37 protein-coding genes and 1 pseudogene (1 of these 38 only partly in view) are annotated in these 57,671 nt (G+C 64.7%); 21 read left to right on the forward strand and 17 right to left on the reverse strand.

Annotated elements, in window-relative coordinates; genetic code table 11:
• The 4 genes in view from AC1DJH_RS16220 to AC1DJH_RS16235 are tightly spaced (at most 45 nt apart) and all read left to right on the forward strand, a layout consistent with a single transcriptional unit that may run on beyond the window.
• A protein-coding gene (locus AC1DJH_RS16220) for a ShlB/FhaC/HecB family hemolysin secretion/activation protein (protein WP_478186349.1) crosses the window boundary here: on the forward strand, positions 1 to 1,282 show its 3' portion. Its footprint begins 380 nt before the window's first position; the window shows 1,282 of its 1,662 coding nt (coding positions 381-1,662); its start codon lies beyond the left edge, outside the window; the stop codon is at positions 1,280 to 1,282.
• A gap of 45 nt (positions 1,283 to 1,327) precedes the next feature.
• Positions 1,328 to 5,050: a beta strand repeat-containing protein gene (locus AC1DJH_RS16225; protein WP_478186350.1), complete on the forward strand. Its 3,723-nt coding sequence runs from the start codon at positions 1,328 to 1,330 to the stop codon at positions 5,048 to 5,050.
• 14 nt (positions 5,051 to 5,064) lie between these two features.
• Positions 5,065 to 5,520, forward strand: coding sequence for a FecR family protein (locus AC1DJH_RS16230; RefSeq protein WP_472113695.1), 456 nt, complete (start codon positions 5,065 to 5,067; stop codon positions 5,518 to 5,520).
• A gap of 23 nt (positions 5,521 to 5,543) precedes the next feature.
• Entirely contained in the window at positions 5,544 to 5,885 is a 342-nt protein-coding gene (locus AC1DJH_RS16235; protein ID WP_478186351.1) for a hypothetical protein, read from the forward strand.
• 278 nt (positions 5,886 to 6,163) lie between these two features.
• Here the strand turns inward: AC1DJH_RS16235 and AC1DJH_RS16240 are convergent, their stop codons facing one another.
• The 12 genes from AC1DJH_RS16240 to AC1DJH_RS16295 form a co-directional block, all read right to left on the reverse strand.
• On the reverse strand, positions 6,164 to 6,883 hold the full coding sequence (locus AC1DJH_RS16240) for an ABC transporter ATP-binding protein (RefSeq protein ID WP_472113689.1): 720 nt from the start codon (positions 6,881 to 6,883) through the stop codon (positions 6,164 to 6,166).
• Complete coding sequence (locus AC1DJH_RS16245; RefSeq protein ID WP_435487142.1) at positions 6,880 to 7,635, reverse strand: ABC transporter ATP-binding protein; 756 nt, start codon at positions 7,633 to 7,635, stop codon at positions 6,880 to 6,882. Before AC1DJH_RS16245 ends, AC1DJH_RS16240 begins: the two co-directional genes overlap by 4 nt.
• Positions 7,632 to 8,621: a branched-chain amino acid ABC transporter permease gene (locus AC1DJH_RS16250; RefSeq protein ID WP_478186352.1), complete on the reverse strand. Its 990-nt coding sequence runs from the start codon at positions 8,619 to 8,621 to the stop codon at positions 7,632 to 7,634. Before AC1DJH_RS16250 ends, AC1DJH_RS16245 begins: the two co-directional genes overlap by 4 nt.
• Positions 8,618 to 9,538 carry a branched-chain amino acid ABC transporter permease gene (locus tag AC1DJH_RS16255; protein WP_472113679.1) on the reverse strand — a complete coding sequence of 307 codons (921 nt, stop codon included), beginning with the start codon at positions 9,536 to 9,538 and terminating at the stop codon, positions 8,618 to 8,620. Before AC1DJH_RS16255 ends, AC1DJH_RS16250 begins: the two co-directional genes overlap by 4 nt.
• A 134-nt stretch (positions 9,539 to 9,672) precedes the next feature.
• On the reverse strand, positions 9,673 to 10,878 hold the full coding sequence (locus AC1DJH_RS16260) for an ABC transporter substrate-binding protein (RefSeq protein ID WP_472113676.1): 1,206 nt from the start codon (positions 10,876 to 10,878) through the stop codon (positions 9,673 to 9,675).
• A gap of 202 nt (positions 10,879 to 11,080) precedes the next feature.
• Positions 11,081 to 11,320 (reverse strand): F0F1 ATP synthase subunit C, encoded by a 240-nt coding sequence (atpE, locus tag AC1DJH_RS16265; protein WP_435438917.1) that lies wholly within the window; start codon positions 11,318 to 11,320, stop codon positions 11,081 to 11,083.
• Between the two features lie 238 nt (positions 11,321 to 11,558).
• A complete protein-coding gene (locus AC1DJH_RS16270; RefSeq protein ID WP_478186353.1) occupies positions 11,559 to 16,265 on the reverse strand; it encodes an Ig-like domain-containing protein in 4,707 nt (1,568 codons plus the stop codon).
• A 128-nt stretch (positions 16,266 to 16,393) separates the two neighbouring features.
• Positions 16,394 to 17,257, reverse strand: a complete 864-nt coding sequence (locus tag AC1DJH_RS16275) for a class I fructose-bisphosphate aldolase (RefSeq protein WP_478186354.1) — start codon at positions 17,255 to 17,257, stop codon at positions 16,394 to 16,396.
• A gap of 35 nt (positions 17,258 to 17,292) precedes the next feature.
• The gene (locus AC1DJH_RS16280) at positions 17,293 to 18,273 is read right to left on the reverse strand and encodes an aldo/keto reductase (protein WP_478186551.1); all 981 of its coding nucleotides are present in this window, start codon (positions 18,271 to 18,273) and stop codon (positions 17,293 to 17,295) included.
• A gap of 11 nt (positions 18,274 to 18,284) precedes the next feature.
• Positions 18,285 to 19,313, reverse strand: coding sequence for an ABC transporter permease (locus AC1DJH_RS16285; RefSeq protein WP_478186355.1), 1,029 nt, complete (start codon positions 19,311 to 19,313; stop codon positions 18,285 to 18,287).
• Positions 19,310 to 20,821, reverse strand: coding sequence for a sugar ABC transporter ATP-binding protein (locus AC1DJH_RS16290; protein WP_478186356.1), 1,512 nt, complete (start codon positions 20,819 to 20,821; stop codon positions 19,310 to 19,312). Before AC1DJH_RS16290 ends, AC1DJH_RS16285 begins: the two co-directional genes overlap by 4 nt.
• The gene (locus tag AC1DJH_RS16295; RefSeq protein ID WP_478186357.1) at positions 20,818 to 21,870 is read right to left on the reverse strand and encodes a substrate-binding domain-containing protein; all 1,053 of its coding nucleotides are present in this window, start codon (positions 21,868 to 21,870) and stop codon (positions 20,818 to 20,820) included. The genes AC1DJH_RS16290 and AC1DJH_RS16295 overlap by 4 nt, the downstream gene beginning before the upstream one ends.
• A gap of 180 nt (positions 21,871 to 22,050) precedes the next feature.
• Between AC1DJH_RS16295 and AC1DJH_RS16300 the strand changes: the two genes are divergently transcribed.
• From AC1DJH_RS16300 to AC1DJH_RS16310, 3 genes are read left to right on the forward strand one after another with little or no spacing between them, the layout of a single operon-like run.
• Positions 22,051 to 23,538, forward strand: coding sequence for an FGGY family carbohydrate kinase (locus AC1DJH_RS16300; RefSeq protein ID WP_478186358.1), 1,488 nt, complete (start codon positions 22,051 to 22,053; stop codon positions 23,536 to 23,538).
• The gene (locus AC1DJH_RS16305; RefSeq protein ID WP_478186359.1) at positions 23,535 to 25,316 is read left to right on the forward strand and encodes a glycerol-3-phosphate dehydrogenase/oxidase; all 1,782 of its coding nucleotides are present in this window, start codon (positions 23,535 to 23,537) and stop codon (positions 25,314 to 25,316) included. Before AC1DJH_RS16300 ends, AC1DJH_RS16305 begins: the two co-directional genes overlap by 4 nt.
• The gene (locus AC1DJH_RS16310) at positions 25,313 to 26,068 is read left to right on the forward strand and encodes a GntR family transcriptional regulator (protein ID WP_478186360.1); all 756 of its coding nucleotides are present in this window, start codon (positions 25,313 to 25,315) and stop codon (positions 26,066 to 26,068) included. The genes AC1DJH_RS16305 and AC1DJH_RS16310 overlap by 4 nt, the downstream gene beginning before the upstream one ends.
• A gap of 10 nt (positions 26,069 to 26,078) precedes the next feature.
• Here AC1DJH_RS16310 and AC1DJH_RS16315 read toward each other — a convergent pair whose 3' ends face one another.
• The 3 genes from AC1DJH_RS16315 to AC1DJH_RS16325 form a co-directional block, all read right to left on the reverse strand.
• A complete protein-coding gene (locus AC1DJH_RS16315) occupies positions 26,079 to 26,969 on the reverse strand; it encodes a DMT family transporter (protein ID WP_478186361.1) in 891 nt (296 codons plus the stop codon).
• Positions 26,970 to 26,971: 2 nt separating this feature from the next.
• Positions 26,972 to 29,998: an excinuclease ABC subunit UvrA gene (gene uvrA / locus AC1DJH_RS16320; RefSeq protein WP_478186552.1), complete on the reverse strand. Its 3,027-nt coding sequence runs from the start codon at positions 29,996 to 29,998 to the stop codon at positions 26,972 to 26,974.
• A 154-nt stretch (positions 29,999 to 30,152) separates the two neighbouring features.
• The gene (locus tag AC1DJH_RS16325; protein WP_478186362.1) at positions 30,153 to 31,571 is read right to left on the reverse strand and encodes a chloride channel protein; all 1,419 of its coding nucleotides are present in this window, start codon (positions 31,569 to 31,571) and stop codon (positions 30,153 to 30,155) included.
• A gap of 114 nt (positions 31,572 to 31,685) precedes the next feature.
• Between AC1DJH_RS16325 and ssb the strand changes: the two genes are divergently transcribed.
• From ssb to AC1DJH_RS16365, 8 genes are all read left to right on the forward strand, one after another.
• Positions 31,686 to 32,258: a single-stranded DNA-binding protein gene (gene ssb, locus AC1DJH_RS16330; protein ID WP_478186363.1), complete on the forward strand. Its 573-nt coding sequence runs from the start codon at positions 31,686 to 31,688 to the stop codon at positions 32,256 to 32,258.
• Between the two features lie 143 nt (positions 32,259 to 32,401).
• The gene (locus AC1DJH_RS16335) at positions 32,402 to 33,655 is read left to right on the forward strand and encodes a tyrosine-type recombinase/integrase (RefSeq protein ID WP_478186364.1); all 1,254 of its coding nucleotides are present in this window, start codon (positions 32,402 to 32,404) and stop codon (positions 33,653 to 33,655) included.
• On the forward strand, positions 33,630 to 35,192 hold the full coding sequence (locus AC1DJH_RS16340) for a site-specific integrase (protein ID WP_478186365.1): 1,563 nt from the start codon (positions 33,630 to 33,632) through the stop codon (positions 35,190 to 35,192). The genes AC1DJH_RS16335 and AC1DJH_RS16340 overlap by 26 nt, the downstream gene beginning before the upstream one ends.
• Positions 35,189 to 37,213, forward strand: a complete 2,025-nt coding sequence (locus AC1DJH_RS16345; RefSeq protein ID WP_478186366.1) for a hypothetical protein — start codon at positions 35,189 to 35,191, stop codon at positions 37,211 to 37,213. Before AC1DJH_RS16340 ends, AC1DJH_RS16345 begins: the two co-directional genes overlap by 4 nt.
• The gene (locus tag AC1DJH_RS16350; protein WP_478186367.1) at positions 37,210 to 37,653 is read left to right on the forward strand and encodes a hypothetical protein; all 444 of its coding nucleotides are present in this window, start codon (positions 37,210 to 37,212) and stop codon (positions 37,651 to 37,653) included. The genes AC1DJH_RS16345 and AC1DJH_RS16350 overlap by 4 nt, the downstream gene beginning before the upstream one ends.
• 363 nt (positions 37,654 to 38,016) lie before the next feature.
• Positions 38,017 to 39,954 (forward strand): NACHT domain-containing protein, encoded by a 1,938-nt coding sequence (locus AC1DJH_RS16355; protein ID WP_478186368.1) that lies wholly within the window; start codon positions 38,017 to 38,019, stop codon positions 39,952 to 39,954.
• Positions 39,955 to 41,012: 1,058 nt separating this feature from the next.
• The gene (locus AC1DJH_RS16360; protein ID WP_478186369.1) at positions 41,013 to 41,678 is read left to right on the forward strand and encodes a DUF6988 family protein; all 666 of its coding nucleotides are present in this window, start codon (positions 41,013 to 41,015) and stop codon (positions 41,676 to 41,678) included.
• 19 nt (positions 41,679 to 41,697) lie between these two features.
• Positions 41,698 to 42,138 (forward strand): hypothetical protein, encoded by a 441-nt coding sequence (locus AC1DJH_RS16365; RefSeq protein ID WP_478186370.1) that lies wholly within the window; start codon positions 41,698 to 41,700, stop codon positions 42,136 to 42,138.
• A gap of 197 nt (positions 42,139 to 42,335) precedes the next feature.
• Here AC1DJH_RS16365 and AC1DJH_RS16370 read toward each other — a convergent pair whose 3' ends face one another.
• Complete coding sequence (locus tag AC1DJH_RS16370; RefSeq protein WP_478186371.1) at positions 42,336 to 47,705, reverse strand: AAA family ATPase; 5,370 nt, start codon at positions 47,703 to 47,705, stop codon at positions 42,336 to 42,338.
• Between the two features lie 564 nt (positions 47,706 to 48,269).
• Here AC1DJH_RS16370 and AC1DJH_RS16375 point away from each other — a divergent pair.
• Both AC1DJH_RS16375 and AC1DJH_RS16380 read left to right on the forward strand, forming a co-directional pair.
• The gene (locus AC1DJH_RS16375; protein WP_478186372.1) at positions 48,270 to 49,553 is read left to right on the forward strand and encodes a phosphoribosyltransferase-like protein; all 1,284 of its coding nucleotides are present in this window, start codon (positions 48,270 to 48,272) and stop codon (positions 49,551 to 49,553) included.
• A gap of 187 nt (positions 49,554 to 49,740) precedes the next feature.
• Positions 49,741 to 50,613: pseudogene (locus AC1DJH_RS16380) on the forward strand (reverse transcriptase family protein); the annotation flags it as partial.
• A 60-nt stretch (positions 50,614 to 50,673) separates the two neighbouring features.
• Here AC1DJH_RS16380 and AC1DJH_RS16385 read toward each other — a convergent pair.
• On the reverse strand, positions 50,674 to 50,979 hold the full coding sequence (locus AC1DJH_RS16385; protein WP_478186558.1) for a hypothetical protein: 306 nt from the start codon (positions 50,977 to 50,979) through the stop codon (positions 50,674 to 50,676).
• Between the two features lie 607 nt (positions 50,980 to 51,586).
• On the opposite strand from AC1DJH_RS16385, the gene AC1DJH_RS16390 reads away from it, so the two are divergent.
• From AC1DJH_RS16390 to AC1DJH_RS16405, 4 genes are all read left to right on the forward strand, one after another.
• Entirely contained in the window at positions 51,587 to 54,565 is a 2,979-nt protein-coding gene (locus AC1DJH_RS16390) for a hypothetical protein (protein ID WP_478186373.1), read from the forward strand.
• Positions 54,566 to 54,867: 302 nt separating this feature from the next.
• Positions 54,868 to 55,926 (forward strand): RNase LS family HEPN domain-containing protein, encoded by a 1,059-nt coding sequence (locus tag AC1DJH_RS16395; RefSeq protein WP_478186374.1) that lies wholly within the window; start codon positions 54,868 to 54,870, stop codon positions 55,924 to 55,926.
• Positions 55,923 to 56,282 (forward strand): type II toxin-antitoxin system RnlB family antitoxin, encoded by a 360-nt coding sequence (locus tag AC1DJH_RS16400; RefSeq protein ID WP_478186375.1) that lies wholly within the window; start codon positions 55,923 to 55,925, stop codon positions 56,280 to 56,282. Before AC1DJH_RS16395 ends, AC1DJH_RS16400 begins: the two co-directional genes overlap by 4 nt.
• Before the next feature lie 285 nt (positions 56,283 to 56,567).
• On the forward strand, positions 56,568 to 57,566 hold the full coding sequence (locus AC1DJH_RS16405) for a S1 family peptidase (RefSeq protein ID WP_478186376.1): 999 nt from the start codon (positions 56,568 to 56,570) through the stop codon (positions 57,564 to 57,566).
• Positions 57,567 to 57,671: the final 105 nt, after the last annotated feature.

The raw sequence follows: 57,671 nt of genomic DNA on the forward strand, positions 1-57,671 counted from the left end.
GCCCGCGCTGCAGCCGGGCCGGGTGCCCGACCTGCGCGCCATTTCCGGCGCGGTGCAACTCGCCAACGACAACCCGGCCAAGCAGGTCGGCGTGTCGCTCGGCGACGGGGTCGTGCCCCGCACCCTCGACGCGAAAGTGACGGTGACCGACAACGACCCGCTGCGCGTGATCGCCACGCTCGACAACACCGGTACGCCCGCCAGCGGCCGCTGGCGCACCGGCGTGGCGCTGCAGCACGCCAACCTGTTCGGCCGCGACCAGGTCGGCACGCTGGCGTACACGACCTCGCCCGACAGCCCCTCGGGCATGCGGCTGGAGCTGTACTCGCTCGGCTATCGCATTCCGCTCTATGCCCTGGGCGACAGCATCGACTTCGTCTACGGCAAGTCCAGCGCCAACTCGCCCGCGAGCTCGCCCACGCTGGGCGGCGTGCTGGGCTTCACCGGCAAGGGCGACATCTACGGCCTGCGCTTCAATCACTTCCTGGGCCGCAGCGGCGAAAGCAGCGCGCGGCTGGTGCTGGGCATCGACCGCAAGCGCATCGACTCGCGCTGCGACGTGGGCGGGCAAGAGGTGAGCATCGCGCCGCCGACGCCGCCCATCTCGGCCTGCGTGCCGTACGTGACCGCGCCGCTGAGCCTGACCTACGTCGGCCAGCGCGAGAGCGTGGGCGAGACGCTGGGCTACAGCCTGGGCGTGTCGCGCAACCTCGCGAGCGGCACGCGCTACACGAACGTGGACGGCCGCATCGACCGCTACTCGTACCTCACGCCCGGCAACCGCGACACGCGCGACGGCTTCGTGGTGCTGCACGGCGCGGCCTCGTGGTTCAAGGCCCTGTCCAACGACTGGCAGGTGCGCCTGAACGGCAGCGCGCAGTACGCGAACACGCCGCTGGTGGCGAGCGAGCAGTTCGGCCTCACGGGGCTGTCACTGGTGCGCGGCTTCCAGGAGCGCGCGGTGGCGGCGGACAGCGGCGTCATCGCCAATGCCGAGCTCTACACGCCCGAACTCGGCGGCCCGAACGGCATGGCGGGCGTGCCCGGCCAGTTGCGCCTGCTGGCCTTCTACGACGCGGGCTACGGCGCCAACAAACGCACCGCGGGCACGCTGGTGCCGAGCCACGTCACGGTGGCGAGCATGGGCGTCGGGGCGCGCTACGCGTGGGGACGCAACTTCAACCTGCGGCTGGACATCGCGCGCGTCAACGACGCGGGCAACGCCTTCACCGAAAAGCGCGGCGACTGGCGCGCGCACCTGAGCGCCATGGTGGCGTTCTGACCCTCTCCGGACCTTTCTGACGATCTACCCGGCAGACACACAACCATGCGCTCGCACCTCGCTCTTCGATTTCTTCCGCTCGCCATCGCGGCCCTGTGCCTCGCGGCGGGCACACCGGCGCAGGCCCAGCTTGCGCCGGGCGCGCTGCCCACGGGCTGGAACGTCACTTCGGGTAATGTCTCGTTCGTGCAGAACGGCAGCGCGCTCAACATCAACCAGGCGACGCCGCAGGCCCTGGTCAACTTCGCCACCTTCAATGTGGGCGCGGGCGCGCTGGTCGACATCCGCCAGCCCGGCAGCACGTCGGCGCTGCTGGCGCGCACGACCGGCGGAGATCCGTCGCAGATCTACGGGCAGATCAAGGCCAACGGCGCGCTGTGGCTCATCAACCCGGCCGGCATCATGGTGGGCGCAGGGGCGCGCATCGACGTGGGCAGCTTCATCGCGAGCACGCTCAACGTGAGCGACAGCGACTTCCTTGCCGGCCGCCTGACCTTCAAGGCCGGCACCGGCGCCACCGCAGGCGAAGTGCGCAATGCCGGCACCATCACCGCCGCCAGCGGCGGCAGCATCTACCTGGTGGCGCCGAGCGTCACCAACACCGGCACGCTGAACGCCCCGAACGGCGAGGTGCTGCTGGCGGCGGGGCAGAGCGTGCAGCTTGTGGACACCGGCACGCCGGGCGTGTCGGTGGCCGTCACCGGCACGGCGGGCGAAGTGAAGAACCTCGGGCGCATCGCGGCCGAGGCGGGGCGCATCGGCCTCGCGGCGGGCCTGGTGAGCAACAGCGGCAGCATCAACGCCGACAGCGTGGTGCGCGAAGGCGGGCGCGTGTTCCTGCGCGCCTCGGGCGACCTGAAGACCACGGCGGCTTCCGACATCAGCGCCAACGGCACCACCGGCGGCAACGTCGTGCTGTATGCCGAGGGCGCGGCAGCCATCGACGGGCGCGTGTCGGCCACGGGCAGCGCGGGACGCGGCGGCTACGTCGACACCTCGGGGCAGCGTTCGCTCGACGTGGTCAATGCGCCGGTGGTGGGCCGCGGCGGCGAGTGGCACATCGACCCGGTGAGCATCGAGATCGTGGCCGGCGGCGGCACGAGCGGCACGACCGGCGGCAACGCCATCACCTCGAGCGAGACCGGCGCGCGCATCGGCGCCGACCTCATCACGGCGCAGCTCGACGCGGGCACCAACGTGAGCATCACGACCGGCAGCGCCACGCCCGATGCCGGCGACATCACCGTCAACGCGGCCATCGCCAAGACCGGCGCGGTGGATTCGGCGCTCACGCTGAACGCGAGCAACAACATCGTCATCAACGCGCCGATCACCAGCGCCGCGAGCGCGCTCACGCTCAACCTCAACAGCAACCAGGCCAACGACGCCGGCACCAACCATGCGGTGAAGCTCGATGCCAACCTCGACCTGCACGGCGGCGTGCTGAGCGTCTCGGAGCGCACCGGGCAGAGCGGCAACGGCACCCTCGACATTGCCAGCGGCACGACCTCGCTGAACGCACCGGGCTCGGCCATCAACGCCGCCACAGTGAACGTGGCACAGGGCGCCACGCTGGCGATCGGCCGTGCCGGCTCGGCGCTGTCGGGCGTGCTGAACAATGCGGGCACCGTGTCGGTGGGCGGCGGCACCGCGCTGTTCGACCACAGCGGCACGCACAGCGGCACGTTCAACGTGGCGACAGGGTCGAGCGCCTCGTTCTCGGGCAACCACAGCTTCAACGCGGGCACCGCCTTCACCGGCGCCGGCACCGTGGAATGGGCCGACGACGTCACCCTGGGCACCTCGCTCACCTTCGGCAGCGGCAACGGCCCGCTGGTGATGCACGGCCTCTCGGTCTCCGGCAGCAACGCCAGCGTGCTGACCACGCAGGGCACGGGCAACGTCGTCGACAGCCAGGTGTACCTGCAAGGCGGCGCCGTCTGGGTGAACAACGGCAGCGTCGACGTGCGAGGCGACGGCGCCATCGTGGTCTACCAGGCGGGCAACCGCTTCGAGAACAACGGCAGCGTCACCACCTCGGGCACCTTCGCCAACGTGCTCGTGGGCTCGACGGCGGCCAGCACCGTCGTCAACAACGGCACCATCGTGAAGAGCAGCGGCACCGCGCAGAACTACTTCAACATCACGAACGGCTCGACGGGCACCATCCGCGTGGACGCGGGCGAGCTGCTGCTGCAGCAGACCACGCAAGGCGGCAACGTGCAGGTGGCGGCCGGCGCGCACGCCACGCTCGACGGACTCACGCTGAACAGCGGCGTCGTGTTCTCGGGCGCCGGCGCCATCACGTGGCAGGGCGCGGTCAACCTGCTGGGCGACGTGGACATCGGCGCGTCGGCGCCGGCGCTGTCGGGCGGTCCGCTCACCTTCCTGTACGGCAACGGCCACCAGTTCACCACGCGCAACGTGGTGAACATCACCAACAACGCCAACTGGGTGCTGGCCGGCGCAACCACCTGGAACAACCTGGGCAGCGTGAACGTGGGCACCGTGGGGGCCGCGCGCGGCGACATCGGCCCCGGCATGCTCGAGTTTCGCGACAGCAGCGCCTTCAACAACCGCACGGGCGGCACGCTGAGCGTGGCGCCCGGCTCGCAGCTGCGGCTGGTGGCCGCCAGCGTGGTCACCAACGACGCCGGTGCCACCGTCAAACTGGTGAGCGACGGCTCGGACTCGGGCCCGATCTTCGGCAACCCCGCCAACGGCCGCCTGCTGAACAGCGGCACCGTGGTGAAGAGCGGCGTGGGCAGCACCTCGGCGCCACTGAGCAACCTCGCCGGCGGCACGCTGCGCATCGAAGAGGGCGAGCTCGATGCGCGCCAGGGCCAGGACAACCCGAACAACGGCGCCATCGTGCTGCTGCCAGGCACCACGCTGGGCAGCGGCGGCACCCACCTCTACAACAACGGCAGCATCTCGGGCACCGGCGCCATCGCGCTGGGCGGCGACGCCACGCTGTTCAACAACGGCACCGTATCGCCCGGCACCGCGGGCGCGCTGGGCACGCTCGCCATTCGGGGCAACTACGTGCAGGGTGCCAACGGGGTGCTGAACATCCGGCTGGGCAGCGGCGGCGCCGACCTGCTGGACATCGACGGCTCGGCCACGCTGGGCGGCACCCTGAACCTGGGCGCGCTCGGCGGCTTCCTGCCTGCCGACGGCGCGGCGGCCAACTTCATCGTGGCGCGCCGTCCGGGCGATGCCGGCACCTTCGCCCAGGTCAATGCCCCGGCCCTGGCGTCGGACAGCGGCACGGCCACCTTGGCCCTCGGCTATCCCACGGGCGACAGCACCGTGGCGCGCGTGGTGTCCGCCACCACGCCGTCGGTGGCCGCGTGCACCTCGAACGCCGAGCTGCCCGGCTGCTCGGCGGTGCTGCCCACGTTGGCGCAGTGCGTGGCGAACCGGGCGCTCGCCGGTTGCTCGGCAAGGCTGCCGAGCGCCGCCATCTGCGCGGTAAGTCCGTCGATGGCGGGGTGCCCCGTTGTCGCGACCGTGGCGACTGCGGCTTCTGCCGACATCTGCACCGTCGCGCCCAGCCTGGCGCAATGCATTGCGCTGTCGCCGCCCACGGCGTCGGAGCCGGTCAAGCCGGTGCAGCAGGCGACGAACGTCGTCCTCGCGTCGCTGCCGAATACGCAGACCGCGTCCACCCCCGACAAGAAAACCGACACCAAGCTTGATTCGGCCGAACCGTCGGCGAAGGGGGACAGCAAGGCCGAGCCCGTCAAGAAGATGTATTGCAATTGAGGCGCCACAGAACCATGAAATTGCTCCAACCCCTCGCCGGCCTGCTGGCCTTTGCCGCCTCGCTCGCCATGGCCACGGCCGCCCACGCCCAGGTCGTCGGCACCGTCACCGACCTGTCGGGCGTGCTGGTCGTGCGCAGCGCCGAAGGCGTCACCCGGCTGCTGGCTGTCGATTCGCAGATCCGCCAGGGCGACACGCTCACCACCGAGAGCCGCGCCTATGCGCAGCTGAAGTTCAGCGACGGCGCCGAGCTGATCCTGCAGCCGCAGTCGATGCTGGTGGTCACGCGCTACAGCTACGACGCCGCGCAGCCGCAGCGCGACGGCATCGAGCTCGGCCTGGCGCAGGGCGGTTTTCGCAGCATCGCCGGCGTGGTGGGCCAGCGCAGCCAGGACGCCACCGTGATCAACACGCCGATGGGCGCGCTCAAGGGCAACGCCAGCATGGTCGTTTCCCTGCAGCAGCCCTGAACAGCCCACTTCGCGAGACACCGATGAACAAATTCCTCCTTGCCCTGCTGACCCTGGTGGCCACGCTCTCGACGCCCGCTTTCGCCCAGGGGCCGGTGCCACCGGCGCCGACCGGCGCGCCGGCGCCCGGGCTGTACGTGCAGGTGCTCGACGGCTTGATCCATGTCACCAACCCGGCCGGTTCGAGCAACTTCAGCGCGGGGCAGTTCGGCTTCACGCCCTCGTTCAAGCAACCGCCCGTGATCGTGCCGACGAACCCGGGCATACAGTTCACGCCGCCCCCGGCGTTCAACGTCGCCACGGGTCCGAGCACCTCCGGCGGCACCGCACCCAAGCCGGCCGCTGTCGACTGCGAGGTGCGCTGAGTCTTCACGCCGCCACCTGGCCGTGGGCAACTCACGCACCATCGCGCCGAGCTGGCCGGAAAGCAGTACGTTGCGCCGTACACCACGAGCTCCCTTACCGCAGGCCGCGAGACACGGGTCGAGCCCGACACCCGGCTGAGCAACCGCGCCTGTTCGGCCCGGCATGCCGAACTTCCACGAATCGGACAAGGCAAGGATCAAAGCGCAGATCGATCTGCTGCTGACGGACGACGGCGAAGACGCTTGAGGCGAACCTTGCTCGCCCACGGCCAAGCGAGCTACACGCCCAGGTACCGCGTCCACAGCGACCGGTCGGCATCCAGCGCGGCCGAGTCGCCCTGCCACACCACGCGCCCGCGCTCCAGGATCACGTGGCGGTTGGCCAGCGGCAGCAGGCGCTGCACGTACTTGTCGACCACCAGGATCGCTTCGCCCTCGGCCTTGAGCGTGGCGATGCAGTGCCAGATCTCCTCGCGGATCACCGGGGCCAGGCCTTCGGTGGCTTCGTCGAGGATCAGCAGGCGCGGGTGCGTGGAAAGTGCCCGCGCAATGGCCAGCATCTGCTGCTCGCCGCCCGAGAGCTGGTTGCCCGCGTTGGCCTTGCGCTCCGACAGGCGCGGAAACAGCCCGTACAGCGCCTCGACCGTCCAGCGCGGCGCGCTGCCCGGACGCGGCCGTGCAAAAGCGCGCAGGTGCTCTTCCACGCTGAGGTTGGGAAACACGTGCCGCCCCTCGGGCACGATGGCCACGCCGCGCCGCGCAATGGCGTCGGGCTTGTGCCCGCCGATGGCCGCGCCGTCGAAGTGCACGCTGCCGCGCATCGGCGAGAGCGTGCCCGTCAGCACCTTCAGCAGCGTGCTCTTGCCCATGCCGTTGCGGCCCAGCAGGGCCAGCACTTCGCCGGGGCGGATGTCGATGTCGATGCCGAACAGCACCTGGCTGGCGCCGTAGCCGGCTTCGATGGATTTCGCTTCCAGCAACGTGGATGCCGCGCTCATGAATGACCTTCCGCTTCGGTGCCGAGATAGACGGCCTGCACATCCGGGTGTCCGCGCACCTCGTCCGCCGTGCCGCTCATCAGCACGCGGCCCTGCACCAGCACCGTGAGGCGGTCGGCCAGGCGGAACACCGCGTCCATGTCGTGCTCGATCAGCAGGATGGCCATCGACGCGCGCAGCGATTCGATCAGCGCCACCATGCGCGCCGATTCGTCCGGGCCCATGCCGGCCATCGGTTCGTCGAGCAACAGCAGCTTGGGTTCGGCGGCGAGCGCCAGCGCCACGTCGAGCGCGCGCTGCGCACCGTGCGGCAAGGTGCCCGCGATGCGCTCGCGTTCGCCGCCCAGCCCCACGCGGTCGGCCAGCGCCACCGCACGGTCGACGAGGTCGCGCTCCTTCGCGCGCGGCGCCATGAAGCGCAGGCTGCTGCCCGCATGGGCCTGCGCGGCGAGCATCAGGTTGTCGTGCACCGTTTCCTTGGGGAACACGCGCGTCACCTGGAAGCAGCGCGACATGCCCGCGGCCACGCGCTGGTGGTCCTTGAGCGCGGTGATGTCCCGCTCGTCGAGCAGTAACCGCCCGGCGTCGGCCTTCAGCAGCCCGGTGATCAGGTTCACCAGCGTGGTCTTGCCCGCGCCGTTCGGTCCGATCAGCGCATGCACTTCGCCGCGCTCCACCGTGAGGTTCACATGGTCGGTCGCCAGCAGGCCGCCGAAGCGCTTGACCAACCCTTCGATTCTGAAAAGGCTCATGACTTGCTCCCTCGTCCCTCTGGGGAGAGCGCTGGGGTGAGGGGCCGGCGGCGCTTGTAGATGGCAGCCAGTCCCTTGGGCGCCCACAGCGCGACAGCGATCAGCAGCAAGCCCAGCGGCATGTGCCAGTGCTCGGTCTGCTGCTTCAGGAATTCCTCGAGCACCAGCCACACGACCGCGCCCACCGGCCCGCCCCAGCTGCGCCCCAGCCCACCGATGACCACCATCACCAGCAGCGTGGCCGACTGCGTCCAGTGCATGGTCGCCGGGCTCACGAAGCCGTTGCCGCCCGCGAGCAGCGCGCCGGCCAGGCCCGCGATGGCACCCGCGATGGCAAAGGCCACCAGCTGCAGGCGAAACACCGGGTAGCCCAGCGCGCGCATGCGCGTCTCGTTGTCGCGGATGCCCATGATCGCGTGGCCGAAGCGAGACTGCGTCGCGCGGTGCAGCCACCAGAGCGCCAGCGCCACGATGGCCAGCACCACCCAGTAGAAGTTCGACTCGTTGCCCAGGTCCAGCCCCGGCAACAGCACGGGCCGGCTCATGAGCGTGTAGCCGTCGTCGCCACCATAGCGGCGCAGCGACACCACCACGAAGTACAGCATCTGCGCGAAGGCCAGCGTGGTCATGATGAAGTACACGCCGCGCGTGCGCAGCGCCACCGTGCCGATCAGCGCGGCCACCAGCCCCGCGACCAGCGCGGCGGCCGGCCACAGGATCCAGCCCGACAGCACGCCCGCATCGCTGAGCGCCACCACCGTGTACGCGCCCACGCCGATGAAGCCCGCATGCCCCAGCGCCACCATGCCGCCGAAGCCGAGGATGAAGTTGAGGCTCGCGGCCGCCAGCGCCACGATGAGCACGCGACGCACGAAGCCGATGTAGAACTCGAGCCCGAACAGTGGCGCCACCAGCGGAAACGCCGCCAGCAGCACGAAGAGCAGCCCGAGGCCGATGTAGCGTGGAGATGAGAGAGAAGACTTCATGCGCGCGCCGAGAACAGGCCCGAGGGCCGGAAGATCAAGACCACCACCATCAGCGCGTACATCGCGACTTCGGCGAACAGCGGACCCAGGTCGGCCGCCGTGGCCGGGGGGAGCGTGGCGCGCAGCAGCATCGGCACGAAGGCGCGCCCCACGGTGTCGACCACGCCCACGAGCAATGCGGCCACGAAGGCACCGCGCACCGAGCCGATGCCGCCGATCACCAGCACCACCAGCGCCGGAATCAGGATGGCCTCGCCCATGCCGACCTGCACCGCGACGATGGGCCCCATCAGCGCGCCGGCCAGCGCGGCCAGCGCGGCACCGAGCAGGAACACGCCGTTGAAGATGCGGCCCACGCGCACGCCCATCAGCTCGGCCATCGGCCGGTCGGACGCGCCCGCGCGCACCCGCATGCCGATGCGCGTGTGGTTCACCAGCAGGTAGAGCGCCAGCGCCACCAGCAGCCCGCCCACGAGGATGACCAGGCGGTACGAGGGGTAGGGCAGGCCGTCCATGAGTTCGATGGGGCCGGAGAGCGCCGCGGGCGTCGGCGCCATCACCGGCGAGGGCCCCCACGCCATCTTGACGATGTCGTCGGCCACCAGGATCACGCCGAAGGTGGCGAGCACCTGTGCGAGATGGTCGCGCGTGTAGAGCCGGCGCATCAGCAGCACTTCGAGCAGCAGCGCCACCACCACCGTGACCGCCACCGCGATGACGATGGCCGCGGTGAACGAGCCGGTGCGCGTGTGCGCCTCGGCAGCCACATACGCGCCCGCCATGAACAGCGAGCCGTGCGCGAGGTTCAGCACGTCCATGATGCCGAACACCAGCGTGAGGCCCGCGGCCAGCAGGAACAGCATCAGCCCATAGCCAAGGCCATTGAGCAGCTGCTCGAGAACAAGAATTCCACTCATAGAAGAACCAACAGGTTTGCCCGCGTTTTCATTCAAGGAACACCGAGGAACCGGCTTCGCCGGGCCTCAGGTGTTGCCCCCGGTAGGGGGAAGGAGTAGCGGACACGAAGTGCCGCGAAGCCTGGGGGCGAGCTTTACTTCAGCGGGCACTTGTCGGCGTAGGAGTCGCCGTAGTTGGTCAGCACCGTGTTGATCAGCTTGTTCGTGACCTTGCCCTGCGCGTCCTTGCCGATCACGCGAAGGTAGAAGTTCTCGATGGGGTAGTGGTTGTTCGCGTACTTGAAGCTGCCGCGCGTGGAGGCGTAGTTGGCCTTCTTCAGTGCCGCCACCACGGCTTCGCGGTTCTGCGCGTTGCCGCCCGATTGCTTCACGGCCGCGTCCATGGCCAGGATGGCGTCATAGGCCTGCGCCGCGTACACCGACGGGTAGCGGCCGTTGTATTCCTTGCGGAAGGCGGCCACGAACTGCTTGTTGGCCGCGTTGTCCAGGTCGTGCGCCCAGTGCGAGGTGTTGAACAGGCCGAGCATCGGCTCGCCCACGGCACCGATCACGTCCTCGTCGGCCGAGAAGCCGCTGGTGACCAGCGTGATGTCCTTCGACAGGCCCGCGCCCACGAACTGCTTGATGAAGTTGATGCCCATCGCGCCGGGCAGGAAGAAGTAGATCGAGTCGGGCTTGGCCGCGCGCAGTTGCGCGAGTTCGGCGGCGTAGTCGATCTGGCCGAGCTTGGTGTAGAGCTCGTCGGCCACCTGGCCCTTGAACTGGCGCTTGAAGCCGCCCAGCGCGTCCTTGCCGGCGGGGTAGTTGGGGGCGATGAGCACGGTCTTCTTGAAGCCGCGGTCCTGTGCGAACTTGCCGGCGGCCTCGTGGAACTGGTCGTTCTGGTAGGCGGTGCCGAAGAAGAAGGCATTGCACTGCGCGCCCGCGAACTGGCTGGGGCCAGCGTTGGCCGAGAGGTACGGCACCTTGGCCGCGAACAGCGTGGGGCCCACGGCCAGCGCCACGTTGGAGCCGATGGGGCCGCTGAAGATGTCGATCTTGTCGCGCTGGATCATGCGGTCGACCAGCTGCTTGGCCTGGTCGGGGCTGCCGGCCATGTCGGCCTGCACGAACTCCACGTCCTGCCCGCCGAGCTTGCCGCCCAGCTGCTTGATGCCGAGCGCGAAGCCGTCGCGCGCCTCGGCGCCGAGTGCCGCGAATGGCCCTGAAATATCAAGGGCCAAGCCCACCTTGACCGGCGCGGCCATGGCCGACATCGAGGTGCCGAGGGCTGCGCCGCACAGCAGCAGCGAGAGCAGGGTGCGCGGCAGCGCGGGCGACTTCGGGGACAGATGGCTCATGGATTCTCCGGCGAGGAAGGGGTGAAACGACGCACCGGCACCGCTCCCTGCGGCACCGTCAACATCGAACCGTTGATAGCTAAATACTTTAACCATAAACAATTCGGTGTCAACGGTGCTAGCACGAATGGTGCCAGTGGTTCATGTCACTTCCTGGTGCGCGGCCCCTGTTTTGCCGGGCCTCGCCGGGCGCCTCACCGGGTCAGCCGAACGGGTTGGCGGTGGCGAACCACAGGCCGATGCCGGTGGCGATGATGAAGGCGCCGTCTGTCACGCCCGCCACCAGGAAGAACTTGGTCTGCAGCGTGTCGACCAGCTCGGGCTGGCGCGCGGTGCTCTCCAGAAACTTCTGTCCGACCAGCCCGATGCCCAGGCACGAGCCGAGCGCCGCGATGCCGATCAGCAAGGCGACGGCGAGGGGAAGGATGTTGAAGCCGGTCATGGTGTTTTCTCCTGGGGGTTGGTGAATCGATGGAGGTACTTTTCCAGAGAGGGTGCGCACGGTCCATGACGTGGGAGGTCATGCGCAGGGCGCGGCGCGAACGAAAAAAGCCGGCCGTCGAAACGGCCGGCCTGTCGTGGAACACCGCGGAACCGGCTTCGCCGGGCCGCTGGTGTTGCCCCCGGTAGGGGGGAGGAGCAGCGACACGAAGTGCGCGAAGCCCGGGGGCGAGCCAAAGCTACTGGATCTGCGCCCAGTTCTGGTTGTTGCCGCCGTTGCAGGTCCAGGTGATCAGCGCCGTGTCCTGCGTGGTCGAACTGTTCGGCACGTCGAGGCACGAGCCCGAGCCCCGGTTCTTCAACGCGCCGCCGACCACGCTCCACTGCGCCGTGTTGCCCGCCGAGCAGGCCACCTGCACCACCGGTGCGTTGGTGGTGGCCGTGCCGTTCTGCGCCAGGCACAGCCCGCTGTGCTCGGCCACGAACTGCACGTAGCCGCCGATGAGCGGTGTCACCGTGAACTTCTCGTGGCTCGCGTTGCCGCAGGGCCATTGCACCGCGGTGGTACCGCTGGCCGCCGCGCCGCCCTTGATGTTCACGCACATGCCGCTGAGCTCCGAACGCAGCCGCGCGACGAACGGGGGCGCCGTGTCCAGCGAGCGCACGTACTCGCGCAAAGCCACCACGTCCGATGGCGGCAGACTCGATGCATTGCCGTGGCCGCCGGCCAGCACGTCCTGCAGCGTGGCCGCCTGTCCGTTGTGGAAGAACGATGCGGCGTTCCAGGTGCCCGACAGCGTCGGCGTGTCGAAGCCCACGCCCGCCAGCGGCTGGTTGATGCCCTTGCCCGACGAGAGCTGGATGGTGCCCACGTCGTGCCGCAGCCCGTCGCGCAGCGTGCCGCCGGTGTGGCAGGTGGCGCACTGCGCGGTGTTGAACACGGTCTGGCCGCGCACCGCCTCCACGCTCAGGTTGCCGTCCGACATGCGCGCGGGGCTGCGCAGGTACTTGTTCAACGAGCCCAGGTAGGCCGCCAGGTCGTCCAGTTGCGCGTTCTTGCCGGCCTTGGGTGCGCCCAGCGGGTCGGAGGTGGCCGTGAAGTCGGCGTTGCTCAGGAAGCCGGTGCCGCCGAACTCGTTGCGGATGTCGTGCTCGAAGTCCTGCACCTCGTCGAAGTTGGCCGTCCAGTGCAGCTTGCCGTGGCTGGTGCCGCGCTTGCCCTGCAGGCTGATGGTGCGGCGCAGGCCCTCTCCGCGTTGGGTGAAGTCCCACACCATGCCGTCGTCGCCACCATCCGCGTGGCAGCTCGCGCAGGAGATGTAGTTGTCCTTGCTCATGCGCCGGTCGGAGGCGTTGTAGAACACCTGCTTGCCGCGCAGGGCCGCCGCGGCCATCGGCTCCGTGGCCACCGTCTGCACCGTCTGCAGGAAGGTCGGGGCATTGCTTTCGGACGCCAGCACCGTCGCCACGTCGTGCACCGTGACCGAGCGCGCGAGGAAGTTGTTGACGAACAGCCGCTTGCGCACCGCGTCCAGGTACAGCCCGTGCGGCGCGCTGCTCGCGTTGATTTCGCCGCGCACCGAGCGCGTGTAGCTGTCGACGATGGCCACGCGGTTGCCCTCCATCTGCGCCACGAACAGGTAGTCGCCCGCCGGCGAGAACAGCGCGGCGCGCGCGGGGGCGCGGTCGTCGAAGTCGATCTGCTCGTCGAACTTTTCCGTCGCCTGCTGCAGGTCGACCTGCGACAGGATGGAGCGCACCGTCTGGTCGTGCACGAGGTTCGTGCCGTCGCGGAATTTGCCGCGCACGATGTTGTCCTTCTTCGATGGCAGCACGGCGCGCGTGCCGTCGGGCGAAATGACCACCTGGCTCAGGTAGTTGGCCACGCCGCGCGCGCGGCTCTCGGTGTCCACCGTGATGGTGTCCACCGGCAGCGCGATGGTGCCTATCGCGCTCAGGCTCTGCAGGTTCACCTTGTGCAGCTGGCCGCCTGTGAGCTTCGACTTGAAGCGCGTCACGTAGGCCACCTGCGAGTCGGCGCTCACCGCAATGCCGCGCACCTCGCCCTGCAGCGGCACGGTGCCGGTGGCGTTGCCGTTGGCAGGGTCGAAGCTCATCAGCGCCGACTTGCTCTCCAGCGTGAGCAAGCCCTTGGTGCCGTCAGGCGTGAAGACCACGCCGTAAGGTCCGCTGCCGTAGCCCAGCGACACCGTGGCGGAAACGGCGCCGTCGGCCGCGTTCAGCGCCACCAGCTTGTCTTCGCCGTGCACCGACACCCAGATGCGGCCGTCGGGCCCCACGGCCAGCGTCTTCGGCTCGTCGCCCACGCGCGTCTCCCAGCGCTTGGCCAGGGTCTGCGCGTCGATGGCGGCGACCGTGCCGCTGTCGGGGTTGACCGAATACACCGAGTTGGCGTCGCCCGCGATGTTGGTGGTGTGCGTGGGCGCGCGCGCGGTGACCGGTGCGATCACCGTCACGTTGTACGTGTAGTAGCTTTCGCGGCCCGCCGTGTCGCGCACCGTCAGCGTCACCGTGTAGTGACCGGGGCGCGTGTAGGTGTAGGTGTAGCCCGGCTGGCTCGCAAAGGCCGTCTGCGTGCCGTTGCCGAAGTTCCAGCGGTACTGCGCGCCGTTGGCGCCCAGCGTGGCGGGGGCGAACACCAGCTGACCGTTGACCACCTTCGGCCCACCGCCGATGCCGGGGTCGCCGATGATGGCCTGGCTGCGCAGCGTGGCGACCTCGGCGTCGTTCAGCACGCGCCCGTACACGCGCACTTCCGCCAGCGTGCCCTTGAACAGGGCCGCGTTGCCCTGGATCTGGCCCAGCACCTGGAACTTGTTCGACAGGCCCTTGTTGCCGGTGAGGCCAGCGGACGAGGTCTTCACGCCGTCGACGTACACCGTCTGCGCGCCCGAGGCCGCGTCGCGCGTCAGCACCACGTGGTGCCAGGCGCCGTCGTTCACCGCCGCGGCGGAGGTGGTGCCCGCCTCGTTGCCGACCGACAGCTTGATGTGCCCGCCGGTGTCCAGCCAGCCCCAGAACACGTCGTCCGTGCCGCTGACCTGGTCGCGCCCGAAGAGGCCGGGCGCAGTCCACGAATTCGCGGCGCCGGGCTGCGTGGTCTTCATGTAGAAGCTCAGCGAGGCGGTGCCGCCCAGCACGGTGGCCACCGTGTCGTTCTTCAGCGGCACGCCCGCGGTGCGGTTGGCGAAGTTCAGGCCGATGCTCTCGAAGGCGTCGCCGGTGGCGGGTGTGCCGTTGTTGGCGCCGATCGGGTCCGAGAGGTTGCCCGCCAGCGTCCAGTGGTGCATGAGGCTGATGTCGGTCGCGTTGCCGGTGTGGAACACCGAGGTGTAGTCCGCGCCGATGGCGTTGCCCGCATAGTCCTTCACGCCGTTGGCCGGCAGGAACACCTCGTAGCTGGTGCCCGGCTGCAGCGGCTGCTCGGGGTGGAAGTTCACGATGCCCAGCTGCACGCTGTAGGTGCCCGCCAGCGTGTTGCCGCCCACCGGCCGCACGATGAAGGTGTTGGAATTCACGCTCTCGGGGCGGATGTTGTCGGTCATGCCCAGGCCGATGCGCGAGGTCAGCGCCTGCTGCTTCGCGCCGTTGGCGGGCGAGACCTGTTTGACTTCAGGCTTGGTGGTGTCGGGATCGACCTGGTGCACGATGAAGCCGCTGCCCGAGCCGTGGTCGTTGCCCACGAAGACGAGGTTGCCGAACATCGCGACCTGTCCGTTGTCCGAGTGCGAGAAGTTCGGGTCGTCCTCGCGCAGGATGCTCCCGCGGCTCACCTCCACGTGGTTCAGCGGATTGCTCACGTCCACCTTGTGGATGCGGGTCTGCGCGCCTTGAATGACGTAGTTGTCCTGCGTGGCGCAGTACAGCTGTTCGTCGATGACGAGCCGGTTGTCCTCGGGCACGAAGCGCGAGCGGTCGCTCAGGTCGTAGCTGTACATCTTGGCGCCGCTGTTGCGCGCGGAGGTGTGCAGGTTCCTGCCGTCGAAGCAGGTCGCGTAGTAGAACGGCGTGGTGCCCACGATGGCGTCGAGCACCTTGGGGTTGAGCGGGTCCGAGATGTCCAGGCTGGCGAAACCGCCGTTGCTTTCCATCGCGGTCAGCACCATGTGGTTGCCCATCGTGAAGATCGGGCCGATGCGAAAGCCGCCGAGCTCGCCGGTGGGCACGGGGTTGGGCTTGCCCGTGCCGCGGTTCGCGACCACGGCATTCGCGGGGTCGCTCGCATCGACGATGAAGATGCCGCGGCCCGCCGAGGCCACGTACAGGTAGGGCGCCTGCCACCACAGTTGCCAGGCCACGTCTTCGTAGTCGCCGCCGTTGACGCCGGGCAGCGCCAGCTTCTTCACCTGCTTGATGTCGTTGATGTCGGTGAAGTCCCAGAACTCCACGCCGTTGATGCTGGGCAGCACCACGTACGTCTTGCCGCCGATCTTCGCGGTGCCGAAGGAGTGGGTCTCGCGAAACTCCTTGGTGCGGGCCTCGGGCTCGTAGATCTTCTTGACGAGCTGGATCTGGCGCGGGTTCGACACGTCGTACAGCAGGAAGCCGCCCGGGCCGAGGCCGCTGTCCGGCGCGAAGGAGGTGAGGAAGTAGCCGTTGATCATGATGCCCGCGTTCATGCCGTAGTCCTTGCGGCCCGGGTAGGTGGCCGGTACCTCGCGCGACTCGTAGGCGGTGCTGTGCGCCGGATCGAGCGGGTGCGCGGCGCTCGTGATCATCGACACCGGCTTGAACAGTTCGGCCGAGGTGTAGGTGAGGTTGCCCAGGCCGGGCCCCTGCACCGGGAGCGGGTCGGCCACGGCCTGGGCCATCGCCGTGGCCATGTTGTTCAGGGTCGTCATCGGACTGACCCCGGTGATTGCCGCGTGCGTCAGCAGCGTGACGAATGGCAGCAGGAACGCCATCAAGTAATACCGGATTTTCATCGTCGCCTCCAGGTTGTTGGGTCACTCGCAAAAGTGCGCGCGCAGGGGCGCACCCGGCCGGCGGCGAGTCCGCCGCCGGCCGTCCAGCCTCTCCCTCTCCTCGTTGTCGACGGCGCTACGTCGTCACTTCACATTGCTTTTTTCTGCGCGCCGCCCGATTCGTAGATGTCCCATGCCTCGTTGGCGCTCGCGCCGCGGTGGATCATGGCCATCAATGCGTCCACCACCGCCGACGGGTTGGCATGCTGGTACACGTTGCGTCCGTACACCATGCCGACCGCGCCCTGGTCCATGAGCACGCGCGAGCGTGCGAACACCTGCTGCAGGTCTTCGCGTCCGCCGCCGCGCACGAGCACGGGGCAGCGCGCGGCCTGCACCACGCGGTGGAACTCGGCGGGGTCGGTGGTGGGGTCGGCCTTGACGATGTCGGCACCCATCTCGCGCGCCAGGCGCACGAGCGTGACGATCTTCTCGGCGTCGCCGTCGACCATGTAGCCGCCTTGCTCGCTGTGCGGGCGCATCACCAGCGGCTCGATCATCAGCGGCATGCCGTAGCGGTCGCAGTCGGCGCGCACGCGCGAAATGTTCTGCACGCACTGGCGGAACAGGTCGGGCTCGTTCGGCAGCATGAACAGGTTCACCACCACGCAGGCCGCGTCGCGCTGCACCGCGGGCAGTACCGGGTCGTGCTCGTTCTGCAGCAGGGCCCACATCACGCGGTGCGCGGTGGCGTTGTAGGGGTTGCCCATGTCGATGCGCTGCACCAGCGCGGGCTTGTCTCGGCCCGGTCGGTCCTGCAGCAGGTCGGCCTGGCCGTGGTTGAGCTGCAGCGCGTCGGGGCGCGCGGCTACCAGCTTGTCGACGACGGCGGGCATGTCTTCCAGGCCGTTGAGGAACGAGGGCTCGTTGCACACGCCGTGGTCGAGCGCGATGTCCAGGCAGCGCCCGTGGGTCAGCAGCCGGTTCAGGCGTGCGGTCTTGTCCTTCGACATACGAAAAGGTCCTTGTGTGGGGGGTGTGAAGAAGATCAGGCCAGCGTGTGCAGGTACTTGCCCGCCGCCGCATCGATGAGTTGCAGCGCGTCGTCGCGCAGCGCGAGCGAGCCGGCCGCCGCGTTCTCTACGGCCTGCTTGCTCACGCGCGCGCCGCACAGCGCCACCTGCACGCTGCCGCGCGCCAGCGTCCACGCGATCATCAATTGGCCGAACGAGCATTCGAGGTGCGTGCGCAACGGCTCCAGTTCGTCGAAGAAGGCCTTGAGCCTGGCGCGGTTGTCCGCGCTGAAGCGCGGGTTGGTGGCGCGCTGGTCGTCGCCGGTGAACTGGCGTGCGGGGTCGATGGGGCCGGCGAGCAGGCCCAGCGCCAGCGACGAGTAGCCCAGCACCGCCACGTTGTGCTCGCTGCACAGCGGCACCAGCGTCTGCTCGATCTCGCGGTCGATCAGGCTGTAGCGCTCCTGCGCCGCATCGACCGGGCCGTAGCGCAGGTACTCGGCGAGTGTTTCGGGGCTCACGTTGCTCACGCCGATGGCGCGGATCTTTCCCTGCTTCTTGAGTTCGAGCAGCGCATCCATGGTCTCGGCCACGGGCGTGGTGCTGTCTTGCCAGTGCGTGATGTACAGGTCGATGTAGTCGGTCTGCAGGCGCTTGAGGCTTTCCTCGCACTCGTGAACGATCGACTCGCGCCCCAGGTAGCGGTACACCGGATGCCCGTCTTCTTCGAAGAAGTGCGTTCCCTTCTGCGTGTGCCACACCAGCCCGCACTTGGTGGCGATCACGGCCTCCTGGCGGCGGCCTTTCAAGGCCGTGCCGACGATGCTCTCGGAGCGCCCGAGGCCATAGGCCGGCGCGGTGTCGATCAGCGTCACGCCCGCGTCCAGCGAGGCCTGGATGGCCAGCACGGCGGCCGCGTTGTCCCCGCCGCCCCACATCCAGCCGCCCATGGCCCAGGTGCCCAGGCCGATGGCCGCGCATTCGATGCCCGAGGGGCCCAGGGTGGTCTTCTTCATCGCTGCGTTGTTCATCGCTTGGTCTTTCTCGTGTTCATGAGGTGGTCGATGGTCACGGCCGCGAGGAGGATCAGGCCCTTGATCACGTCCTGCCAGTAAGGCGACACGTCCAGCAGGATGAGCGAGCTGGTCACCACCGACAGCAGCGCCAGGCCCAGCACCGCGCCCAGCACCGTGCCCGAGCCGCCCTTCAGGCTGGCCCCGCCGATGACGGCGGCGGCGATCACGTTGAGCTCCATGCCCACGCCGAAGGTGGGCGTGGCGGCGCCGAAGCGCGCCGTGTAGATCACGCCGGCCAGGCCCGCGGAAGCCGAGCACAGCACCGTGACCCAGAACTTCACGTGGCCCACGCGAATGCCCGAGTACAGCGCGGCCTTCTCGTTGCTGCCCGTGTAGAACACGCGGCGCAACAGCGAGGCGCGGCGCAGCACGAAGTCGCTCACCACCACGATCGCCAGGAAGATCAGGATCACGGCCGGAATGCCGAACAGCGTGCCCTGGCCGATGAACTTGAACTCCGCCGGCAGCGAGAACAGCGACTGCGGCGTGCCCTGCGTGAGCGCCAGGCACAGGCCGCGCACGATCACCATGAACGCCAGCGAGGCGATGAAGTGGTTCAGCCCGATGCGCGTGACGCAGCCGCCGATCATCGCGCCGATGCCCGCGCTGGCCGCAATGGCGATCAGCCCCGCCGTCCACGGGTCGAACCCCATGAGGAAGAGCTTGCCCGTGACCACCATCGCGAAGCACACCACCGAGCCCACCGACAGGTCGATGCCGCCGACGATCAGCAGGATGGTCATGCCCACCACCACGATGCCCTCGATGGAGAAGGACAGCAGCATGGCGCGCATGTTGTCCCAGGTCAGGAAGTAGGGCGACGCGAAGCTCATGGCCACGCACAGCACCGCGATGATGAGCAGCAGGCCCATCTCGCGCATGCTGGTGAGCTTGTTGGCGGGCTTCAGGGGGCCGCCGCCTTGCTGTCGTGGCGCGAGGCCCGCGGGCGCCCCCGCGTCGAGTTGTGCCGGGTAGTTCATGCTGTTTCCTGTTCGCAAAGTCCGGAGGCCAGCCGCAGCAGCGCCTCTTCCGTCATGTCGTTGTCTTGCACTTCGCCGGCCAGCCGGCCGTCGCGGATCACCAGCGCGCGGTCGCACAGCCCGATGATCTCGGGCAGCTCCGAAGAGATCACCACCACGCCCACGCCCTGGTTCGCCAGTTCGCGCAGGATGTGATGGATCTCCGACTTGGCCCCCACGTCCACGCCGCGCGTGGGCTCGTCCATCAGCAGCACCGAGGGGTGCGTGGCCAGCAGCTTGGCGATGGCCACCTTTTGCTGGTTGCCGCCCGACAGGCTGGCCACGTCGATGTCCACGCCGTCGCTCTTGAGCTTGAGCTTGGCGCCCAGCGCCACGGCCAGCTTGCGCTCGGCCGAGCGCTGCAGCAGGCCGAAGCGCGAGCTCACGCGCTTGAGCGCCATCGAGGCGATGTTCTGCGCAATGGGCAGGTCGAGGTACACGCCCGCCGCCTTGCGGTCTTCGCTGAGGTAGGCGATGCCTTCGCGCAGCGCGTCGCTGTACTTGCGGATCGTCAATGCCTTGCCGCGCAGGCGCACCGTGCCGCGCGTGGCCGTGCGCAGGCCGCACACGGTTTCGGCGAGTTCGCTGCGGCCCGCGCCCATGAGGCCCGCGATGCCGAGGATCTCGCCGCGCTTCAACGTGAACGAGATGCCGTGCACGCGCTCGCCGTCGGCGATGTCGCGCACTTCGAGCACCGGCTCGCCGTGGGTTGCGTCGTCCTGCTTCGGCGGGTAGTAGTTGCCCAGGTCGCGCCCGACCATGCGGCGCACCAGGCCGTCCGCGTTCAGCTCGGCCAGCGGCCCGCTGTGCACGTTGCGCCCGTCGCGCAGCACCGTCACGCGCGAGCAGTGCGCAAAGATCTCGGCCATGCGGTGGCTGATGTAGATGATGCCGATGCCCTGGTCCTTCAGGTCGTGCAGCACCTTGAAGAGCGCGGCCGATTCGTTGTCGGTGAGCGCGGCGGTCGGCTCGTCGAGGATGAGCACCTTGCAGTCGAGCGTGAGCGCCTTGGCGATCTCGATGAGCTGCTGCGTGGAGATGCTCAGGTCCTTCACCAGGCAGGCGGGGTCCACGTCCTGGCCCAGCCGCTGCAGCACCTTGGCGGCGCGCTCGTTCAGGCTGGCGTAGTTCATCCACGCGTGCTTGCCGGCGTTGATCTCCGGCATGAAGATGTTCTCGGCCACGGTGGCGTCGGCGCACAGGGCGATCTCCTGGTGCACCAGGCCGATGCCCAGGCGCATGGCATGCGCCGGGCCGTCGATGACCACCTGTTGCCCGTCGAGCGAGATCTCGCCCTCGTCGGGCCGGTGGATGCCGTCGATGATGTTCATCAGCGTGGACTTGCCCGCGCCGTTCTCGCCGCACAGCGCGTGGATCTCGCCGCGCTGCAGCGAGAAGTCCACCCCCGTGAGCGCGCGCGAAGCGCCGAAGCGCTTGCTGATGCCCTTGAGCTCGAGCAGGGAGCTCACTCGCCGATTCCCTTGGTACCGCGGCGCGCGAGGTACTTGTCCCAGTAGAAGTCGTCGGCGTTGGCCTTGCTGACCACCGCCAGGCCGTTGTCCAGGAAGGGCACGGCCATCGGGTTGGTGCCGTTGCGCTTGGCGTCGTTCATCGGGTCGATGAGGCCCGGGTTCTTCGCCAGGAACAGCATCATCATGCCCATGTAGCCCTGCATGCCCTGGTTCGGGTTGATGGAGCCGAACACGTCGCCCGACTTGATCATGTCCAGGATCTTGGCGTTCACGTCGCAGCACATCACCTTGATGTTCTTCTTGCTCTCGACCTTGGCCTGCGCCGCGCCCAGCGCCGAGTTGGCTTCGGGCATGAACAGCGCGCCCAGGTTCGGGTTGGCCTGCGCCAGGCTCAGCACCGCCTGGTAGGCCTTGTTCGGGTCCTGGTTGCTGGCGGCGCGGCCGACCAGCTTCATGCCCGGGTGCTTGGTCTTCATGCGGTTCACGAAGGCGGCGATGCGGCGGTCGTGGTTGTCCTGGCCCGGGTTCTCCAGCACGGCGTATTCGCCCTTGCCGCCCATCGACGCGGCAATCGCGTCGGCCGCCTGCGTGCCTTCACGGTCGTTGTCCGAGGTGATGAACGAGGTGCGCTTGGAGTTGGGCGAGTCGGCCGCGAAGGTGACCACCGGAATGCCCATCGCCGCCGCGCGGTTGATGGGCTCGATGAACGGGTCGGGGTTCATCGGGTGCAGCAGGATGCCCGCGGGCTTGCGCGCCAGCTCCTGCTCGAAGGACGCGAGCTGCTTGTTCACGTCGTACTCCGGCGTGCCGGTGTAGCGGGTGCGAACGCCCAGCGTGCGGCCGAGCTGCTTCATCATTTCGTAGACCGGAAACCAGTACTCCACGCCCGACACCATCACGTTCATCACGTAGACGTCGCTGGCGTTGCCGCGCAAACCGGCGCCGGCCGCACCGGCTGCCGGGGCGGCGGCTTGCTGCGCGAATGCGCTCGCGCCGGCCAGGCCGATGCCGGCGGCCGCTGCGGACTTCAGGAAATTTCGCCTCATTTTTTGTCTCCTCGCGTTGGGTGGCTCAACTTGCGGTGCTGCCTTTTCGGGGCAGCGCCTTGATCCTCTGTGTCACGACAGTTGTTATGACAGGTAGAATGTAAGCGCAGCGAGTTTGAAGCGATAACTAGGGGAAACGCTACTGGCAACCCGCTTTTATTCCGCCGAAGCTGTTATGACATGAAGCCCAACATACTCATCGGCATCGACATGGGGTCGAGCAGCCTGAAAGCCCTGGCCCTCGAAGCCGGGAGCGGCCGGGCCGTCGCCCTGTCCCGAATGCAATTGCCGCACGACCGGCTGCCTGGCGGGGGATGCGAGGTGGCCGCCACGGCCATCCGCGCGGCCCTGACCCACGTGCTGCGCGACGTCGCCCACCAACTCGGCGCCCGCGTGGCCGAGGTCCGCGCCATCGGCTGCACGGGCCACGGCGCGGGGCTCTACGCGCTCGACGCGAAGAACGAACTGGTGGGCGGCAGGGCGGTCGCCTCGACCGACCAGCGCGCCGACGCGCGTGCGCGCTCCCTGGCGGCGAGCCGTGGCAAGGCGCTCTTCGCGGACGTCGGCTGCCAGCCGTGGCCCGGGCAACCGACCGTGATCGCGGCGGAATTGCTCGGCACCGACGCCGTGCAGCGCGGTGCGGTGCGCCGGCTGCTGTTCGCCAAGGACTACCTCGGTTTTCTGCTGACCGGCGAAATTGCCACTGATGCGAGCGACGCGAGCACCGCGGGGCTGGTGGCCATCGCCACGGGCGGCTGGTCGCAGGCGGCCTTCGACGCATCCGGCATCGCCGACCTCGGGCCGCGCGCCTTCGGCCCGCTGGTGACCAGCGGCGAGGTCGTCGGCACGCTGCGGCCGGCCGAAGCCGCGCTGTGCGGCCTGCCGGCCGGCATTCCTGTCGCGATGGGCGCCATCGACCTGCTGGCCTCCATGACGGCCATCTGCGCCGAGGGAAGAGGGCGTGCGGTGTCGGTCTTCGGCACGTGGTGCGTCAACGCGGTGATCGGGCCGGTGATCGAGCCCAAGCCCGATGTCGCGGCGGTCGTGAACTTCGGCCGCGCCGACAGGCGGCTCTACATGGAGAACAGCCCGTCCTCCATGGCCAACATCGCATGGCTGGCCGGCGTGCTGGGCCTGCCCGATGCGCGCGCGGTGGTCGACCTGGCGATGTCGGTGCCGCTGGGCGCCGGCGGCCTGCGCTTCCTGCCGTTCGTGAACGGCGGCGGGGGTGTGACGGCGGGCTTCGTGGGCCTCAAGAGCCATCACACGCGCGGCGACATGGCGCGTGCGGTGGTCGATGCGGTCGCCGCGCTGCATGCGCGCCACACCGCGCGCCTTGCGGCCTGCGGCCTGCCGGTGTCCGCATCGACCGTGCTCGGCGGCGGTGCGAGCGACACGCGGCTCGTGCGCCTGCTGGCCTCGTTCCTCGGCCGTCCGGTCGAGCGCTGCGCCGACGATGAGACCGGCGCGCGCGGCGCGGCGCTCTACGCCGCCATGTCGCAAGGCATCGACCGCGCCGCGCAAGGCAGCGCGCTTCTCGCGCCCTGCGACACGGTCGAACCCGACGCCGCCCAGGCGCGCGCCCATGCCGACTTCAACGCCGGCTTCAACGAACTGATCGACACCATGTCTCCTGTGTTTTCCCACCTGGCCGGAGCCGCGCAATGAGCGCCTGGCAATTGCCCTTCGTGCGTCCGGCTGCCCTGGCCGACCGCCATTTCTCCACCGTGATCGTCGGCGCCGGCATCAACGGCGTGGGCGTGTTCCGCGACCTCTGCCTGCAGCGCGTGGACTGCCTCATCGTCGACAAGGGCGACTTCAGCGCGGGCGCCAGCAGCGCGCCGTCGCGCATGATCCACGGCGGCCTGCGCTACCTGGAGAACGGCAGCTTCTCGCTGGTGGCCGAGGCCACGCGCGAGCGCAACCTGCTGCTGCGCAACGCACCGCACCTGGTGCAGCCGCTGAAGACGGTGGTGCCGCTGTCGAGCTTCTTCGGCGGCCTCATGAGCAGCGCGCTCAAGTTCTTCGGCCGCACGCCGCCGCAGCGCACGCGCGGCCTGCTGGCCGTGGCCGCGGGCCTGCGGCTGTACGACCTGCTGGGCCGCCGCCAGCGCGTGATGCCCAACCACCGAATCGCCCGCGTGCCGCCGGCCGACCGCAACCTGTTCCGCGCGGCGGTGCGCTGGACCGCCACCTTCTTCGATGCGTGGATCAGCCACCCCGAGTGGCTGGTGCTCGAGCTCATCGGCGACGCCTGCCGCGACCAGCCGCGCTCGGCCGCCTCGAATCACTGCCGCGTGATCGGGTGCGCGGGCAACATCCTCACGCTGCGCGACGAGATCACCGGCGCGCTGGTGCGCGTGACGGCCGACACCGTGGTGAACGCCAGCGGCGCATGGCTGGACCGCAGCACCGCGGTGCTGGGCGGCGCGGGCTCGCGCGCCAACGCGAGGGTGATGGGCACCAAGGGCTCGCACCTGGTGCTCGACCACCCGGCGCTGCGCGACGCGCTCGAAGGCCGCATGGCGTACTTCGAGGCAGTGGACGGGCGCGTGTGCATCGTCTACCCCTTTCTCGACCGCGTGCTGGTGGGCTCCACCGACATCCCGGTGGACGACCCCGACCAGATCGGCACCGAGCCGGCCGAGGTCGACTACCTGCTCGAGGTGCTGGCGGAGGTTTTCCCGAACCTGGCTTTCGGGCGCGGCCATGTGGTCTACACCTACGTCGGCGTGCGCCCGCTCGCGCGCTCCGACGCCGACAAGCCCGGCCAGATCTCGCGCGACCATTCGGTGGTGGTCGACCTGCCGAATGCGTCGCGCGACATTCCGATCGTCGGCCTCGTTGGCGGCAAGTGGACGACCTTCCGCGCGCTCGCGGAAGAAGCCACCGACGAAGTGCTGCGGCAGCTGGGCCGCCCGCGCACGGCGTCCACCGAGCTGATTCCCATCGGCGGCGGCGCGGAGCTGCCGGGCGATGCGCACGCGACGGCGCGCTTTCTCGACCGCATGGTGGCGTCGTCGGGCGTGGGCCGCGCGCGGGCGCAGGCACTGCTGGGCCGCTACGGCTCGAAGGCGCTGGCGCTGGCGCAGCGCCTCGGGGCCTCGGGCGACGTGCCGCTGCAGCATGCGCCCGACTACTCGGTGGCCGAACTCTCCTACCTGTGCCTGGAAACCGGCGTGGTCCACCTGGACGACCTGGTGATCCGCCGAACCCTGCTGGCGATTCGCGGCCTCGTCACCGACGCCGTGCTGGCCGAGATGGCGGGCATTGCCGCCGAAGCGCTCGGCTGGGACGCACGGCAGGCCCACGACGAGCTTCAGGCCTGCGCCACCGCGCTGCGCGATCGGCACGGCGTGGGCCTTTCGCCGGCGGCGGCGCGGGCGCACACCGCTTTCGATGCATCATTGACGACACCTCAGGCCGCAGGCCAGCCCTCCACGTGAACTCTTCGACCGATACCTCGACCGTGCTCGACCGCGGCTCCGAATCTCCCCTGTGGGCCCAGTTTCGCGACGCGCTTCGCCTGCAAATTTTGCAGGGCGCGCTGCCGATCGGCGCCAAGCTGCCGTCGGAAGCCGAGCTCGGCGAGCAGTTCGGCATCTCGCGCATCGTGGTGCGCGAAGCCCTGGCCGACCTGGTGCGCAACAACCTCATCTACAAGATCAAGGGCCGCGGCGCCTTCGTGTCGGCGCGCGAGCGCGACGAGGACTTCGTCTCCACCGTGCTCGGCTTCTCCGACGAGATGGAGCGCAAGGGCCGCTCGGTGCGCACGCAGATCCTCACGCAGGAACTGCGCGCGCCCACCGAGCAGGAGGCCGCGTCGCTCGGCCTGACCGACGACACGCAGGTGGTGGCGCTCAAGCGCCTGCGCAGCGTGGACGGCGAGCTGCGCCTGCTGGTGGAAACCGTGGTGCCCGCCGACCTGGCGCCGGGGCTGCACCGCACGCGGCTGGACGACCGCTCGCTGTACGACGTGCTGCGCCGCCAGTACGGCCTGCGCCTGGTGCGCGCCGAACGCTGGATCGACGCGGTGCTGCCCGATGCGGCCACCTGCGAACTGCTGAACTTGCCCACACCCGAGCCGCTGTTGCGCATCGAGTCGATCGCCTACGGGGCCAACGGAAGGCCGTTGGAGCACTACCGCGCGCTGCACCGCTGCAAGACCAGCCGCCTGCACGTGCAGACGACGACCTGAATCCGCCTGCTCAGGCCTTCGCGGCGGCGCGCGAGGGCAGCAGCACCGAGGCGATGGCCACCACCATCAGCACCATTGCCACCCCGTCCTGCCAGTGCACGGCCTCGCCCAGCCACAGCGCGCCGCTGAACACGCCGAGCACCGGGATGAACATCACACTCAGGGTCGAGGCAATGGGCGGCAGGCCGCGCGCCAGGTGGAACCATGCGGCGTGCGCAAAGCCGAAGATCAGCACCGCGTTGTAGCCGATCGACCCCCACGCCACGCTCCCCGGCCAGGCCAGCCGGTCCCGCTCGAACAGCAGCGAAAGCACGGTCATCACCACCGCGGTCATCGCCGTCATCCAGAAGGAGATCGTGAGCGTCGGCAGCCCGATGCGCGTGTGGCGCAGCTGCTGCGTGCCCAGCGCCCACGTGGCGGCGGCCACCAGCGCCAGCGCCACATAGCCGGGCCGCCCCGACAGGTCGGTGAGCTCGTGCCACAGCAGCAGCCCCACGCCGACCGCGCAGGCGCCCACGCCCAGCCATGCACGGCGCGTGAGCACGGCCGAGAACAGCAGCGCGCCGATGACGGCGGAGAACACCGGCATCGTGTAGCCCAGGATCGCCGCGCGCCCGCCCGAGAGCGCCTTCACCGCGAGGATGATGCAGGCGTGCCAGATGAACATGTTGGTCGCGCCCAGCCACACCAGCTCGGGCCATGCGCTGCGCGGCACGCGGAACGGCACCTTGAGCCACACCAGCGCGAGGCCCAGCACGGGCAGGCCGAGCCAGATCGAGATGGCGCGAAAGCCGAGCGGCGGGTAGTCGGCCACGCCGAGCTTCATCACCGGCCAGTTGAAGCCCCACACGAGGGTCAGGAGAACGAGAAGGACGAGCTGGCGCGGGGTGAAGGAAGGCACGGTCACAGCAGGCGCTTGAGGTAACGCCCCGTGTGGCTCGCCTCGTTCGCCGCAATGTCTTCCGGCGTGCCTTCGCCCACCACCGTGCCTCCGCCCGCGCCACCCTCGGGCCCCATGTCGATGAGCCAGTCGGCCGTCTTGATGACGTCCAGGTTGTGCTCGATCACCACGATGGTGTTGCCCGCGTCGCGCAGCTGGTGCAGCACCTTCAGCAGCAGCTCGATGTCGGCGAAGTGCAGGCCGGTGGTCGGCTCGTCCAGGATGTACAGCGTGCGGCCGGTGTCGCGCTTGCTGAGCTCCAGCGCGAGCTTCACGCGCTGTGCCTCGCCGCCCGACAGCGTGGTGGCCGACTGCCCCAGCTTGATGTAGCTCAGGCCCACGTCCAGCAGCGTGCGCAGCTTTCGCTCGATGGTGGGCACGGCCTTCAGGAACTCGTGCGCGGTCTCCACCGTCATCTCGAGGATCTGCGCGATGTTCCTGCCCTTGTAGAGCACCTCGAGCGTCTCGCGGTTGTAGCGCTGGCCGTGGCACACCTCGCAGGGCACGTACACGTCGGGCAGGAAGTGCATCTCCACCTTCACCACGCCGTCGCCCTGGCAGGCCTCGCAGCGCCCGCCGGCCACGTTGAAGCTGAAGCGGCCCGGGCCGTAGCCGCGCTCGCGCGCGGTGTTGGTCTCGGCCATCAGCTCGCGGATGGGCGTGAACAGGCCCGTGTAGGTGGCCGGGTTGCTGCGCGGCGTGCGGCCGATGGGGCTCTGGTCGACGTTGATGACCTTGTCGAAGTACTCGATGCCCTCGATGGCCTCGTGCGCGGCCGGCTCCTCGTGCGCGCGATACAGCGTGCGCGCCACGGCGGTGTAGAGGGTGTCGTTCACCAGCGTCGACTTGCCCGAGCCCGACACGCCCGTCACGCAGGTCAAGAGGCCGACCGGGAAGGCCACGCTCACGTTCTTCAGGTTGTTGCCGGTGGCGTGGACCACGCGAATCTCCTGCAGGTCGCTTTGCGAGGCCAGGTGCGCCGCTTCGCGCGCGGCGCGCCGTTCGGCCGCGGGGCTGGGCGCGAAGCGAGAGGCCTTCTTGCCTTCGTTGAAGGCGGCTTTCTTGACCACCGGGAGCCAGGCGGTGCGGTGTTTGGGCACCTCGATCCTGCGCACGCCCGAGAGGTACTGGCCGGTGAGCGATTCGGGGTTGGCCGACACCTCGGCATAGGTGCCCTGCGCCATCACGCGGCCGCCGTGCACGCCCGCGCCGGGGCCCATGTCGATCACGTGGTCGGCGGCGTGGATCATGTCCTCGTCGTGCTCGACCACGATCACGCTGTTGCCGATGTCGCGCAGGTGCTTCAGCGTGCCGATGAGCCGGTCGTTGTCGCGCTGGTGCAGGCCGATGCTGGGCTCGTCGAGCACGTACATCACGCCGGTGAGCCCCGAGCCGATCTGCGAGGCCAGGCGAATGCGCTGCGCCTCGCCGCCCGAGAGCGTCTCGGCGCTGCGGTCCAGGCTCAGGTAGTTCAGGCCCACGTCGTTCAAAAACTTCAGGCGCAGGCCGATCTCGCGCACCACCTTGTCGGCGATGTCGGCCTTGGAGCCGCGCAGCTTGAGGTTCTGGAACCAGGCCAGCGAGTCGCGCAAGGTGAGATGGCTCAGTTCGAAGATGGCCATGCGCGGCGGCTCGCCGCCGTCTGCCGGGCGCGCCGATTCGTCCACCAGGAACACGTTGCGCGCCTCGCGCCGCAGGCGGGAACCGCCGCAGTCGGGGCAGGGCTGCAGGTTGCGAAAGCGCGCGAGGTCTTCGCGCACCATCACCGAGTCGGTCTCGCGGTAGCGCCGCGCCATGTTCGGGATGATCCCCTCGAAGGGATGCTTCTTCGTGAGCTTCTTGCCCACGAAGTTGCCCGACTCCATGGTGTAGTTGAACTTGATCTCCTCGGCGGCAGAGCCGTTCAGCAGCACCTGCTGCACCGAGGCGGGCAGTGACTCGAAGGGCGCGTCGACGTCGAACTTGTAGTGCTTGGCGACGCTCTCGATCATGCTGAAGTAGTAGCCGTTGCGCCGGTCCCAGCCCTTGATGGCACCGCTGGCGATCGACAGCGACGGAAATGCCACCACCCGTGCCGGGTCGAACACCTCGCGGTGGCCCAGGCCGTCGCAACTGGGGCAGGCGCCCACGGGCGAGTTGAACGAGAACAGGCGCGGCTCCAGCTCCGACAGCGAGTAGTGGCAGATCGGGCAGGCGAACTTGGCGTTGAACAGGTGCTCCTTGTCGGCCGCGCCCGCTGCGCCATCGGTGCTGCCTTCCGGCCTTGCGCCCAGCTCCAGCGCGATCGCCCGGCCCTCGGCCAGGCGCAGCGCGGCCTCGAAGCTCTCGGCCAGGCGCTGCTGCATGTCTGGGCGCGCGCGCAGGCGGTCGATGACCACGTCGATGTCGTGCTTCTCGGTCTTCTTGAGCTTGGGCAGGTCGTTGTATTCGTAGGTTTGCCCGTCGACGCGAAAGCGCACGTAGCCCGCGGCCTGCATCTCGGTGAACAGCTCGAGGAACTCGCCCTTCTTCTCGCGCGCCACGGGCGCCAGGATCATCAGGCGCGGCTCGCCGGGCAGGGCCAGCGTGGCGTCGACCATCTGCGACACCGTCTGCGCCTGCAGCGGCAGGTGGTGGTCGGGGCAGTAGGGCGTGCCGGCGCGCGCGTACAGCAGGCGCAGGTAGTCGTGAATTTCGGTCACCGTGCCCACGGTGGAGCGCGGGTTGTGGCTGGTGGCCTTCTGCTCGATGCTGATGGCGGGCGACAGCCCCTCGATCACGTCCACATCGGGCTTGTCCATGAGCTGCAGGAACTGCCGCGCATAGGCCGACAGGCTCTCCACATAGCGCCGCTGCCCTTCGGCATACAGCGTGTCGAACGCCAGGCTCGACTTGCCCGAGCCCGACAGCCCGGTGATGACCACCAGCTTGTTGCGCGGAATGTCGAGGTCGACGTTCTTCAGGTTGTGGGTGCGCGCACCGCGGATGCTGATGCGCTGCTGCGCGAGCACGGCGCCGAGGTAGGTGTCGCGTTCGCGCTGGGCGTCACGTTCGCGCTCCTCGCGTTCGGCGTGTTCAGCGCGATGTTCGGCTTGTTCAGTGGCTTTGGAATTCAAAGGGGGCGATCGTCCGAGGGCAACCGGACATGATAGTCCGCCGGGCATTTCATGGCGAGCGGGCGGCTTCTGTCGGGCTGGGGGCGGGGCTGTCCGGCGGGGGCGGGGGCGGGGGCGGGTGCACCGGTGCCGTGCCGCCGATGGCCCGGCCGACCGCCCGGTCGACCATGTGCTCGGCCAGCGTGTCGTACAGCGGGCGGCTGATCATGCGCGACACCAGGCTGGCCAGCATGGCCGCGGCCATCAGGCTCAGCACCATCGAATGGCCGTCCACCATTTCCATCACGATGATGAAGGCGGTGAGCGGCGCCTGCGTCACCGCGGCCAGGAAGCCCGCCATGCCCATGGCGATGAGCGCCGGCCCCAGGTCGCCGGCGGCCAGCCGGGCCACCGCGTCGCCGATGCCCGCGCCGATCGACAGCGACGGCGCGAAGATGCCGCCCGGCACGCCGCACCAGGCCGTGAGCCAGGTGGCGACGAACTTCAGCACGGTGTAGAGCGGCGTCAGCTCGTCGTGGCCCTGCAGCATCTGCTTGACCGCCTCGGAGCCCGCGCCGAAGGTGACGCCGCCCGTCACCAGCCCGATGACCGCCACCGCCAGCCCGCCGGCGGCCGCGAAGCGCACCGGAAAACGCGCCCGCCAGCGGTGCAGGCGCCCCGGTGCGCCGTGGGCTGCCCCGGTCAGCGAGGCGATCAGAAGCCGCGCGAACAGCCCGCCGGCCGCGCCGCTCAGCAGGGTGACCAGCAGGCCGGGGCCGAGCGCGTCCCAGCCCAGCCGCTGCACGCGGATCACGCCGAAGTAGCTGGCATTGCCAAAGGCCGACACCGCCACCAGCCCCGCCAGCACGATGGCCGTGATGATCAGCCCGCTGGAGCGGGCCTCGAGCCGGCCCGACAGCTCCTCGATGGCGAACACCACGCCCGCCAGCGGCGCGTTGAACGCCGCCGCGATGCCGGCGGCCCCGCCGGCCACCAGCAGCGCGCGGCCATCGATGGCGGTGTGGGGCGACAGCCAGCGCCGCGCGTGCTGCATGACCCCGGCCGCCACCTGCACCGACGGGCCCTCGCGCCCGATCGACAGGCCGGCCGCGAAGCCGGCCACGCCCAGGCCGATCTTGGCGACCGTGAGCCGCAGCGAGGCGAACATGGAGCGCCGTTCCTCGGGCAGGTCCGGGTGCAGCGCCGCCTTGATCTGCGGAATGCCGGAGCCACCCGCGCCGGGAAAGAACCGCAGCGTGGCCCAGACGATGCCGGCGGTGATGAGCGGCGTGGTCAGCAGCACCGCCCAGGGCCAGGCGCGGTAGAAGCGGTGGAACTGGCCGAAGACCCAGTCGCTGGCGAAGGTGAAGCCCACCACGAAGAGCCCGGCCGCAATGGCGTAGCCCAGCACGATGGCCCGGTCGAGCCAGACGCGGCCGCCGCGCAACTCGGTGCGCAGGTGCTCGAAAAAGTCAGGTTCGCGGTTCATCGGTGCGGTCCATTCTGGCAGTCGGGCGCATTCGGGGCGGGTCTGGCGGGTGGCCTGGGGCACAATCTCCGGTTCTTTTCCTTCTCCTTCATCTACTTATCAGGGGCAGTGCATATGGCATCGGTCAACAAGGTCATCGTCGTCGGCAACCTGGGGCGCGACCCCGAAATGCGGACCTTCCCGAGCGGCGATCAGGTCGCGAACGTCACAGTGGCCACCACCGATCGCTGGAAAGACAAGCAAAGCGGCGAAATGCGCGAAGCCACCGAGTGGCACCGCATCGTCTTCAACGGCCGCCTGGCCGAAATTGCCGGCCAGTACCTGCGCAAGGGCTCGCAGGTGTACGTCGAAGGCAGCCTGCGCACGCGCAAGTGGACCGACAAGGACGGCATCGAAAAGTACACCACCGAAATCCGCGCCGACCAGATGCAGATGCTCGGCAGCCGTCAAGGCATGGGCGGCCCGGTGGGCGGTCCCGAGGACGACGGCGGCTACTCGCAAGGTGGCGGCTATTCGCAAGGCGGCAACGGCGGCGGTGCGAGTGGCGGCGGCAACGGTGGTGGCGGTGGCGGTTACGCCCCCCGTGCGCCTGCAGCCGCACCGCGCGCTCCGGCGCCGGCACCGCGCCAGGCCCCGGCCAAGTCGTCGTCGGGCTTCGACGACATGGACGACGACATTCCGTTCTAGAGCCGACTTCTCGGATTTGTCAACAAAGGCTCGCTCTTCCCAGGGCGAGCCTTTTTACATTTTTCAATCCGAGTTTTCGCGGTGGACGGCAGTGTCGGAAAGTGCTGAGATGTCAACAAATGGCATGCAACCTTTTCGTTCGCTTGACCGTCGAGCCCAATGGGGAACGCGTGCCGGTGCTCGTGTATCGCGACACCAGGCTGCCTCACTTCCACGCAAATCTCTACGCTCTACTGCAACTGCGAATGTCAGGCCGGGCAGCGTCCACCGTTGCACAGGCATTGGGCGCCGCTGGGCTGCTCATCGACTTTCTGGAGCATCACAAGATCGAGATCACAGCCCGAATGGCTGCAGGTCAGCTGTTTGCAAGCCATGAGCTCGATGCTCTTCGAACTCATCTGCGGCAAAACCTTCAACGATCATCTGGTGGTGAAGGCAGGAGTGCCAAGTCAGTCAGTACGCTTGCCTCCGGTCGGCGGCGCAAGGCTGTTGAAGTCCAGTCGGAGGTCGCGGGCACTCGACTGATCTACGTCATCAAGTACCTGGCGTGGTACACAGACATCGTGTTGCGCGACTTGGCCTTAACGCCGGCGAAGGCAGCGCACCTGTCGCATGTTGTGAAGCGGGATCTGGATGCATTGCGCATGCGTGGAGAGGGTGCTCCTGAGGGACCACCTCGCCGTGAAAGTCTCACGGTGGCCCAGGAGGAATTGTTGCTGGCGTTGACGACGGTCGGGGCCTCGGACAATCCTTGGAAATCGCCGTTTGTACAGAAACGCAATGCCTTGATCGTTCGCTGGCTGCTGGCCCTCGGGCTCCGGCGGGGAGAGTTGCTGGGCGTGGCGCTCGACCAGCTGAATCTGCAGGCAGGAATCGTGGACATCGTTCTACGACCGGACGACGCGTTGGATCCTCGTCGAAACCAGCCTAACGCCAAGACCCGAGGCCGGACCCTTGATCTTCCCAAAGACCTGATGAGGGCCACATTCGAGCATATTGTCGATCGCCGCAAAGTCAAGGCGGCCCGGAAGCACGGTTTCCTGTTCATTGGCCAAGGCGGTGCGCCACTTTCGTTGGATGGAGTTGACGCTGTATTCAGGGACATCCGCCGCGCTGCGGGTGGGCAATTGCCCGCTTTGACGCCTCATGTGCTGCGCTACACCTGGAACGATAGGTTTACCGAGTCCTGCGATAAAAACCGGGTGGATCCGAGGCACGAGCGGAGTGACCGTGAGTACTTGATGGGCTGGGCGCGGGATTCCGAGGCGGCGGCAATTTATACGAAGCGTCACATCAAGGAACGGGCGCGACGTGCCTTGTTGGCGATGAGTGAGCGAGAGAGTAGACCATCCACTACTCAGGAAACTCGCCATGTTGAAAGTAAGGCCGAAGCTTAGCCTGCCCACATTACCCGCCAGAGTGAAAACTCGCAATGGTGCTGAGTTTGACCCGAGACCAGATGAGTGGTCTGTACGTGATCCGGTTTCCGTCCTTAATGCAGACTTCCGAGCGCTACGGAATCTGATGGGCGACGATTTGGTGACTTGTCTCAAAGGAACACTGGTATGGCTTGTGGAGCGAAACACAACCTCCCATGTCAAAAATTGCTTTGAGCGCTTTCAGTTTTTTGCTCTTCAGCAAAAGGAAAGAATTGCCGAATCGGGCTTGTTGACTGCCTCTATCTTTCTAGATTTTCGAGCGAGTTTGCCATCACCACGCGAGTGGTATGCCACCAATCTTGCGGTCTTCTTGAGAGATTGGGCCAGACTTGGTTACGTCGGCCTTTCGATAGACCTTGTTGAATGTTTGGAAGCCATCGTGCTGCCAAAGAACAACAGCGGTCATCTTGTCTTGAGTCGCGATCGAGAACGAGGACCTCTTACCGAGTTCGAGTTTCAGTTTTCCTGGGCCATTCTTGACAATGCCCATGAGGCAGGCGAAATCAATGATGCAGATCATCTGCTGTTAAGTCTGGGTGTCGTCCTAGGCTCACGCCCCATCCAGTTCGCTGCGATGCGGGTTTGCGATGCGCGCACCGTTGCGCTTTCAGACGGACAGGTGCAGTACTTCGTCGATGTGCCTCGTGCGAAAAATGGCAAGTTGGCTCGCGCTGAACTCAAGCAAAGGCCGCTGCCTCCGGCTCTCGGCAGGGCTTTGCATGAATATGCACTCGCAACGTCCCATCGATTCTTGGGAGTTCTGGATGACCCATCGCAGGCTCCAATGTTTCCGACAATCGCTCCAAGTGAAGCAGCGCCGCCCGGGTGGGAATACCATCAGACAAATGAGAGCATCGCACTGCACGTTAAAGCGCAGTGGAAGACTGTACTGAAGGATGTCCACTCCCTGCGTATGACCGCGCGTCGGTTGCGGTACACGTTGGGTACAAGAGCCGCGCAAGAAGGCTGCGACGTGTTTGTGATCGCCGAGATCCTTGATCACTCAACAACGACATCCACGCGCGTGTATGTGGAAGCCACACCCGCGATCACAACGCGCATCAATCGCGCGCTAGCCTCCAAGCTCGCAGCTATTGCGAAGGTGTTCCGCGGAAAAATCATCGCCTCGGAATCGGAAGCGACACGCGGTGCAGATCGGGCCAGCCGCATTGAAGACTATCGCATCGACGCGCCGAGCCACTGCATGGGCAATTGCGCAAAGGAGGGGGCCTGCTTCCTCCTGGCTCCCATGGCGTGCTACACCTGTGCGCTCTTCGAACCATGGGTCGATGGGCCTCACGAGTTCGTGCTGGCCTTCATGCTTGACGAGCGCGACCGCCTCATGGACGCCGACGAGCCTCGACTGGCCGCGGTGCTGGATCTGCAGATCGTGGCGGCAGCGCAGGTGTGTGATATGTGCAAGGCCGCGTCGAAAGGGATCCTCCCGCCGCGGGATAGCGATGGCGATGAAGCAGTAGTCGAGGAGCAGTCATGAATCTTCGAGATGCCGCAAAAGAAAAGGCCAAAAAGCAGGCCGAAGCACGGTTGGCCGCATACATCGACGCCGCCCGCAAGTTGGAGGTCTTCGGAAGAGATCTTGATTTTGATGCGCTGGTGTGGGATCTCACGGCCGCCCTGGGCCCGGTCCAGGGGCATGCGCGCACCCTCCGGTTTACCAAGTGGGGTGAGGGGCATCAATCCAACTGGAAAGAGCCGTTGTCCAAGCCGATCGCGTCGTTCACGCGAGCTTATGTGCGCCACCGCTGGAGTCAGAAGGCAAAAGGGGCGCTGGATGCTCAACTCAGAGCGTTCCGGGCTCTGGATGTCGTCATGTCCGAGCGTCAGATCACGTCCGTTGCTCTGCTTGACGGGGACTGCCTCGCCGCTGCGGTACGAGTCGTTGAAATGCGGGGCAAATCGGACACGGCGTATGGAGTCGGCCGGGAGCTCGAGCAGATCACGAAAACTCTGAACAGCGAACTGTTGACGGTCGTTCCCGCGCACTTCAAGTCATGGTTGGGAAAGCCTGCAATCGACTCGACACGCATTGGCACTGCGTTTGATGAGCAGCGGATGTCAAAGCTGCCGTCGCCAGAAGCTATTCGCGCGTTGGGTACGATCTTCGGTCTCGCGACAGAGCCCGGAGACCGTGTCGTGATCGATGTTCTGGCCATCCTGACCTCCGCACCCGATCGCATTGGAGAGGCGTTGAGCCTTCCGATGGACTGCGAAGTGGAGGAGGACCACGACGGAAAGCTCGTATACGGTTTGCGCTGGTTGAACACGAAAGGTGCTCCTCCCACGGTCAAATGGGTATTTAAAGAGATGGAGCCTGTCATCCGCGAGGCCATCGGTCGTCTGAAGTCGATGTCGGAGCGAGGCCGGAAAATTGCCGCTTGGTACGAGGCACATCCGACGTCCTTGTACCTCGACCCCGAGCATGAGCATTTGCGAAATCAGGAATGGCTCAGCAGGGAAGAAGCGACTGCAATCATCTGGCGCGGTCCTGTGGCGCGGACGGTGCTGAACATGATGCTGACCCAAAACAAGATCCCCAAGGAGACCGTGAAAAGTGAGGCCAACGGGCGACAAGTATTGCGCGTCCGTTTTGCGGACATCGAGCGATACGTCGTGTCCAAGCTCCCTCCTGGGTTTCCGCTCCTCGATCGGAACTACAACCTGAGATTCAGCGATGCGATGTGCGTGTTCCCGGCGGACTCATTGCATGGAAACAAAACCGAATGGCGCTGCATGATCACGCGCCTGACACACTCGCAAATCAACACCCGGATTCAACTCAACAACTCACCGAGAGCGGATTCGATATTCGAAAAGTTCGGATTTCACGAGAGTGATGGATCGCCTATACACTTTCACACGCACATGCTGCGCCACTATCTCAACACCATGGCGCAGGACGCCGGGTTGAGCCAGCTCGATATCGCGCTCATCTCCGGGCGCAAGGTGGTGGCCCAGAATGCGTCGTACGACCACGTTTCTGCGGAGCGCAGGCTTCAGCAGGCCCGCGAACGGGGAGCACAGCCCTTCGAGGTGAGCTCCTATGGGACGAGTCCGGTGAGGCATGAGCCCATTTCGATGAAGGACGTTGGCAAGTTCCGAAATATCGCCTTTCATATGTCCGAGGTTGGGGCCTGCGCACACGATTTCGCCATGACGCCGTGCACGCTACACAGGGATTGCTTGAATTGCGATGAGATGTTCTGCATCAAAGGGGATGAGGCCCGGTGCGGTCACATCCGGATGTTGCGAGATCAAACCAAACTGGGGCTGGAGTCGGCGGAACGCGCCAATTCGGACGGTGAGTTTGGCGCGTCGAGGTGGGTCGTACACCAGAGGGCGACACTGGAGCGACTCGACAAGCTGGTGCAGCTCTTCGATGATCCAACTGTTCCTGCCGGAGCCATCATCCACGTGGCATCGGGTACTTGGTCATTGACCATGCCGCGCCGCGTGCTTCCGAGCGATAAACCGACCGCAATATCAAGAGACCCATGACCCGTTCTCCCAACCTTTCTGAAGAGCGAACCGAGGCGATCCTCGAGATCCTGGATGGCTGGACGGGAAAGCTGACCTGGGTGAAATTGATTGAGCAAGCCGAGCGCAAGCTTTCTTGTCGCTACACCCGGCAAGCTCTGGACGGACATGAACGTATCGCGGCCGGCTTCCGCTTGACCAAGCAGCGAATCCAAGGGCAAACAGGGAGGCCGCCGGTGGATGACCCGGCTCTTCAGAAAGCGCTCGAAAGAATTGCGGGACTGGAAGCCAGGCTCGAGAGGCTCGAGGGAGAGAACGATCAGTTGACTTCGAAATTCATCCGTTGGGCTTACAACGCGCATTTGAAAGGACTGACGGAAGGTCAGCTTGATCATCCGCTTCCGCAAATGGGCGGTAGAAGAGGAAGAAATGCGCGGGTACATGCCGAGAGGTCCCGTTGAAGACCGGCAGACGCGCGCCCCGCTTGACTACCCGGGAGGCCGCGATGGCGTTGAGTTCGTAGGCCTTGCTTCGACGAATTGAGAACAGCTGCAGATGCTCGCGACACGCCCCCGTTTTGGCAAAGGTCTGTCATACCTCGGCGTCGGAAAAGGTCATGAATTGTTGGTCCATGAGACGATGTCTGTCGAGTTGCCGGTGAGCGCGAGATGGGAAACGTCAATGCTTCACCCGACAGTCGAGCGTCGCGTGGCAGATAATTCTTCACCAAGGTCTGAGAATTCGCACGCACGCTCCTGCCGGCCCCGGATTCGCGATGACTTCGCTGCATTCGATTTAGTGATCGAAGGAGACCAATGACTGCGATGACGACATTCACTGGCGATGCCGCCTCGGACCAACTTGCAGTCGCTATTGGCAAAGAGTTAATCAAAGAGGTGATCAAGTCGACCTGGAGCAAGGTCGCCAAAGTTCCCGACTGGGTGAAGCATCGCTACGAGAAAGAGGACCCCTTCGGGCTCGAGGCAGCGAAGTACTGCGACAGGGTGCAGGAGCGGTACGGCACGATGCGCATCGTCGGTATGGCGCGGCCGATGCCGATCCGTAGCATCTTCGTGCGGGTGAACATGCTTCACAAAATTTCGGCGCAGCGACGCTCCACGATCGAGGATCTCGAAGAGCAACTCAATCGCGACCAGAGCGGCTTCGGCCAAGTGGCCAACACGCTCGAAGGTCACCAGGTGGTGAATCGCGAGCCGCGTCTCGTCGTGTTGGGAAAGCCGGGGGGCGGCAAGACCACTTTCCTGAAGTGGATCGCATTGTCCGCGATCGAAGGTCAGTTCACGGAGCGCCGAATGCCAGTCTTCATTCCGATGAAGGACTGGAGTGATGGCAAGGACACGTTGCTCGAGTACATCCGAGATGAGTTCAGAATCTGCGGCTTCGACGAGCCCAAAGCGTTTGTGGACGGGATGTTAGAGGCCGGCTCTCTCATCCTTTTGTTCGATGCACTCGACGAGATCAATGACAACGATCGGCTGGTCAAGGCGCACAAGGAGATCCGGGATCTGGCAAGCAAGTATCCGCAGGTACGCATAGTCATCAGTTGCCGCACGGCGGCTTACAGCTACCTGTTCGAGCAATTCGCGGATGTCGAACTTGCCGACTTTCACGATGGACAGGTCCAGCAGTTCGTGCGCAACTGGTTCTGCGATCAACCTCAGAAGGCCGACCTGTGCCTTGTCGAACTCGCGCTCGAAAGAAACAAGGCTATTCGCAACCTGTGCCAAACACCGTTGCTTCTTACGCTGATGTGCCTAGCCTTCGACGAAGGCATGACGTTTCCCAGCAATCGAGCCGAGTTGTACAAGGAAGCGCTGGACGCGCTCCTAAAAAAATGGGACGCCTCGCGCTCGGTCCGGCGCAACACTGGCTACCAGCAACTGTCACTGGCTAAGAAGGAGTTGCTGCTCGGCCGCATCGCAGCCAAGTCCTTCGAGCAGGGCGCCTACTTCATGCGTCAGTCAGACCTCGAGCGGGAAATCAGCATATTCATGGCGAACCTGAAGGTGGCACCGGGGACTGATGCCGGGGATGTCGATGCCATAGAAGTTCTTAAGGAGATCGAGTCGCAGCACGGTGTGTTGGTCGAACGCGCTCAGCGGGTGTATTCGTTCTCCCATTTGACGTTTCAGGAATTCTTCACTGCGCGCACCGTTACCGAGAACACCAATCAGAACGGGCCCGCAGACTTGGTCGAGCGGCATGCCACCGAGCCTCGCTGGCGGGAAGTTTTCGTGCTGACCACCGGTCTGCTGACGGAGGCTGATGACTTCGTGAAGCGGATGAGGGGCCGACTGTCATTAATCGCGCAAACGAACTCGGAGGTGCGCGACTTCCTCAACCGCAACGCGGCGCTTGTCCATGCAGCCGCAGCCATTCCCCTGCCGCTACGTCGGGCTCTGGCGCTCGCGCACGTCGCCGACCAGCTTCAAATAGTTGAGCGGGGCTATGGTGCCGTCGTCAACGCTTGCAAAGAACTGGTCGACGACATGCAGAACGAGTTCGGCCGCGTCAAGAGGATTGACTTGGCGACCATTCAGACCCTCAAGATCGGCCTGAACGAGGCGCGGGACAACGTCGACCAAGTCGTCAGGCACGTCGCGCGATATCACAGGGGTGACGTAAAGGCGTTGAACGAATACATCCAGCTAACGCGCTTGCTGGTTAACTGCCTCAACGTGGACGCCTACATTACTACGCCGACGCGCGAGAAAATCATTTCCAGCATCCTTATCGAATAAGTGGCTGCTGCCGGTGTCTGGTGAAACATTCCGGTCAGGTCGTGCGAACGCGCTGGCGCCTGCTCGTTTGCGACGGGCAATGACTTCCGCGGCGGTGTCGGCGGGGTAAGGGTTGCGGTCCGGAGCCACGATGATCGGGCCATGCCGCGGGCGGGATTCTGTCGCTTACTCCTACCGCTCTTTCACAGCGAGCGTGCGATTGATACGATGCGGGCCAAGATGTGGGGCATCCGAATTTGCGATGGCACGTGCCATGAGCAGCCTCAGTCCAGAAGACGGCAGAGCTTGCTGGAGCTCTCGCGCTTCGACCCTTCTGTGATGGGCGTAAGAACCCATTGCTCTCGAATCGGTTGACCACACAGCCTGGCCGGTGAGCCTGTAGCGACGTCAATCTGGCTCTCGAGGGAGAAGCGCGCCCTGCGTTTTCTGGTTTGCCGCCGAAAATTGCATCGGCAACGGTTTTGTCCTAGCATGTGACCCGGATAGGAAAGTCGCGTCCAAAAAAGCCTCGCAGTTGCGAGGCTTTTTCGTTTGTAGCTTTTGCCTTGCGCTCCGCCATTTAGTTGGCCTTTTGCTGCACCACGAGTTGAATTGCTACGTATCCCCATAGCCCGTACGGTTTCGCCGCGCGGGCTTTTTCATTTCTTGAGCCTCGGCCATCGGTCGAGGTTTTTTTTCGCCCGCGAGGGCATTTCCCGTGGACCACACCATGCGCAAGCTTCAAAAGCTGTTGGAGTGGATCTTCGTGATGATCGACCTCTACGGCCTGATCGACACGCTGATCAACTTCATCAAGAACTTGTTCTGACGCACGGCCGATTGTCCTGACTTCGCCCTTCGCAGGTCAGGCTGGCATTGCCTCCAATGTCGGCCAAGGCCCAAACTCGCCCAAAATTTGCGCAAAGCGCAGTTTCAGGGCACGGTTAGACCTTGGCTGCCAGCAGAGTACGCCTTGAACCGGCCTTTGCCCAGGTGGCTGGTTGGGTGAAAAGGTCGCGGCCTTGTGTCATGCTTACGCTGATAACAGATGAGGGGGACTGCCAATGGCGGTGATGAGGATGAAAGATCAGGTAATCGGCGACGACGCCGGTCGACTGGCCGACCTCTTGGAGGTCAGTGAAGCCTTTGACGAAGACGTTAGCAAGCTGTTGAGCAAGTGCCAGCCGCGCACCAAGCGAGGCGTGATCGCTTCGGCACTATGTGGCACCGCATTCGAGCACGCTGCGAGTCAACGGCTGCTTATAGAGGTTGGCCTCACCGGCACCGGCATGGCGCTGTGCCGGCTTCACTTTGAGGCAGTCGTCCGTGCGACATGGACAGCGCAATGCGCACACAGCGAGTGGTTGGACAAGTTCACTACGCCAGTCGAGGGAGCCGGGCACAAGGAGCCAGCAAATCCTGTCTCCATCAATTCAATGATCAAGCACATCACGGTGGCCGTGCCGCATGTCGGCGCAGAGTATGCGCTGCTCAACCAGACCATCCCGGCGATGCATTCATTCGTCCACAGTGGTGCTCAAGCAGTTGTGCATGCGCTGCTCCCTGTCTACCCGGCAGACAAGTTGATGGCGGTCCTGTGGAACCGCAATCTGCTCCAGCTATACATCTCGAATGCAGCAGTTGTCGCCGCTGAAGATGACCTGCTAAGGCCAAGGATGAGACTTTTGCAAGAGAAGCATGCCGGCTGCATGCCGCCCACGCGGAAATCCAATAGCCATGCGTAGAGAAGACGTCACTCCAGACTTGTCGAAGCTCGCCTTTGAGTTCTTCTTCTGGTTCTCTAGGTTTGAATTCGCGCTCAAGGAAAACGACTACTTGAAATCCTTGGTGGACGGAGCCCGAGCAGAACCTGGATGGGCCAAGTTCATTGATCGTTGGCATCCGAAATACGTGCTTTCCGAAGAGGCACATCGCCTGCTGACCTCACCACCAGATCGCCAGATCGTCTTGAGCAGGCAACTCAGATGGAGCCCGGTCGGGTTAGCCGACTGCGCCTCCGATCTGGCCCGAGTCGTTCGCCTCGTGAAGACCGTCCGAAACAACCTGTTCCATGGCGGAAAGCATGGCGGTGCCGGATGGGATGACCCGAAGCGAACCGAGGGACTGCTTAAAGATTCAATTGCAATCCTTGAGCAACTTGCAGACCTCGCCGGCTTTCAGTCTGACTACCGACAGTACTACTGATCAACGCAAATCTAGAAAAATGCCTGCCGTCATTCGTCTTCGGACCTTCGAGCGGCGGAGGTGGAAGAAAACAGATCTCGGCACTTTTGCGAATGAGCGGCTGGCCCTTGAACAGATCATGTCATTCGACGTGTTTGGGAAACCAGCGGGCTTTCGTGCAGCGCCAGCACATGTCAAGCATCGGCTCGACCGCGCGATTACAGGCGCACTCCACGGAACGATTCGCTCTGCTGCAGCGCTGCGCTGCGACGGTCCCCGAGATCCACCAAGGCATCCAGGATCTGCAGTAGCTTCCGTGCGAGTTCCGTGGGCAACGGGTGCTGGCGATCCGCGTGCGCCTGGACCAACCTGGCGACCGCCGCCGAGATGTGCGTGCCTTTCCACCCGGCGGGCAGCCGTCCGTCAATCATTTGCGCCAATATCAAGTCAGCGAACGCCTCCGCAGGATAGTCGCCACCGGCCTGCTCGCACAGTTTCACGAATTGGTCCGCCACGTAGGGTATCCATCCTGCTTGACGGACGAGCTTTTCCACCAGCGGCAGAACTTGCGGCAGGTCACTCCAGCGCCCGTTGGCAAACCGTGTTGCCCCGCTCGCCCCCTCGACGGCCACAAACAACAATGTCTTGATCAACTCGGGCAGGTCGAAACCACTGAGCCTTCCATCGTTGTAGCGGGACCTGCGAAAGTCGCGGTGCTTCAGCGCCCGGTCAAGGACCGCGGTCAACAGACCGAGGACGCGAGGGTCGATCTGCAGTGCATCTAGGATGCCCGAGGCAGCCAAGGCACCGGAGAACGGGGCGAGCATCCGCATCGAGATCTCGTCGGGTTGGTCTAGGATGGCTCCCAGCAACCTGTCACGGAACTCCGCTTCGGACAGTTGCACAGCCACTCCCGCCAGCAGTCGTCCTAACTGGCGTTGCCATTGACGCTGGTCCGCACCGTCTCGCTCCCGTCCCTGCCGCCGCTCGGACCGCCACACTGGATTCAATGTGTCCAGGGTCCAATCAACGAAGGCTTCCAAGGCCTCGACGTAGCGCTCCCTCGCTGCACTCCGCATGACGGCCTCGGTCGGAACGCGCTGTAGCACCGCCGACGCAAAATCGCCGAGCCAGATTTCGTCCGACCGGTGCCACCCATCCTCATCGTCGTACCGACCCTGGTCTCCGGCGTCCGGTGCCTCTTGTGTCCAGGACGGCATGGGCCGCACCCATGATGGAAAACTGCCGGTGCAGGCCAACTCGCGCAGCGCTTCGGACACGGCAGCAGTCCTGCGCTCCTCTTCGATGCGGCCGCGAGCGGCCGAGTCAAGCCTGTGCTCATCCGGCGTCCGCCTATATCGCGAAAGGCGAAGCCCCAGGTTGAACCCGCACCACGCGAAATGCGAATCCGGTTCCCAGCAGCTGGCGATGCCATCCAGCGCTATCAGCGAGACCCCCTCCAAGGGATGGGCCACCAAACGGTAAAGCGCCTCGCGATCAGAGACGTCCTCACGACCGCTTCTGATGCCAGCCGCCAGCGCTCGGGCCACAAAAATCTTGGGGTGCCAGGGAATCCGGGATCCGGCCACGACGTCGTCCCTGGGCGCCTCTGTCCGATCGCGATACGAATCCAACGTGGCGCGAGCCCAGGCGGTGTGCTCGGCCAGCCCATCGAAGCAAACTACCACTGCGGCCGTGCCGGCGATGCAACCGTGCGCCACCGCATGCTCAGGCATCAGAGATGCCGCTGTTCCCGCGGCAACCGACATTGCCATCGCCTTCGCGCGCTCGACGGCTTCGGCTGGCGACAATCCGGGTACCAACGACGCTGCCTCGAAACACTTCTCCACCCACATCCACAGCTGCGATTCGCGAGAGACCTCCTCCAAATGCTGTTGCGCCGCCTGGATGTCGGGCGCGGAATGCCGCTTGCTGCGCAACTCGATTCCGACCACGTCGTCCCGGCCGGGAATCGGGGTGGTCACGTAGTTTTCCTGACGGCCGAACTCGGCCCACAGTTCCGCGTTGCGGCGCAGTTTCGCCAAGTGCCCCTCGCTCTGCGCTTCCTCCTCGTATTCCAGTTCCAGCTCGGCAGGGAAGCGCTCCAGTGCGGCCCGGCATGCCGCACGCAATTCCGCGTCAGCCCCAAGGGCGAAGAAGATGACAAGCGAGCGGATTTCCAGGCTTCGCGCTGCCAGGTCTCCTGCCTTGGCGACTGCCTTGCGGTGCACGTCATTGCTATCGAACCCGATGAGGCCCGCCGCCTGAAGCTGTCCCTCCTGCAGGCTGCGCTGCAAATCCAGACGCCACAGTCGCTGGCTGCCCACCAGCGGCAAGCTCACCCTGGAAACTTCCCTCGATTGCAAGGAAACGAGCACCGCCACACTCAGCACGGCGATGCTCGAATGCCCTTCCAAAAGCTCCTGCAACACCTCGCCAGCGGGCCGGCCCGATTCCAGCTGCGCAAGGGCCCAGTGTTCGAAAGCCATCATCGCGCACTCCAGCGCCTTGGGTCCTCCATGGCCGCGCGACCACGTGTAGTGACGGGCGCTGCCCCAGAACTCCTGGCGGCCCCACGGAAACTCCAGCACCAGCGGCACAGGTGTGTTTCTGCGGCCGATGTGGCGATGCAGCTGGCGCCAGGCCAGCGTCGCGTGGTCCGCGAGCTCGCGTATAAGCGCGCGGCCGAGCGCCGGCGCATGGGTCAGCAGGGAATGAAACGGTTCACGCAGCGGAGATGCCGGGAAGTAGCCTTGAAGGTCGGCGCCGATCGACAGCCGGTCCCAGTCGTGAGACGAAAAGGAACTGCCTCCCATGAGCGACATAGGAAGGTGCTCAAGGGCGAGTTTTTCCCGGCGCGTGCGCTGCTCCTCCGGCTTGGCCCTGATTTCAGCGATACGTCCCGAGTGCTCCCTCGACTCCCGCCTCAGCCTGGCTTCGAGGTCATCTGGCAGCTCGTTCAGGAAACTCCTGCGGGCGACCTGTGAAAGCAACTCGGGATGCGTCTGCGCAAGCAGAGGCGCGAGGGACATCACTTCGTGGAACGAAGACTCCTGGAATCGTTCGAGCGGCTCGATCTTGGCCAGATATGCGGCAACTACTCCGGGAAAGCTGCGCGCTGCACGCAGCACGAGCGATCTCAACTCCGAATCGACGCCGGAGGGAACACGCGGTGCAGGCTCGTCTGGTTCTACCTCGTCTGACCGCCACCGAGGCGAGTGATGGGCGTCCTCGATCGCATGCAGCCATGTCGCACATTGCTCAACGATCCGACGGGAAACCGGGTGTGGCAGATCCATTAACGGCACTTGCCATGTCTGGAACAGCGCTACAAGATCGGCTAGGCAATCGTCCGGGATCTCGGCGATGTGGTCGAGCGCCCAAGTGAGCAGGCGGCCCCAAGCGCCGAAGTCTGACGGCCACCCCAGCAAGTCGGCGATTCGAATCCGGTCGGCCGACGTCAGGTCTTCGCCACCCAGCTGACCCGACAGAACCAAAGGGTTCGGCGTTGTCTTCTCGGCTCGCATCCACACCAATAGCTTGCGAAGCAGCCTATGGTCATCCGCCGCGAGTGTCGCAGTGTAGGTTTCGGCATGCTCGTTGAAGTCGGGCGTGTAGACCGGCGCGATGAGCCACGCTCTCAACCATTGCGGCCTCAGGGCTGGTGACTCGAGCGCCCTCAGGTATTGCCCCCACTCCGCCGGCTCGGCATAGGTAGCCTGCGCCAGCAGTTCGACGACACGCGCCAGCGCAGGCGGCTCGCCGGCGCCTGTCAAGGCGGTGATCCAGTTCTCTCCCTCATCCAAGAGCGAGTGCAGGAACGCCCATTCGAAGAAAATGTCGTGAGCGAATTGCGCTGTCAGGCCGGGCCGGACTTGCTGGACAAGCCCGTCAAGCTGCAGCGCTGGAACGACGGCTTGCGTTGCCGGAGACAGATCGCGAATCCGCACGTTGCGGCCGAGATCGGGTGCGCTGCGTTGCGCGAGTTCGATCAACGCCCGTTGTCGTACTAGGATCTGTGCGTCCTGTGCGTCATAGCCGCCGCGCAACCACCACGCGTTTATCAAGTCGACTTCGGAACGGGGCACAAACCCGGCGGGGTAAGCCGCGCTGGAGAATCCGCGGGCCAGGACCGACGCGAAGAACGGGCGGCGCGCAAGCGAGCGCACCCGTTCGTCGCCACCGGTCAGCAAGGGGCGCAGCGCAGGCAGCGTCGTGGCAAGACCAATCGCCTCATCGTCCGACAGGTTCTCGACATCGACGTAACCGACGCCACTGTCGGAGATCAAGGCTGGCGGTATCCAGTTGCGTAGCGGCTCGATTCCTGCGTCCCGTGCGGTCGCGACGATTCGCCATTGGCTCAGTGCTGGGCTATCGAGGAGTTGGCCCAAGACGTCCGTGATAACGGCACGCTGTTCCGGAGCGATGCGGTCCAGGCCATCAATGAACAGCACCGCGTGGCCCGTCGCCGCGACTTCGACCAGGAGTGGCTCGATGGCGACGGTGGACAGACCCATCGCGACCGCGTTTTCGGTCCAGCTGCGACCTGAGAGACGGTTCGCCGTCAGTAGCAGCGTGGTTCCATCCGCAGAACACCGGGCAAGCAGGTCTCGGAGCAAGACTGTCTTGCCAGTGCCTGGCAGACCTTTGATCAACGTGAGCCGATGGCGCCCCATCTCGGCGGCGAGCTTCACCCGCAGATCAGTCCGATCGACGTGCGCGCCGCCGATGTCGTCGGTCTGCTGCGCCAACCAGTGGCGGCTGCTCTCCCGCAGCACGTGGAGGTCGCCGGCCAACGCCGGTGACCCAACGAAACGGATGCCGCCGGACAAGCGCCGCAAAACCGAGGCACGGCTGAACTCCTCCCTTCGGCCCGACCCGTCGCGTGCGAGTTGCCGCAACTGGTGCCACAACTCTTCCGCTCGCCCCTGCTGGCCGGCAGGCAACGCGCGTTGCAAGCTGGCTAGGATGTCAGCCTCGGTGGTTGAACCCTCATGCAACAGATCAAACTTGATGAGGACTAGGTGCGAGAACAGCCGATATACGGCGTCGTCAGGCAGCGGGCTTGCGTCTCCCAATGCGCAGTTGCGCACGGCGTCAACGACCGCTCGGTGCGCCTGAGAGGCACCACCGGCAGCTCCGAACCGCTGAAGGAAGGAGGTAGGCGATTCGGACGCACGCGCCCATTCGCACACGGTGGTGAAGTTGCGATAGGCGTCGTCGGATATGGTTCCTGTAGCGGCTCCTACCCGATCGACGTGCTCGCGAAAGTCCGGCTTCTGCAACGTCTGCCAGCTCCCCTGGATTACCTCCCGAAAGTCAGTATTGGTGGCTGCGTCCGAGATCGTGAGCGATCTCTTGACCTGGAGGGACAACCGCATCCGCGAGTTGTCTGCCGGCGCGGCCGCGTCGACGATGACGTCATCCAAAGGCTCGCCGGCGTCCGCCTGCTGCTGCGCGACGCGCTGTACAACCCGCGAACCGAGACCCACCGCCGTCGTACCGCCGACAAGGGCCGCGAGGTAACAGGCCACGACGGCATCCTCGAAGGTGAATCCGGCGCCGCCGGTGAGTTCAGGCGATGGCATGGTGAGCGTTCAGTTCCATTTGAACCAATCATATGAAGTTGATGCCATCTGAATCATCCGCGGCCAATCTCGCAGTTTCGCTGCCCGCGCGTCGGCGACGGGTCATGTCATCACTGCCTCAGGACCGTTCGTCGAAGCTGCGATCTTCGTGGCATCGGAATAACTGGAATCGGCTTGACAGGGCGAGTTCGCCCAGCAGCAGAAAAAGGCTGCAATCGCTGCGTAGCGGCCTGCCTTCTCCACTGGGCCGGAGCGGCTGCCCTCGATAGCGGCTAAGCGGAGAAGAACTCACCTGTCGCTCCCGGCCATCAAGAGACGCTCGACCGTTCGTCCGATACACGCTGGGTGCCGCTTTGCAAGGTGTTCAACGCAACTTGCTTTGAAATCTTCGAGACTTCACACTCTGCAGATGCTTCTCTTCAAATCAGGATCAGGGCGCTCGGTCTATTCGAGCTATGGAATTGAACGAGAATTAAGTGTATGTTCTATGCGGCCGTGTGGCCGATCAACTCGTTGAATGGCCCGATTTCCAGCGGTTTTGCAAGCTAAGAACGCCGCACGTTTATGCTGAAGACAGACCAAGCCCAAAAATGGCTGACGCAGTTTGACATTGGCGACCGAGCCATCGCGGAGCAACTTCTCGCGGCGACGGTTTTGGTTTCTCGTGACCAGTTTCATGATCAGCTGCGAGAACTCATACTTGCAAACGCAAAGGAGATCGACGGAAGTGTTGCTCTTTATGCTGAGCGTGAGTTGCGGCATCGGCATGGGGTGCCCCATCGGCTTTTCAAGGAATCCAGCCGCCTGCCACGACGAGCTGAGGGCTCGGCTGGCCCCTCGCCAGTGATGGCCACAAAGGCATATGACCCCTCAGTCGGCAGCGAGGGGCTGGTGGCCAATCTCATTACTGAGTTGTGCCGTGAGTTTCGCGGCAAGTTCTTGAATCACCCCGGACCTGACCAGATCCGGAAACAGCGTGCTCGAGCCTTTTGGGTAGTTACAGACTTTGTTGGCAGTGGACAGCGAGCACGCAACTACCTCCAAGCGGCATGGATGGTCCGTTCGGTTCGAAGTTGGTGGTCGGGCCATTTCATGCGGCCTTCAGTCGTGGCATATGCGAGCACTGATGCCGGAGAAAAGTGGGTGCGGAGCCACCCGTCAAAGCCGCAGCTTCTCCAAGTCACGCCGTGTCCCACAGTCCAAACGAGTTTTCCAGTGAGCCTCGCGGAGAAAGTGGTCAATCTTTGCGAGGCGTACAACCCGGCCAGTGGCACTGGATCTCCTTTTGGCAGCGGCATGCCTGCTCTTGGCTATGCTGGGGGTGGCGCATTGATAGTGTTTGCGCATGGCGCACCCAACAACGTGCCAACAATCTTGCATAAAGCGTCGAGCCGCAAGACGCGGCCGTGGACCCCGTTGTTCCCTGCAAGAGTGTCGGCAGGATTGCCAGCCCAAGTATTTGGACAGAGCCTGAGTGCGGAGGAAATTGCACAACGTCTGTCTAAGCGGGGGCAGACGGCTTTGGCCCGAAGCGCTGTCGCGCTCGGCGCGTCAGTGCGCCAAGGAGAGGTGCTGATGCTGCTGGGAGCGCTTTCGCATCCTCCGCGTATGAATGACAGCGTCCTCTCAGGCCGCTCTGGACTACCTACTTATAGGGTGGCAGCATTGTGTCGCGTCCTCATCTCGCATGGTTGGCTAGACTCCCAGCGAAGGCTCACCGATTCTGGGCGTGGGCAAGTGAAGCACTTTCGAAAAAAAGCGAATGCGATTCTTAGAGGGATGTTTCGCCCTAGTGGGTTGCCACAGTATTGGCCTTATTATCCGAAGTCGTTGAGGCAGCCAGTCTGAGTTTTCTAGATTCGGTGATGCGTTGAGAGTACGCGGCCACCACACATGCCTTGGCATGCTGACCGAGCGCAGACTACTGCTGCTCTATGACTTAGCTTCTGCTTACGGTTAAGGGCTCCCACCACAGGCTGAGTGGCGAGGTCTTCGGCCTGCGGCGGGAGTCCTCACCCTCCGGGTGTCAAAGTAGATGACTGACTGGAAGCCTCAACACTATCGCCGCGCGGGGGAAGAACTTCATGTAGCAGTTGACGTGCTGGAGGCCGCAATTGCGACCAGCAAAGCAACTGTAGCCATTCATCATTCACTCCCTCCCATTCTGACGCTGCGTCATCTGGCGCACTTGACTGGAAGCTCTTACGTCAAGCTGCGGGAAATCGTTAGCAGAGCCGGGGCGGGTGAGAGCCCTTATCGGGTTTTTCGAATTCGCAAAAGACCGCTGCAGGGACTGACGAGGTTTCGGGTGATCTGTGTGCCGGAGTTTGAACTAGGTCTGACGCAGAGATGGATTGCCAAGAACGTCCTTGCTTTCGGACGGCCGCATTCTGCAAGCACAGCGTTCGCTCCGGAGTCCACTTTGTACAGTGCCGTTCAACCGCACTGTGGATGCCGTTGGCTGATCAAGGTCGACGTTAGTCGATTCTTTGAGTCGATTTCGGAGATCGCGGTGTTTAACGTCTTTCGTCGCCTAGGCTATCAACCATTGGTAGCGTTGGAGCTTGCTCGTGTCTGCACTCGGGTACCCGAACATAAAGTGGGAAAACGGTGGACACGCCGTGCCGCACTATCAGCGCACAAAATTGGTAGCTATGCAGTCTGGAAGCTGGGACATTTGCCGCAAGGCGCTCCTACAAGTCCAATGTTGGCGAATCTGGTAATGCGTGACCTAGACGAGAAACTTTCATGCGTGGCTGACACTGCTGGCATGACCTATACAAGATATGCAGATGACTTGACGTTTTCGACTAGATCATCAACATTCACGCGAGAAGTCGGTGCGCGGATTATCAGCGCGGTTTACAGAGCCTTAGGCCAGTTTGGTTTGCGACCCAATTTAGCGAAGACTCAGATCGTCCCTCCACGTGCGCGAAAGGTTGTCTTGGGCCTGCTTGTTGACCAGTGCTCACCCCGTCTCACCCGAGAGTTCAAAGAAAAAATGAGAATGCATCTCCACTTCTTGGAACGCGCGGATGTCGGGGCCCTCGCTCATGCAGAGCGACGAGGTTTTTCTGCGGTCGCAGGGCTTCGGAATCATCTTCTTGGACTCGCCGCGTACGCATGTCAAATTGAGCCGGACTATGGTCTTGAGATCAAGCGACGCCTGCTGCTGGTGGACTGGCCGCTTTTCTAGCGTAAGCAACGTCGCGTCGATAAATAGGAATCTGCCGAAGAGCTTCTGGCCATGCAGGGCTGAATCCTGATGCCTCATTTTGTAGCCCTCATTTGGCTGCACTCACCTGTCACTCGGTTCAACGGAATCGTGGATGACGACGTATCGCTCGCTTGAGTATCGAAGGAACCGCTTCGCAACAAGATGCGAGATGAAGCGGTCGACCTCGGAGAACAAGCCGACCATTGGTGTTCCCGGTACCACGCCAAAACGCACGTCTGTCCAAGCTCATCACGGCTGCGGCACGTTGCCCGGCGCGCATGCTCCCGGCCAATAACCAGTTGCCTCTGCCCACTGCAATCGCGAGGTCATTCTGCCCATGTCGGGCAGGAGGTCGAAGTCTTCCGCCGCTGGCACGCGCAGGCGCGACGGCAGTTTTCCAGGGGCCAACGCGCCCGTCATGGTTCGTCCGCCTCGGCTGAATTCTCAGTATCTTCACGAGCGACTTCGCTCAGGTAAGCCCACGGCCACGTCAGTCCGATACGGTCTGCATGGGCGCGGAAAGATGTCAGTTCGATGCCTGCGAGGACGTGCAGCAGCACCGAATCCTCAGGGCTCCGTGCCCACGGCGCGCTGAACGCGCCTGTTTGTCGCACATTCGATAGACTTGCCGGGGCCGCTTCACGGCCGTTTCTGCAACGAACCTGTGCCGATCCTGAATTCCTTTCCAATCCCCGACGAGCGTCTTCTCTCAATCGCTGCAACGCGTGGTGGCCGCGTGGCGCTTTCTGGCTTTGAGTATCAGCGTGCCTTTGCCGTGTGGCGGTTGGCAGCCTTGGTGCTTCGACTGCCGTTGGCCGGAGGCACGCAAATCCCGGTGCTCATGCGCTACGAATGGGCCGAGGACATCGACGAGTTGAGTGCTGACGGCACGGTTGTGCTGTGGCAATGCAAGCACGGCGACAGCTGGCACACTCCGGCGCCATTGGCCGATGTGCTCCTAGGCTTTGCTCCGAAGTGGTTGTGGACGCCTTCTGAGGACCGATCGCGTCTGCGCTTTAGGCTCGTGACCAGCGACCCATTCTTTGCTGCTTTTCATGATCAGCCGGGGCTGCTGCCGGAGCGTGACAAAGTTGAGAAGGCATTCGTTGACAAGCTTGCCGAGCCGCCTGGCGAGCGGAGCGACCGGGCGGTGTGGCAAAACGCAGCCGAGGAAGTGGGTCATCAGGCGCTCTTCGACGCGCTCTACGGCGCAGCATCCGTGTTGTACGTTCCCGGGGTGCAGGCACGCGACGCGCGGCACTGGACGGCGGAGCTGAGGGCAGTGGATGAACTCGCGCGTGGAAGCAAAGTGGCGGATGCAAGCCAGTCCAGCCAGATCATCGACGCGCTGCGCCCGCTGCTGGACATTCAGCCCAATACCGCCCTGGACGCGCAAGGCCAGATCGCACGCTCGAATCTGCCGCCACGGTGGTTCTACCCGCATGAGGTTCAGGGGCGACTTGTCCGGTTCTCTGTGAATCCGGTGCTGGCCGGGCTGCGCACCATGGATCGCGTGGAGTTGCAGCAAATATTAGCCCAACCACCTGGCCCTGCCTATGTCGCGCGCAAGCCCGAATGGCGTGATGTGGTACGTGGAGCCGACCCCGACGTGCTCTTTTTCGAGCGCAGCCGCACGACAGAGCTGGAAACTCAAGTCTCGCTGGCACTGAACGAATGCCGTCGCCGGGATGGTGGCCTGCGGATGCTGCCAGTGCTTGGTGCGCCTGGTGCAGGCAAGAGCACGCTGGCGCTACGCGTGGCCGCCATGCTGGTGATGGCAAAAAAATGCATCGCCGTGGATCTGCGCTATGACTTGGATGCAGGTGATGACACAGGGCCGCTGCTCGCGGCGCTTCAAGCGCTGGGCGATCACTCGTTGCCACTGCTTCTGCTCCTTGACGACCCGTTGCGTCCTGGAAGCGATTGGCCGCGCCTGCTCGACAGGCTGGGCCGCCTGCATCCCGCTGCCGTCGTACTGGCGGCCAGCCCAGATTTCCTGTGGAATCGGCATCACGGCGAGTTGAAGTCAACGATCCAGCGGCTGCCTGCACTGAAGCTCGAGCAAGCCGATGCTGCCGAGCGTCAAGCGTTGGCGAAACTCTATCCGAGCGCCAGTGCACTCGGATTGCTTCAATCACACGAAGAGCTGCTCGTCCTGGCGATGGAGGCCGCGGCCGGCACATCCTTCGACACTATCATCGACCGTCTCTGGGGCAACTTGGCCGGCAGGCAGGATCTTGCGTCAGCGCTGGGCCGTGAACTGCCTTGGCCGGTGGCGGCATTCGCATTGGTATGCTGGTTCAGCTTGGCCTACGTCTCATGTCCTGCGCCTCTCCTGCATGCTTTCCTGGCCGATCGGCATGACGTGGGCGAAGACGCGCAAGAGCGACTGCGCGCAATGGAGCAGGAGCAGGGTTGGAGCATCTTCCAGTTTCGCGAATTCGAAGGCCGTCATAACTTTTCCTACCTGGGCGGAAGCGTATTGGCGATGCATGCCAAGGTGGCACAGCGTGCTTGGCAGAGGAGGCCGGCCCAAGCTTGGGACGTGACGGCCGACATGGCCAGAGCTTCGGTCTCCGCGCCGAAATCTGTCCGCAATCTAGGCTTGGCGTTGGTTGGCGTGTTCCAACGCGATGCCGCTGAAGGGGAGCGAGTCGCCAAGCAGGTGTACGCAGCCTGGACCTCCGAAGAGGCGAAGGCAAAACTGCAGACGCGGCATCTGTGCGAACTCGCGGCGACGTTGATGGTGGGTGGCGTGCCACTTTCGATGGTGCTGCACGACGAACTTTTTCGGCGCGCGGCGTTGCAAGCTCCAGACAGCTGGCTTGCAGCGCAGCAGCTTTATTTTCTCTTGGGCAAGAGCGAGGACAAGTCGTGCTTCCCATCGGGATTGGCGATGGGACGGATTGTCGACGCTGCAGATTTTTCTCTTGCGCCCAAGCGTGCGCACAAGTTTCGTGATGCATTGGCCTATGACGCCGTACTCTTTGCACGCTTCACCCGGCAGCTGTGGAACGCTTTCGACGGGCTTTTGTCATGGCAGCTGGATACTTCCTTGCTGACCTGGCTGATAGGCCAACGCGACCCCGCTGAAATCATCCCGCGGCGCGACGGAATTCGCATGTGGCTCAAAGACAATCCGACCGATGTCTCGGTTCGAGCCGTCTTCTTGAACCTCCAGATGCATCGCGCCGGCCTGCTGCAACCAGTTGATGTCAACGAAGGCCTCGTCTGGATCGGCAAGCACCGCGACGACACAGACGTCCGCGCATCCTTGATAGCGGTGCTGGTGGAGTGCGAGGACGCGCGGCTGTCTTCAGTTCTTACACGTACTTTGGAACACGTTCGACCGGGCACCAGATTCTTCTTGCTCGGCGCAGCTGCCGTTCGAGCAGCCGCGGCGCTGCCTCGGGGAGACGACGAATTGACCCGGCGTTGGCTTGATTGGTCTTCAGACACGCTCCTCGCGTACATGGGAAATCACTCCGCACAGGCCATCGAGCAATCCGCTCGGCGGGCGAGTGACAGGATCGCGACGCGATTGGCGGGTGAGGCTGTGAAAGATGACGTTGCACACGCGCTCGAAGCCAGCTTGAAGCGGCTGGAGAAATCTCTGAAGGATTGGAGCGCGTCGCTACCGTAATTGACACGCACAGTCGACCGGTATCCCAGAATGCTCCAAGCCGCTGTCACAGTCCTGGATAAAGTGACCCGGAACTTCACTCGCTGGAACACGGCTGCTGCGAAGGTTGCTGGCTACCACGAGCAGGCGGCGAAGCATCCTTGCTTGAAGCACCGCTTTGCCTAGCCGAGCGCTGATGCAGCGCACATAGCGTAAATGCGCTGATGAAGGGACAGTGCTGCAGCGCAGGCGGCAATAGTTTTAACCTGTTTCGCGTCCTACGATGACTGTTACAGTCCAAGGTTTATCTAAGAAGAGCTGAAATGGCTGACTTCAAACAAGTTCCTATCGACCCGAAGAAGGTAGAGGACGCACTTGTCGCATACGGTGTTACTACGCTTGTCGTTCGCGAGGCCACCGCGAAAGAGAAACACTTCTCCGGAAGCCATGACGGCAAGGCACTTCGGATGAAGCTGTTCGTCAACAAAGATGGTAGTTGCAGCCTCGGCCGCTTTACCGGAGATGCGGAGGAGCCGTTCGAAGCACTTGCTGAACATGTCTGTAAAACTTGTAGCTGGGGCGAGAAGCCGCGCCTGGAGTATTCCCTGCAGAAACAATCTCACGCCGTATTGGCGGGACTGGTTTCGGCGTTGGAGGCAAAAGGAGCGAACGTTAGTGAACGAAAACTTGAGAAGTATGCCGAGACCGTGAAAGTCCGAGGTCCGTCGGGCGATCAACTCACAGTCAAACTTCACGGGAACGGGACGCTGCAACTGCAAGGCACGCATGCACAGCTCGGTGCTTGGGCTGTCGATCAGCTCCAGGGGGCCATGGGGCTCAACGAAATGCTTGCTGAGCAACGAAAGGTCTACGAACTCCCGCTCACCGTACAACAGGTGCGCGACGAGTTGGTCGCGCGAATCCCCCATGTCCACGACAAGCTCGTCGACGAAGTGCGAAAGCAATTTTCCTCTGCACACGCGATGACGAAAGTTTTCATACCGCTCGAGGACTACGCCGGAGTGGCGTTTCCAGCCCTTCGGGGTCTCGAGGGCTTCTGCATGCAGTTACTCACGGACGATTGTCACCTCAACCCCCCTCAGATTGCCAAGCTGAGCCAGTACTTCGAACCCGTGGTCGGAGCGCCTGGACAGTTCAAAATGAAGTCGCCAGCGTCAGACGGTGTTGCAAATATCCTACAAAAACTGCTCTCGGATTGCTATACAACGTGGGATAAGCAACGGCATCGCTTGTTCCATATGGATGGTTCGGTTGAGACTAGTCGGATAATTGAAGACCGTGAGGACGCAGTTTCTTTGGTTGAAGAGGTCTTTCACTTGATAGACACTGGTTATGCCGACCTTTTGAAGAACTCCCCTTGAAGTCCTATCTGGTATTCAAACCTCGCTCCGAACTTGTTTCGGCAGTCGTAGTCGCGGCCGGGGCGGTGGGACCTCAAGAGCAGCTTGAGCTTGTCGCCGTGGATCTCGAGCTTCTTGGGGTATGCGGGACTGTTGTGTTTGACCTGCTAGCGGCGAACGGAACGAGAAGTCGTCGATTTTTTGCCGTGGCATTTGATGGACACAAATTTGCCCGCTCAAAGTTCAAGTGCGTCGATCCCGAACCTGGTATTCGAGCCGCTTCGAATCGTTTCGTGTCGGAACATGCACACGAAATTGACCTGTCGCTTGTTCCATCCGCCTTCCGTAGAGAAGTTTTGGCGACACCTCACCATTGAGGCGTTGGGCAGTACGCTGAGCCGATCGATCATCACGATAGTGAGGCACGGCCAAATCGTTTCATGGTCCGAAGATGAGGTGGACGGTGTCGCCCAGGCTTTAGTTGATACCGGTCTTTTTAAGTCGAGCCTAGTTGAGCATATGACCTGCGCTATTTGAGAAAAACGAGGCGAGCTCATTGTCGGCACCGGAGCTCCTGGTCGCGGGTTAGTCCCCCTGAGAACCTTAACTGCCACTTTCGATTGACCTGTCCGGTCAAGCGGAGATGTCCGTCAGAATGAACGATGCTCTTCAAGCCATATCCCGGCACCCGCAAGGAATTGGACCTCCTCACAGGCATCGCCCCAATTTTCCGAATCGACCTAGAGAGTGGCAAGGCAAGCCTCATTGGGACAGGCTTCTGGGTGACCGATACCGGGCATTTGGTGACGGCACGGCATGTCGTGGAAGAGAACATCGGTCACGACGGGGTGGATCGCGGCCCCATCTTCGCCGTTCAGACTTTCCCAGATCGAAGCATTGCAATCCGCAACTTCAGCAAGTCGGACAAGCATCCGAAATTTGACTTGGCCCTGAGTGAAACGGTAGCAGCTCCCCCAGCGGCAGAGCGGCCAACTTTGCCCATAGCCATGTCACTGGATGAATTGAGTATTGGCGAACCAGTATTCAGTTTTGCTGTGCTTGCGGACGATCAAGCCTTTGAGAACGAGAGATTGCCAGGATGGACCACCGCCCGGTTCACTGGAGAGCTATTCACCGACGGATTGACTGTGGCCGCATCAGTGAAGTTCGCGGTTCGACTGAGCTTCGGGCACGTGTCTGAGATCTTCGAAGTCATGAGAGATCGAGTCATGCTGCCGTTCCCATGCGTTCAGACGAATGTTCCAATCTATGGCGGCAATAGCGGAGGTCCGTTGTTCGACATACGCGGCCGAATCTGCGCAGTTCACTGCACGAGCTTTGGAGGCAACGATATTGCGTTCCATGTGCCCATACAGGGCGTGCTCCATTTGGAGGTGCGCGCTGCGTCCGTCGGCTTAGAGGACTCAGCGAGAAAGCGTCGCTCTGTTGTCGAGTTGGCCATAGGACAGCAAGTCTTGTTCGACCCGCCGATGCTCGATGCAGACAGGATAGGCCGCTCTATCTTGCGCTGGCTCTGCTATGCCGGGAAGTGCCTTGTCAGAAGAGAGCTCCCCTCCCGGAATCTTCATTTTGCGACTGCCAAGGAAAAGATGGCACACAAAGAACAGGCGGATCGCTCAAACCCCAGCGGCAGGTTATAGCTAGCGAGGCCGGTCAGTCGCTTGGCTGAGCTGTCGAATCTGGACCGAAGACCTGCCAGATATAGGGCGGTCTCTTTCGCGATATCGGAGATACGTGAACTGAGT

The sequence above is a fragment of the Variovorax sp. 10N412 genome (assembly GCF_056394985.1).

What these genes read in the sequence shown, in the direction of transcription:
- AC1DJH_RS16225 (WP_478186350.1), top strand. Translation starts at nt 1,328, where the DNA reads ATGCGCTCGCACCTCGCTCTTCGATTTCTTCCGCTCGCCATCGCGGCC.
- AC1DJH_RS16230 (WP_472113695.1), top strand. Translation starts at nt 5,065, where the DNA reads ATGAAATTGCTCCAACCCCTCGCCGGCCTGCTGGCCTTTGCCGCCTCG.
- AC1DJH_RS16235 (WP_478186351.1), top strand. Translation starts at nt 5,544, where the DNA reads ATGAACAAATTCCTCCTTGCCCTGCTGACCCTGGTGGCCACGCTCTCG.
- AC1DJH_RS16240 (WP_472113689.1), bottom strand. Translation starts at nt 6,883, where the DNA reads ATGAGCGCGGCATCCACGTTGCTGGAAGCGAAATCCATCGAAGCCGGC.
- AC1DJH_RS16245 (WP_435487142.1), bottom strand. Translation starts at nt 7,635, where the DNA reads ATGAGCCTTTTCAGAATCGAAGGGTTGGTCAAGCGCTTCGGCGGCCTG.
- AC1DJH_RS16250 (WP_478186352.1), bottom strand. Translation starts at nt 8,621, where the DNA reads ATGAAGTCTTCTCTCTCATCTCCACGCTACATCGGCCTCGGGCTGCTC.
- AC1DJH_RS16255 (WP_472113679.1), bottom strand. Translation starts at nt 9,538, where the DNA reads ATGAGTGGAATTCTTGTTCTCGAGCAGCTGCTCAATGGCCTTGGCTAT.
- AC1DJH_RS16260 (WP_472113676.1), bottom strand. Translation starts at nt 10,878, where the DNA reads ATGAGCCATCTGTCCCCGAAGTCGCCCGCGCTGCCGCGCACCCTGCTC.
- atpE (WP_435438917.1), bottom strand. Translation starts at nt 11,320, where the DNA reads ATGACCGGCTTCAACATCCTTCCCCTCGCCGTCGCCTTGCTGATCGGC.
- AC1DJH_RS16270 (WP_478186353.1), bottom strand. Translation starts at nt 16,265, where the DNA reads ATGAAAATCCGGTATTACTTGATGGCGTTCCTGCTGCCATTCGTCACG.
- AC1DJH_RS16275 (WP_478186354.1), bottom strand. Translation starts at nt 17,257, where the DNA reads ATGTCGAAGGACAAGACCGCACGCCTGAACCGGCTGCTGACCCACGGG.
- AC1DJH_RS16280 (WP_478186551.1), bottom strand. Translation starts at nt 18,273, where the DNA reads ATGAAGAAGACCACCCTGGGCCCCTCGGGCATCGAATGCGCGGCCATC.
- AC1DJH_RS16285 (WP_478186355.1), bottom strand. Translation starts at nt 19,313, where the DNA reads ATGAACTACCCGGCACAACTCGACGCGGGGGCGCCCGCGGGCCTCGCG.
- AC1DJH_RS16295 (WP_478186357.1), bottom strand. Translation starts at nt 21,870, where the DNA reads ATGAGGCGAAATTTCCTGAAGTCCGCAGCGGCCGCCGGCATCGGCCTG.
- AC1DJH_RS16300 (WP_478186358.1), top strand. Translation starts at nt 22,051, where the DNA reads ATGAAGCCCAACATACTCATCGGCATCGACATGGGGTCGAGCAGCCTG.
- AC1DJH_RS16305 (WP_478186359.1), top strand. Translation starts at nt 23,535, where the DNA reads ATGAGCGCCTGGCAATTGCCCTTCGTGCGTCCGGCTGCCCTGGCCGAC.
- AC1DJH_RS16325 (WP_478186362.1), bottom strand. Translation starts at nt 31,571, where the DNA reads ATGAACCGCGAACCTGACTTTTTCGAGCACCTGCGCACCGAGTTGCGC.
- ssb (WP_478186363.1), top strand. Translation starts at nt 31,686, where the DNA reads ATGGCATCGGTCAACAAGGTCATCGTCGTCGGCAACCTGGGGCGCGAC.
- AC1DJH_RS16340 (WP_478186365.1), top strand. Translation starts at nt 33,630, where the DNA reads ATGTTGAAAGTAAGGCCGAAGCTTAGCCTGCCCACATTACCCGCCAGA.
- AC1DJH_RS16345 (WP_478186366.1), top strand. Translation starts at nt 35,189, where the DNA reads ATGAATCTTCGAGATGCCGCAAAAGAAAAGGCCAAAAAGCAGGCCGAA.
- AC1DJH_RS16350 (WP_478186367.1), top strand. Translation starts at nt 37,210, where the DNA reads ATGACCCGTTCTCCCAACCTTTCTGAAGAGCGAACCGAGGCGATCCTC.
- AC1DJH_RS16355 (WP_478186368.1), top strand. Translation starts at nt 38,017, where the DNA reads ATGACGACATTCACTGGCGATGCCGCCTCGGACCAACTTGCAGTCGCT.
- AC1DJH_RS16360 (WP_478186369.1), top strand. Translation starts at nt 41,013, where the DNA reads ATGAAAGATCAGGTAATCGGCGACGACGCCGGTCGACTGGCCGACCTC.
- AC1DJH_RS16370 (WP_478186371.1), bottom strand. Translation starts at nt 47,705, where the DNA reads ATGCCATCGCCTGAACTCACCGGCGGCGCCGGATTCACCTTCGAGGAT.
- AC1DJH_RS16375 (WP_478186372.1), top strand. Translation starts at nt 48,270, where the DNA reads ATGCTGAAGACAGACCAAGCCCAAAAATGGCTGACGCAGTTTGACATT.
- AC1DJH_RS16385 (WP_478186558.1), bottom strand. Translation starts at nt 50,979, where the DNA reads ATGAGGCATCAGGATTCAGCCCTGCATGGCCAGAAGCTCTTCGGCAGA.
- AC1DJH_RS16395 (WP_478186374.1), top strand. Translation starts at nt 54,868, where the DNA reads ATGGCTGACTTCAAACAAGTTCCTATCGACCCGAAGAAGGTAGAGGAC.
- AC1DJH_RS16405 (WP_478186376.1), top strand. Translation starts at nt 56,568, where the DNA reads ATGCTCTTCAAGCCATATCCCGGCACCCGCAAGGAATTGGACCTCCTC.